The 57671-nt window shown below is 58.7% G+C and carries 47 protein-coding genes and 1 riboswitch (2 of these 48 cut by a window edge); of the genes, 18 read left to right on the forward strand and 29 right to left on the reverse strand.

What is annotated here, in order from left to right; all coding sequences use genetic code 11:
* From ftsA to ilvI, 17 genes are all read right to left on the reverse strand, one after another.
* Positions 1–352: the beginning of a cell division protein FtsA gene (ftsA, locus tag BBB56_RS00505; RefSeq protein ID WP_033749492.1), read on the reverse strand. It extends 905 nt beyond the left edge of the window; the window shows 352 of its 1257 coding nt (coding positions 1–352); the start codon lies at positions 350–352; its stop codon lies off the left edge, out of view.
* Positions 349–1185 carry a cell division protein FtsQ gene (gene ftsQ, locus BBB56_RS00510; protein WP_123797992.1) on the reverse strand — a complete coding sequence of 279 codons (837 nt, stop codon included), beginning with the start codon at positions 1183–1185 and terminating at the stop codon, positions 349–351. Before ftsQ ends, ftsA begins: the two co-directional genes overlap by 4 nt.
* Before the next feature lies 1 nt (position 1186).
* Positions 1187–2107 (reverse strand): D-alanine--D-alanine ligase, encoded by a 921-nt coding sequence (locus BBB56_RS00515; protein WP_123797993.1) that lies wholly within the window; start codon positions 2105–2107, stop codon positions 1187–1189.
* The gene (gene murC / locus BBB56_RS00520; RefSeq protein WP_123797994.1) at positions 2097–3575 is read right to left on the reverse strand and encodes a UDP-N-acetylmuramate--L-alanine ligase; all 1479 of its coding nucleotides are present in this window, start codon (positions 3573–3575) and stop codon (positions 2097–2099) included. Before murC ends, BBB56_RS00515 begins: the two co-directional genes overlap by 11 nt.
* Positions 3576–3643: 68 nt before the next feature.
* Entirely contained in the window at positions 3644–4702 is a 1059-nt protein-coding gene (gene murG / locus BBB56_RS00525) for an undecaprenyldiphospho-muramoylpentapeptide beta-N-acetylglucosaminyltransferase (RefSeq protein ID WP_123797995.1), read from the reverse strand.
* The gene (ftsW, locus tag BBB56_RS00530; protein WP_123797996.1) at positions 4699–5925 is read right to left on the reverse strand and encodes a cell division protein FtsW; all 1227 of its coding nucleotides are present in this window, start codon (positions 5923–5925) and stop codon (positions 4699–4701) included. Before ftsW ends, murG begins: the two co-directional genes overlap by 4 nt.
* Positions 5925–7241 (reverse strand): UDP-N-acetylmuramoyl-L-alanine--D-glutamate ligase, encoded by a 1317-nt coding sequence (gene murD / locus BBB56_RS00535; RefSeq protein ID WP_123797997.1) that lies wholly within the window; start codon positions 7239–7241, stop codon positions 5925–5927. The genes ftsW and murD overlap by 1 nt, the downstream gene beginning before the upstream one ends.
* Positions 7242–7243: 2 nt before the next feature.
* Complete coding sequence (gene mraY / locus BBB56_RS00540) at positions 7244–8326, reverse strand: phospho-N-acetylmuramoyl-pentapeptide-transferase (protein ID WP_123797998.1); 1083 nt, start codon at positions 8324–8326, stop codon at positions 7244–7246.
* Positions 8320–9678, reverse strand: coding sequence for a UDP-N-acetylmuramoyl-tripeptide--D-alanyl-D-alanine ligase (gene murF / locus BBB56_RS00545; protein ID WP_123797999.1), 1359 nt, complete (start codon positions 9676–9678; stop codon positions 8320–8322). The genes mraY and murF overlap by 7 nt, the downstream gene beginning before the upstream one ends.
* Positions 9675–11162, reverse strand: a complete 1488-nt coding sequence (gene murE, locus BBB56_RS00550) for a UDP-N-acetylmuramoyl-L-alanyl-D-glutamate--2,6-diaminopimelate ligase (protein ID WP_123798000.1) — start codon at positions 11160–11162, stop codon at positions 9675–9677. The genes murF and murE overlap by 4 nt, the downstream gene beginning before the upstream one ends.
* The gene (gene ftsI / locus BBB56_RS00555) at positions 11149–12915 is read right to left on the reverse strand and encodes a peptidoglycan DD-transpeptidase PBP3 (protein ID WP_123798001.1); all 1767 of its coding nucleotides are present in this window, start codon (positions 12913–12915) and stop codon (positions 11149–11151) included. Before ftsI ends, murE begins: the two co-directional genes overlap by 14 nt.
* A gap of 16 nt (positions 12916–12931) precedes the next feature.
* Positions 12932–13252, reverse strand: a complete 321-nt coding sequence (gene ftsL, locus BBB56_RS00560; protein ID WP_123798002.1) for a cell division protein FtsL — start codon at positions 13250–13252, stop codon at positions 12932–12934.
* Positions 13249–14190 (reverse strand): 16S rRNA (cytosine(1402)-N(4))-methyltransferase RsmH, encoded by a 942-nt coding sequence (gene rsmH / locus BBB56_RS00565; protein ID WP_123798003.1) that lies wholly within the window; start codon positions 14188–14190, stop codon positions 13249–13251. The genes ftsL and rsmH overlap by 4 nt, the downstream gene beginning before the upstream one ends.
* Positions 14191–14192: 2 nt before the next feature.
* Positions 14193–14651 carry a division/cell wall cluster transcriptional repressor MraZ gene (mraZ, locus tag BBB56_RS00570; protein ID WP_123798004.1) on the reverse strand — a complete coding sequence of 153 codons (459 nt, stop codon included), beginning with the start codon at positions 14649–14651 and terminating at the stop codon, positions 14193–14195.
* A gap of 486 nt (positions 14652–15137) precedes the next feature.
* Positions 15138–16148, reverse strand: a complete 1011-nt coding sequence (cra, locus tag BBB56_RS00575; protein ID WP_123798005.1) for a catabolite repressor/activator — start codon at positions 16146–16148, stop codon at positions 15138–15140.
* A gap of 188 nt (positions 16149–16336) precedes the next feature.
* Positions 16337–16828 (reverse strand): acetolactate synthase small subunit, encoded by a 492-nt coding sequence (ilvN, locus tag BBB56_RS00580; protein WP_123798006.1) that lies wholly within the window; start codon positions 16826–16828, stop codon positions 16337–16339.
* A gap of 2 nt (positions 16829–16830) precedes the next feature.
* On the reverse strand, positions 16831–18555 hold the full coding sequence (gene ilvI, locus BBB56_RS00585; protein ID WP_123798007.1) for an acetolactate synthase 3 large subunit: 1725 nt from the start codon (positions 18553–18555) through the stop codon (positions 16831–16833).
* 899 nt (positions 18556–19454) lie between these two features.
* On the opposite strand from ilvI, the gene leuA reads away from it, so the two are divergent.
* Genes leuA through leuD form a run of 4 tightly spaced genes read left to right on the forward strand, consistent with a single transcriptional unit; the run spans position 19455 to position 24121 of the window.
* Positions 19455–21011: a 2-isopropylmalate synthase gene (gene leuA / locus BBB56_RS00595; protein WP_123798008.1), complete on the forward strand. Its 1557-nt coding sequence runs from the start codon at positions 19455–19457 to the stop codon at positions 21009–21011.
* 2 nt (positions 21012–21013) lie between these two features.
* Positions 21014–22105, forward strand: a complete 1092-nt coding sequence (gene leuB, locus BBB56_RS00600) for a 3-isopropylmalate dehydrogenase (protein WP_123798009.1) — start codon at positions 21014–21016, stop codon at positions 22103–22105.
* Between the two features lie 4 nt (positions 22106–22109).
* Complete coding sequence (gene leuC, locus BBB56_RS00605) at positions 22110–23513, forward strand: 3-isopropylmalate dehydratase large subunit (protein ID WP_123798010.1); 1404 nt, start codon at positions 22110–22112, stop codon at positions 23511–23513.
* Between the two features lie 2 nt (positions 23514–23515).
* The gene (gene leuD, locus BBB56_RS00610; protein ID WP_123798011.1) at positions 23516–24121 is read left to right on the forward strand and encodes a 3-isopropylmalate dehydratase small subunit; all 606 of its coding nucleotides are present in this window, start codon (positions 23516–23518) and stop codon (positions 24119–24121) included.
* A gap of 187 nt (positions 24122–24308) precedes the next feature.
* Here leuD and BBB56_RS00615 read toward each other — a convergent pair whose 3' ends face one another.
* Positions 24309–25487 (reverse strand): MFS transporter, encoded by a 1179-nt coding sequence (locus BBB56_RS00615; RefSeq protein ID WP_123798012.1) that lies wholly within the window; start codon positions 25485–25487, stop codon positions 24309–24311.
* A gap of 252 nt (positions 25488–25739) precedes the next feature.
* On the opposite strand from BBB56_RS00615, the gene sgrR reads away from it, so the two are divergent.
* The 4 genes from sgrR to thiQ all read left to right on the forward strand — a co-directional run bounded on the left by sgrR (position 25740) and on the right by thiQ (position 30859).
* Positions 25740–27401: an HTH-type transcriptional regulator SgrR gene (gene sgrR, locus BBB56_RS00620; protein WP_123798013.1), complete on the forward strand. Its 1662-nt coding sequence runs from the start codon at positions 25740–25742 to the stop codon at positions 27399–27401.
* 35 nt (positions 27402–27436) lie between these two features.
* Positions 27437–27529, forward strand: a riboswitch (TPP riboswitch).
* 45 nt (positions 27530–27574) lie between these two features.
* Positions 27575–28561 carry a thiamine ABC transporter substrate binding subunit gene (gene thiB, locus BBB56_RS00625; RefSeq protein WP_123798014.1) on the forward strand — a complete coding sequence of 329 codons (987 nt, stop codon included), beginning with the start codon at positions 27575–27577 and terminating at the stop codon, positions 28559–28561.
* Complete coding sequence (thiP, locus tag BBB56_RS00630; RefSeq protein ID WP_123798015.1) at positions 28537–30147, forward strand: thiamine/thiamine pyrophosphate ABC transporter permease ThiP; 1611 nt, start codon at positions 28537–28539, stop codon at positions 30145–30147. The genes thiB and thiP overlap by 25 nt, the downstream gene beginning before the upstream one ends.
* Entirely contained in the window at positions 30131–30859 is a 729-nt protein-coding gene (gene thiQ / locus BBB56_RS00635; protein WP_123798016.1) for a thiamine ABC transporter ATP-binding protein ThiQ, read from the forward strand. The genes thiP and thiQ overlap by 17 nt, the downstream gene beginning before the upstream one ends.
* Here the strand turns inward: thiQ and BBB56_RS00640 are convergent.
* Complete coding sequence (locus BBB56_RS00640) at positions 30836–31600, reverse strand: DedA family protein (RefSeq protein WP_123798017.1); 765 nt, start codon at positions 31598–31600, stop codon at positions 30836–30838. The two genes, thiQ and BBB56_RS00640, sit on opposite strands and share 24 nt — an antisense overlap.
* A gap of 153 nt (positions 31601–31753) precedes the next feature.
* Between BBB56_RS00640 and polB the strand changes: the two genes are divergently transcribed.
* The 3 genes from polB to rluA all read left to right on the forward strand — a co-directional run bounded on the left by polB (position 31754) and on the right by rluA (position 37880).
* Positions 31754–34114 carry a DNA polymerase II gene (gene polB / locus BBB56_RS00645; protein WP_123798018.1) on the forward strand — a complete coding sequence of 787 codons (2361 nt, stop codon included), beginning with the start codon at positions 31754–31756 and terminating at the stop codon, positions 34112–34114.
* 156 nt (positions 34115–34270) lie between these two features.
* The gene (rapA, locus tag BBB56_RS00650) at positions 34271–37177 is read left to right on the forward strand and encodes an RNA polymerase-associated protein RapA (protein WP_123798019.1); all 2907 of its coding nucleotides are present in this window, start codon (positions 34271–34273) and stop codon (positions 37175–37177) included.
* A 52-nt stretch (positions 37178–37229) separates the two neighbouring features.
* Complete coding sequence (gene rluA, locus BBB56_RS00655) at positions 37230–37880, forward strand: bifunctional tRNA pseudouridine(32) synthase/23S rRNA pseudouridine(746) synthase RluA (RefSeq protein WP_370661846.1); 651 nt, start codon at positions 37230–37232, stop codon at positions 37878–37880.
* A gap of 13 nt (positions 37881–37893) precedes the next feature.
* On the opposite strand, the gene djlA is transcribed toward rluA, so the two are convergent.
* Positions 37894–38709 carry a co-chaperone DjlA gene (gene djlA, locus BBB56_RS00660; protein WP_123798021.1) on the reverse strand — a complete coding sequence of 272 codons (816 nt, stop codon included), beginning with the start codon at positions 38707–38709 and terminating at the stop codon, positions 37894–37896.
* 182 nt (positions 38710–38891) lie between these two features.
* On the opposite strand from djlA, the gene lptD reads away from it, so the two are divergent.
* The 6 genes from lptD to apaH are packed head-to-tail and all read left to right on the forward strand — an operon-like array spanning position 38892 to position 45726.
* Positions 38892–41285 carry an LPS assembly protein LptD gene (gene lptD / locus BBB56_RS00665; RefSeq protein WP_233592963.1) on the forward strand — a complete coding sequence of 798 codons (2394 nt, stop codon included), beginning with the start codon at positions 38892–38894 and terminating at the stop codon, positions 41283–41285.
* Positions 41286–41340: 55 nt separating this feature from the next.
* Positions 41341–42636 (forward strand): peptidylprolyl isomerase SurA, encoded by a 1296-nt coding sequence (gene surA / locus BBB56_RS00670; RefSeq protein WP_123798023.1) that lies wholly within the window; start codon positions 41341–41343, stop codon positions 42634–42636.
* Positions 42626–43618, forward strand: a complete 993-nt coding sequence (gene pdxA, locus BBB56_RS00675; RefSeq protein ID WP_123798024.1) for a 4-hydroxythreonine-4-phosphate dehydrogenase PdxA — start codon at positions 42626–42628, stop codon at positions 43616–43618. Before surA ends, pdxA begins: the two co-directional genes overlap by 11 nt.
* Positions 43611–44432: a 16S rRNA (adenine(1518)-N(6)/adenine(1519)-N(6))-dimethyltransferase RsmA gene (gene rsmA / locus BBB56_RS00680; protein ID WP_123798025.1), complete on the forward strand. Its 822-nt coding sequence runs from the start codon at positions 43611–43613 to the stop codon at positions 44430–44432. Before pdxA ends, rsmA begins: the two co-directional genes overlap by 8 nt.
* 3 nt (positions 44433–44435) lie before the next feature.
* Positions 44436–44813, forward strand: a complete 378-nt coding sequence (gene apaG / locus BBB56_RS00685; RefSeq protein WP_123798026.1) for a Co2+/Mg2+ efflux facilitator ApaG/CorD — start codon at positions 44436–44438, stop codon at positions 44811–44813.
* 58 nt (positions 44814–44871) lie between these two features.
* Entirely contained in the window at positions 44872–45726 is an 855-nt protein-coding gene (gene apaH, locus BBB56_RS00690; protein ID WP_123798027.1) for a bis(5'-nucleosyl)-tetraphosphatase (symmetrical) ApaH, read from the forward strand.
* Between the two features lie 220 nt (positions 45727–45946).
* On the opposite strand, the gene folA is transcribed toward apaH, so the two are convergent.
* Positions 45947–46426: a type 3 dihydrofolate reductase gene (gene folA, locus BBB56_RS00695; protein ID WP_123798028.1), complete on the reverse strand. Its 480-nt coding sequence runs from the start codon at positions 46424–46426 to the stop codon at positions 45947–45949.
* Positions 46427–46684: 258 nt separating this feature from the next.
* Here folA and BBB56_RS00700 point away from each other — a divergent pair, with 258 nt between their 5' ends.
* Positions 46685–47062: a DUF805 domain-containing protein gene (locus tag BBB56_RS00700; RefSeq protein ID WP_123798029.1), complete on the forward strand. Its 378-nt coding sequence runs from the start codon at positions 46685–46687 to the stop codon at positions 47060–47062.
* Positions 47063–47102: 40 nt separating this feature from the next.
* Here BBB56_RS00700 and BBB56_RS00705 read toward each other — a convergent pair whose 3' ends face one another.
* The 8 genes from BBB56_RS00705 to ileS all read right to left on the reverse strand — a co-directional run.
* Positions 47103–48242 (reverse strand): porin, encoded by a 1140-nt coding sequence (locus BBB56_RS00705; protein WP_123798030.1) that lies wholly within the window; start codon positions 48240–48242, stop codon positions 47103–47105.
* A gap of 238 nt (positions 48243–48480) precedes the next feature.
* Positions 48481–51705: a carbamoyl-phosphate synthase large subunit gene (gene carB, locus BBB56_RS00710; protein ID WP_123798031.1), complete on the reverse strand. Its 3225-nt coding sequence runs from the start codon at positions 51703–51705 to the stop codon at positions 48481–48483.
* A 14-nt stretch (positions 51706–51719) separates the two neighbouring features.
* A complete protein-coding gene (gene carA, locus BBB56_RS00715) occupies positions 51720–52868 on the reverse strand; it encodes a glutamine-hydrolyzing carbamoyl-phosphate synthase small subunit (RefSeq protein ID WP_123798032.1) in 1149 nt (382 codons plus the stop codon).
* Between the two features lie 468 nt (positions 52869–53336).
* The gene (dapB, locus tag BBB56_RS00720; RefSeq protein WP_123798033.1) at positions 53337–54152 is read right to left on the reverse strand and encodes a 4-hydroxy-tetrahydrodipicolinate reductase; all 816 of its coding nucleotides are present in this window, start codon (positions 54150–54152) and stop codon (positions 53337–53339) included.
* A 211-nt stretch (positions 54153–54363) separates the two neighbouring features.
* Complete coding sequence (gene ispH / locus BBB56_RS00725; protein WP_123798034.1) at positions 54364–55317, reverse strand: 4-hydroxy-3-methylbut-2-enyl diphosphate reductase; 954 nt, start codon at positions 55315–55317, stop codon at positions 54364–54366.
* The gene (gene fkpB / locus BBB56_RS00730; protein WP_123798035.1) at positions 55298–55768 is read right to left on the reverse strand and encodes an FKBP-type peptidyl-prolyl cis-trans isomerase; all 471 of its coding nucleotides are present in this window, start codon (positions 55766–55768) and stop codon (positions 55298–55300) included. The genes ispH and fkpB overlap by 20 nt, the downstream gene beginning before the upstream one ends.
* A 3-nt stretch (positions 55769–55771) precedes the next feature.
* Positions 55772–56275, reverse strand: coding sequence for a signal peptidase II (lspA, locus tag BBB56_RS00735; protein ID WP_123798036.1), 504 nt, complete (start codon positions 56273–56275; stop codon positions 55772–55774).
* Positions 56275–57671, reverse strand: the 3' portion of a protein-coding gene (gene ileS, locus BBB56_RS00740; protein WP_123798037.1) for an isoleucine--tRNA ligase. 1423 nt of this gene lie beyond the right edge of the window; 1397 of the gene's 2820 nt are visible here — the last part of the coding sequence; the start codon falls outside the window, past its right edge; its stop codon occupies positions 56275–56277. The genes lspA and ileS overlap by 1 nt, the downstream gene beginning before the upstream one ends.

Below are 57671 nucleotides of genomic sequence, written 5' to 3' on the forward strand. Positions count from 1 at the left end.
ACTTTGCAGTGTGTACGACGTTTTCCACATCATCCTGAGTCACTTCCTCTTCGGAAATCGGAACCATCCCGATTTCGTTCTGGCAGCTGATATGTTTGCCCGACAGCGCCAGATAGACGGATGAGATCTGGCAATCCGCCATCAGCTCGGCCTGATCGATAGCGCGCTGTACGCATTTCACCACCGATTCAAGATCGTTTACGCCGCCTTTATCCATACCGCGAGACGGGCAGCTGCCCACCCCGATAATGTTGACCATACCATCGGGCAGAATTTCCCCAACCAGGGCGGCAACCTTCGCGGTGCCAATTTCGAGTCCAACTACCAGTTTTCTGTCCGTTGCCTTGATCATTGTTTAGCCTGTGCCTGGTTTTGTTGCTGATTACTGTCCTGAAGCTCTACCGGCTCCGGCGTCCAGCCTACCGCCGCGCCAGAGTCGTATCGCAAATCAACGTAGCTGATACGGTTATGCTCGGCCTGCCCCTGCTGCTGCAACGCCGGGTAAAGCTCAATAAATCGGTTCAGACGCTTCATCGGCTCGCCGCGCCCCAACTCGATGCGAATATCGTCGCTGGTCACCAGCTGCCACGAACGCCGTGCCGTCATCGACGCCACCTTCAGGGTAAACTTGTTCGCTTTCAGCACGTCGCTCATGCTGTGGTACCCCGCCAGCACCTCTTTCTCGCTGCCTTCCGGCCCGTAGAGCATCGGCATCGCCTCTTTGCCGATATGGCTGGCAGGCAGGCTGAACGACACGCCGTCGGCGTCGACCATATGCACATCGTTCCAGCGCGCCACCGGCACATACTCCACCAGATGAATTTTCAGCTCGTCCGGCCACTGTTTGCGCACGCTGACCTGTTTAATCCAGGGCAAACGCTCAATCTGCTGCTGGATGATATTCACGTCCTGCGACATAAAGGTCCCCGGCGCCCCCAGCGACAGAATCGCCTGACGAATATCATCGTGCGTGGTGTAGTGGGTCTCGCCCGTCACCACCAGTCGCGAAAGCGGCAGCCGTGATGCGTCGTTCATCCACTTCAGCACCACCAGCCCGCCAAAAATCATAATGCCAATGACCATCAGCAAAAAAACGATGCCGAAAAGTCTGGCCCCGTTGCTGCGCCCCGTGCGCACACGCTCCTGGGGCTCGCGGTTCCGTGCGTTCAGTGCCGCCTGTGACATATCAGTCAGCCAGTTCCAGAATACGCGCCACCAGCTGCGAGAAAGAGATTCCCGCCTCTCTGGCCGCCATCGGCACCAGGCTATGACTGGTCATGCCCGGCGAGGTATTCACTTCCAGCAGCTGGAAGTTGCCTTCGCTGTCGGTCATCACGTCGACGCGGCCCCAGCCGCTACAGCCCAGCGCGCGCCAGGCATCCAGCACCAGCGTTTGTAGCTCCGCCTCTTTTTCCGCGCTCAATCCTGCCGGGCAGAAGTATTGAGTATCGTCAGAAATGTATTTTGCTTCATAGTCATAAAACTCGCTGGCGGTCTGAATGCGTATTGACGGCAAAATGCGATCGCCGACGATGCCGACCGTGTACTCGCCGCCGCTGAGAAAGGCCTCGACCAGCACGTCGCCGTCGTGACGAAACGCCTCTTCCAGCGCAGCGGGCAAATCATCTGGCGTATTAACCCGGCTGATGCCCACGCTTGATCCTTCGCTGCTGGGCTTCACAAACAGCGGCAGGCCCAGCGCGGCAATAGCGTCACGCGTTGCCGCATCCAGGCCCGCCTGATACTGCTGACGCGTCAGCCAGACAAAACGTCCCGTCGGCAGCCCGCGCCCCTGCCACAGCAGTTTGGTGCGCAGCTTATCCATGGTGATAGCCGACGCCATCACGCCGCTGCCGGTATAGGGCAGCTGCAAAAACTCCAGCATCGCCTGTAGCGTGCCGTCTTCGCCGCCGCGTCCGTGCAGCGCGATAAAGGCAGAGGTAAAGCCCTGCTCTTTCAGCGTCAGCACCGACACGTCGCGCGTATCAATCGCGTGCGCATCTACGCCCGCTTCGCGCAGGCCCGCCAGCACGGCCTTGCCTGACATCAGCGAAACGTCGCGCTCCGCTGAGGTTCCGCCCATCAGAACAGCAACTTTATCCGTCATGACGCGCCTCCGCTTTACGCTCCGGCTGCAATTTGCACTCCGCCAGCTTGCGCGCCACCTTGCCGACGTTACCGGCCCCCTGCACCAGAATCAGATCGTTGCCCGACAGCAGCGGCGCCAGCATCTCCGGCAGCGCGTCATGCTCCGGCACCAGCACGGGATCCACCTTGCCGCGACCGCGAATAGAGCGGCAGAGCGCGCGGCTGTCTGCGCCGGGGATCGGCGCTTCGCCGGCGGAATAGACATCCAGCATCAGCAGCACGTCGACCTGCGACAGCACGTTGGCAAAGTCATCAAACAGATCGCGGGTGCGCGTATAGCGGTGCGGCTGAAACACCATAACCAGGCGCTTATCAGGCCAGCCCGCGCGAGCGGCTTTGATAGTGGCGTCGACTTCGGTCGGATGGTGGCCGTAGTCATCTACCAGCATCGCTTTGCCCGGCTGGCCGTTAACCGGCTCCGTGGGGAACTCGCCCAGCACGTCGAACCGGCGTCCGGTTCCCTGGAAGCTCTCCAGCGCGGCGAGGATGGCGTTGTCGTCGATGCCCTCTTCGCTTGCCACCGCCACGGCCGCCGCCGCGTTCAGCGCATTGTGGCGACCCGGCGCGTTAAGCGTTACCTGCAAACGCGGTTTGTCATGACGCGCCAGCGTAAAGTGTCCCTGCGCGCCGCGCTGCTCATAGTGTTCGATACGCACGTCAGCATCTTCGCTGAAGCCATAAGTGGTGATATGACGGCCAACGCGCGGAATTAAATCGCGGATCACGGCATCGTCAATGCACATAACGGCGCGGCCATAAAACGGCAGGTTGTGCAGAAAATTAATAAAGGTCTGCTTCAGGTTCTCGAAATCGCCCTGATAGGTGTCCATGTGGTCGGCTTCGATATTGGTTACCACCGCCACCATAGGCTGTAGATGCAGGAAAGAGGCGTCGCTCTCGTCCGCTTCGGCAATCAAATAGCGGCTGCTGCCCAGACGCGCATGCGTGCCTGCGGCCTTCACCAGTCCGCCGTTGACGAAAGTGGGATCCAGCCCGCCTTCGGCATAAATGCTCGACACCATCGCGGTGGTCGTGGTTTTCCCGTGCGTGCCGGCAATGGCGATGCCGTGGCGGAAACGCATCAGCTCCGCCAGCATCTCAGCGCGACGGATCACCGGAATGCGCTGTTCGCGTGCCGCGACCAGTTCAGGATTGTCCTGCGCCACCGCGCTGGAGACCACAACAACGCTGGCGTCGGTAACGTTTTCCGGACGATGGTTAAAATAGATGGTCGCACCCAACCCCGTCAGATGCTGCGTCACCGCATTCGGCGCCAGATCGGAGCCGCTGATGTGATAACCCTCGTTCGCCAACACTTCGGCAATACCGCCCATGCCGGCACCGCCGATGCCGACAAAGTGAATGTGCCGGACGCGACGCATCTCGGGCACAATGGAGCGCAGTTTTGCCAGTTGTTGTGTATTCATTCTTTTCAGTTACCTGTCATCTTAATCCGTGCCTGTTCGGCACAGGCCAGCCATGCTGGCCCGATTGTTCACTTTGCGGTGCGCGCCACTTCCAGCGCGACCCGTTCGGTCGCATCCGGAATCGCCACCTGGCGAGCCTGTGCCGCCATGCGCATCAGCGCAGGACGATCCCAGCGGCGCAGCGTTTCCGCCACGGCATCCGCAGTAAACTGCGGCTGCTCTAAAATTTTGGCCGCGCCCGCTTTTTCCAGCGGCAGCGCATTCCAGTACTGCTGACGATCTTTATGCTGAAAAGGCACGAAGATCGCCGGTAAGCCTGCGGCGGCCACTTCGCTGACGGTAAGCGCGCCGGAGCGGCACACCACTACATCGGCCCAGGCGTAGGCGGCGGCCATATCGTCGATAAATTCCGTGACCTTGTGCTGCGGCTGCCCCGCCTGCTGATAGGCCCGCATGACTTCCTGCTGCGCGCCTTTGCCGGTCTGATGCCACAGCGTAATGCTGTCGCCCAGCGCGGCGGCGACCTGCGGCAGCGTCTGGTTAAGCACGCGCGCGCCCTGGCTTCCGCCTACCACCAGCACGCGGATCGGACCGCTGCGATTCGCCAGCCGCTGCTCCGGCAGCGGCAGCGCCAGCACATCGGTGCGCACGGGATTGCCCACCACATCAGCATGGGGAAAAGCGCCGGGAAACGCCTGCATCACCTTGCTGGCGATCTTCGCCAGCCATTTATTGGTCAGTCCGGCGATGCCGTTCTGCTCATGCAGCACCACCGGGATGCCGCAGCTCCATGCCGCCAGCCCGCCAGGGCCAGAGACGTAGCCGCCCATGCCCAGCACCACATCCGGCTTCCACGCCCGCATAATGGCGCGCGCCTGTCGCCAGGCGTTAAAAATACGCATCGGCGCCAGCAGCAACGCCTTAACGCCTTTGCCGCGCAGGCCGCTGATGCGGATAAAGTCGATCTCAATGCCGTGCTTTGGCACCAGATCCGCTTCCATACGATCGGCGGTGCCGAGCCAGCGAACCTGCCATCCCTGCTCCATCAGATGATGGGCGACGGCCAGACCGGGGAAGACATGTCCGCCCGTTCCGCCCGCCATCACCATCAAACGCTTCCCACTCATCGCGCACCTCGGGTAAACGCCTGCGCTTTGGTCAGGCGCGTTTCATAATCAATACGCAGCAAAAATACGATGGCGGTCGACATAATCAGCAGACTGGATCCCCCGTAGCTGATCAGCGGCAGCGTCAGGCCTTTGGTCGGCAGCATACCTGCCGCGGCCCCGACGTTTACCAGCGCCTGAAAGCTGAACCACACGCCGATCGAACAGGCGAGGAAGCCGGAAAAACGCTGGTCAATCTCCAGCGCGCGGCGGCCAATCGACATCGCACGAAAAGCTACGAAGAATACCATCAACAACGCCAAAACCACACCGATATAACCCAGCTCTTCGCCGATGATGGAGAAGATAAAGTCGGTGTGCGCTTCCGGCAGATATTCCAGTTTCTGTACCGAGTTGCCTAACCCCTGGCCCCAGAACTCGCCCCGGCCGAACGCCATCAGCGACTGAGTCAGCTGATAGCCGCTGCCGAAGGGATCCTCCCAGGGATTCCAGAAGGAGGTCACGCGGCGCATACGATAAGGTTCAGCGATGATCAGCAGCACCACGGCAAAGATGCCGGAGCCGATAATGGCCAGAAACTGCCACAGCTTCGCGCCGGCCAGGAACAGCATGGCCAGCGTGGTAACGAACAGCACCACCACCGTACCGAGGTCCGGCTGCGCCAGCAGCAGCACCGCCAGGATCACCATCACGCCCATGGGTTTGCAGAAACCCCAGAAGTTATTGCGCACCTCTTCGACTTTGCGCACCAGATAGCTGGCGAGGTAGCAGAACAGAGAGAGCTTCGACAGCTCCGCCGGCTGAATACGCAGCGGGCCGAGGGCAATCCAGCGTGACGCGCCGTTTACTGAGCTGCCGACCACCAGCACGATGAGCAGCATCACAATCGAGGCCAGCAGCATCGCATTGCTGTAGCGCTGCCAGAAATCCATCGGCACGCGCAGGGTCACCAGCGCGATGCCCAGGCCCAGCGCGATATAAAAGGCGTCACGCTTGGCGAAATAAAACGGATCGTCGTTCAGGCGCTGTCCAACCGGCATCGAGGCCGAGGTCACCATCACAAAACCCACAATCGCCAGACCAAAGGTCAGCCATAACAGCGTGCGGTCATAGAGCACCAGCGCGGAGTCATCGCTTTCGCGCGCGCCCATTACCCAGTCTTTCAGACGGCTGGCGATAAAAACGGAGAGGCTGACGACAAGGCCAGCGCCAGGAATACGCATCAGCCTAACTCCTTCGCCAGCTGCGCAAAGCGGTCGCCGCGCTGTTCAAAGTTACGGAACTGATCGAGGCTGGCGCAGGCAGGCGACAGCAGCACCATATCGCCCGGCTGAACCTGCGGCGCAATCAGCGCCATCGCCTGTTCCATCGTCTCGGTGCGTACCGCATTGTCCGGGCGCAGCGCAGCCAGCGCATCGCCATCGCGACCGAAGCAGTAAAGGCGAACCTTTTCATTCTGCACGTAGCGCGCCAGCGGTGAAAAGTCGGCGGATTTGCCGTCGCCGCCCAGCAGCAGCCACAGCGTGCCTTTTACCTGCAAACCATTCAGCGCCGCTTCGGTGCTGCCGACGTTGGTAGCTTTGGAATCGTTGATCCAGCGCACGCCGCGAGACTCGTGCGCCAGCTGGAAGCGATGCGCCAGGCCGCTGAAAGCGGTAAGCGCCGCCAGGCTTGACGCGCGCGGCAGTCCTACGGCATCCGCCAGCGCCAGCGCCGCCAGCGCATTGGTGTAGTTATGCTGGCCGACCAGCTTCATTTCATCCGTGTTCAGCACTTTCTCGCCCTTCACGCGCAGCCAGGTGGCGCCCTGCTGGCGATTCAGATGGTAGTCGCCGACGTCGATACCAAAGCTGACGCAGCGCGCGTCGACGCCGCGCACCGGCATGGTCATCGCGTCGTCGGCGTTAACCACGCGGACCTGCGCATTTTCATAAATACGCAGCTTGGCGGCGCGATACTGCTGCATGCCAAGCGGGTAGCGATCCATATGATCTTCGGTAACGTTAAGAATGGTGGCTGCCGCGGCCTTCAGGCTCCAGGTGGTTTCCAGCTGAAAGCTGGACAGCTCCAGCACGTAGAGCTGCGCAGGCGATTTCAGCAGCGTCAGCGCGGGCAGGCCGATATTGCCCCCGACGCCGACCTGCCATCCTGCGGCCTGCGCCATTTCGCCCACCAGCGTGGTCACGGTGCTTTTGCCGTTCGAGCCGGTGATCGCCACGATCGGCGCCTGCGCTTCACGGCAGAACAGCTCGATGTCGCCGACGATTTCAATCCCCGCCTCTGCCGCTTCGCTTAATGCCGGGTGCGCCAGGGCCATGCCCGGACTGGCGACAATCAGATCGGCCGCCAGCAGCCAGTCGCTGTTTAAGCCGCCGGTGTAGCGTTCGACCTGCTCAGGGAGCTTATCGAGGCCCGGCGGCGAGACACGGGTGTCCATCACGCGCGGCGTGACGCCTTGCGCTAAAAAGAAATCAACACAGGAAAGCCCGGTCAGGCCTAACCCAATAATGACAACTTTTCTGCCCCGATAGTCAGCCATGATTAACGTACCTTCAGCGTGGCCAGGCCAATCAGCACCAGCATCAACGAGATAATCCAGAAGCGCACAATCACGCGCGGTTCCGGCCAGCCTTTCAGTTCATAGTGATGATGGATAGGCGCCATGCGAAAAATACGCTGGCCGCGCAGTTTGAACGATCCCACCTGAAGAATGACCGACAGCGTCTCGACGACAAACACGCCGCCCATAATCACCAGCAAAAACTCCTGGCGCAGCAGGACGGCCAGCGTACCCAGCGCGCCGCCCAGCGCCAGCGATCCGACGTCGCCCATAAAGACCTGCGCCGGATAGGTGTTAAACCACAGGAACCCCAGCCCTGCCCCGACAATAGCGGTACAGACAATTACCAGCTCGCCCGCGTGGCGCAGATAGGGAATATGCAGATACTCCGCGAACTTCACGTTACCCGTCGCCCAGGCGACCAGCGCAAAGCCAGCGGCCACAAAGACGGTCGGCATAATGGCCAGACCGTCCAGGCCGTCGGTAAGATTTACCGCATTGCCGGTGCCGACGATGACAAAGTAGGCCAGCACGACATAGAACAGGCCGAGCTGCGGCATAATGTCCTTAAAGAAAGGCACCACCAGCTGCGTCGCAGGCGTTTCATTACCGGCGGCATAGAGCGCAAAAGCCACGCCCAGCGAAATCACCGACATCCAGAAGTATTTCCAGCGCGCGATCAACCCTTTGGTATCTTTACGCACTACCTTGCGGTAGTCGTCAACAAAACCGATGATGCCGAAGCCAACCAGCACCACCAGCACGCACCAGACGTAAGGGTTAGACGGATAAGCCCACATCAGCACCGATACGGTAATAGAGGTAAGGATCATGATCCCGCCCATGGTCGGCGTGCCGCGCTTGCTGAAGTGCGACTCCGGACCGTCGTTGCGCACCACCTGACCGATTTGCAGTTTTTGCAGCCAGGCGATCAGGCGCGGTCCCATCCACAGTGAAATAAATAACGCGGTCAGCAGGCTGACAATGGCGCGAAACGTCAGATATGAAAAGACGTTAAAGCCGGAATAAAAAGCGACCAGATGCTCGGCCAGCCAGACTAACATGTGCCCATCTCCTGTAAGTTCTGCACGACCTGCTCCATGGCGGCGCTGCGAGAACCTTTTATCAAAACGGTTAATTCCCGATGTTCGGACAACAGCGTCCGTAAACGTTCAGTCAGTGCGGTTTTGTTGTCGAAATGTTCGCCAACCCCGCTGCTTTCACTAATGTGCGCGCTTAACGCTCCTACGCTCAGGACGCGATCGACGCCTGCGGCCCTGGCCGCGAGTCCAACTTCACGGTGACACTGCTCAGCCTCATCACCCAGTTCCGCCATATCGCCCACCACCATCACGCGATAGCCGGGCATTTCGCCCAGTACCTGCGCGGCGGCCGTCATCGACCCCACGTTGGCGTTATAGCTGTCATCCAGCAGCAACTGCTGTTCGGCAAGGCGAATGGGGAACAAACGCCCTGGTACGGCCTGCAACTTTTTCAGACCATTCTGGATCGCGCTGAGCGGCGCATCGACCGACAGCGCCAGCGCGGCTGCGGCCAGCGCGTTAGCGATGTTATGGCGGCCAGGCAGCGGCAGCGTGACGGCGATGTCGCCCTGCGGCGTCTGCATAGTGAAGTGCGTTCCGTCTACGCCCATGCGGACGTCACGCGCGGTGAAGTCGCTCTCTGCGGCCTGAGGTGAAAAGCGCCAGACGCGTTTGCCGTGCAGGTTCGCCTGCCAGTGCGGCCAGTCATTGCTGTCGGCATTGAGGATGGCGGTGCCGTTGGCCGGCAGCCCGTAAAAAATCTCGCCTTTGGCCTTCGCCACGCCTGCCAGCGAGCCGAAACCTTCCAGATGCGCCGCCGCCAGGTTATTAACCAGCGCGCTCTCTGGCCGCGTCAGCTCGGTGGTATAGGCGATCTCGCCCTGATGATTGGCGCCGAGTTCGATCACCGCGTACTGATGCTGCGGCGTCAGGCGCAGCAGCGTCATGGGCACGCCGAAATCGTTATTCAGGTTGCCGGCGGTGTAGAGCGTTTCGCCACATTCGCGCAGGATGGCCGCCGTCATCTCTTTTACCGACGTTTTGCCAGAGGAACCGGTCAGCGCCACGACGCGCGCTTTCGACTGCTGGCGCACCCATGCGGCCAGCTTGCCGAAGGCGATACGGGTGTCGGCGACCACCACCTGGGGTACAGAGACGTGTAAATACTTACTCACTAACAGCGCCTGCGCGCCGCTGGCAATCGCGTCAGCAGCAAAATCATGGGCGTCAAACCGCTCGCCCACCAGCGCGACAAACAGGCTGCCCTGCGTCACTTTGCGCGTATCGGTGGTGACGTCGTTAAACGTCAAATCGCCGCCGTGAAGCGCGCCGCCGCTGATGTCGGCCAGAGTTTTCAGGGAAACCGGGATCATGCCGTCACTCCTAATAACGCGGCAACCGTGGCGCGGTCAGAGTAGTCCAGACGACGATTTCCCACGATTTGATAATCTTCATGACCTTTGCCTGCCACCAGAACGATGTCGTCTGGCTGCGCCTGCAAAACAGCGTTAGTGACCGCTTGCGCACGTCCGGCCATCACGCGCGCGCGATGCGGCTCAAGCAGACCGGTCAGAATGTCGTTGACGATAGCCTGCGGATCTTCGCTGCGCGGGTTGTCATCGGTGATAACCACTACGTCGGCGAACTGTTCGGCAATTGCGCCCATTAATGGGCGCTTGCCTTTATCGCGATCGCCGCCGCAGCCAAACACGCACCACAGCTTGCCTTTACAGTGCAGGCGCGCGGCCTCCAGCGCTTTTTCCAGCGCGTCCGGCGTATGCGCGTAATCCACGACCACGGTCGGCTTGCCCTGCGCGCTGAAGACTTCCATGCGACCGCATACCGGCTGAAGCTGCGGGGCCGTCTGCAACAGATCGGCCAGGGGATAACCCAGCGACAGCAGCGTGGCGAAGGCCAGCAGCAGATTGCTGACGTTAAACGCCCCCATCAGACGGCTGTTTATTTCGCCGTCGCCCCAGCTGGAGCTAAAGCGGATATGCGCGCCATTGTCGCGGTAAGCGACCTCATCGGCCTTGACCCATCGGCCATGGCAGCCAGGCTGCAAGTTGCCCGCCATCGTTACGGCCACGGCATCGGGCAGCGTCGCCAGCCAGCGGCGGCCAACGTCGTCATCGGCGTTCAGGATCATGGCGCCGACCTGATGCTCGGTAAACAGTCGTTTTTTAGCCGATTCGTAGGCCTGCATATCACCGTGATAGTCGAGGTGATCGCGGCTCAGATTGGTAAAGACCGCCGCCGCGAACGGCAGCGCCGCGACGCGATGCTGCACCAGCCCGTGTGAAGAGACTTCCATGGCGGTCAGCGTGGCGCCCTGTTGCGCCAGCTCCTGCAACAGGTGCTGAACCTCAACGGCCGATCCCGTGGTGTTCTCGCTGGCCGTCAGCTGTCCGAGCAGGCCGTTGCCTACCGTTCCCATCACCGCGCCGGTTTCACCCAGCAGCTGCGCCCACTGCGCCAGCAGCTGGGTCGTGGTGGTTTTGCCGTTGGTGCCGGTCACGCCGATCAGCTTCTGCTTTTCGCCGGGCTGGCCGTAAAAGCGCCCCGCCAGCGCGGAGAGGCGCTGCTGTAGCTGCGCCAGATAAACCACCGGCACGCCATGCGCTTCCCGAATATCGCCATCGCGGGCTTCGCCCTCGGCTTCCGCGATCACCGCGGCAACCCCCTGAGCGATAGCCTGCGGAATAAACCGCCGTCCGTCGGCATGGTGGCCGGCAACGGCCACAAACAGATCGCCGGATGCCGCCTTGCGGCTGTCCAGTGTCATGTCACCCAGGGGACGCGCCGGCGCGCCTGGCACCCACGGGTCCAGCAAGTCGCGCAGGTTACGATCTGTCACTTTTTTCCTCACTTCTGTTAGTCACCAGCTCGTTTTTGTCATTGGTCGGCAACGCATCCGGCTCAATGTTCATGGTGCGAAGCACGCCGCCCATGATGGCACCGAACACCGGCGCGGAAACCGCACCACCGTAATATTTACCGGCCTGGGGATCGTTGATCACCACCACCAGCGCAAAACGAGGATGACTGGCAGGCGCGACGCCTGCGGTATAAGCAATATATTTATTGACGTAGCGACCATCCGGGCCGACTTTTTTCGCCGTACCGGTTTTAATCGCGATGCGATAGCCTTTAATGGCCGCTTTCACACCGCCCCCGCCCGGCAGCGCCACGCTTTCCATCATATGAACCACGGTTTTAACCAGCGATTCCGGGAACACGCGTTCGCCCGCCACGGGGGGATCGACTTTGGTAATCGACAGCGGCCGGTAAATGCCGTAGCTGCCGATGGTTGCGTAGACTCGCGCTAACTGTAACGGCGTTACCATTAGCCCGTAGCCGAAAGAGAAGGTGGCCCTCTCTATGTCAGACCACCGTTGTTTTTGAGGGTATAAGCCACTACTTTCCCCGACCAGCCCCAAATTGGTCGGTTTACCCAGTCCAAAGCGCGCGTAAGTTTCTACCAGCGCTGAGGAGGGCATCGCTAACGCCAGTCGTGAAACCCCGACGTTACTCGACTTCTGTAAAACCCCGGTAAGGGTCAGTTCGTTGTAGCGCGCCACGTCTTTAATCTCGTGGCCGTTAACGCGATAAGGCACGGTATTCAGCACGCTGTTTTCACGCACCACGCCGCGCTGAAGCGCCGTCATAACCACCATCGGCTTCACAGTGGAACCCGGCTCGAAAATGTCGGTGATGGCGCGGTTGCGCATCAGCTCTTTGGGCGTGTTGCTGAGATTGTTGGGGTTGTAGGCCGGGCTGTTGGCCATTGCCAGCACTTCGCCGGTACTGACGTCCACCAGGACGGCCGTGCCGGACTCGGCCTTGTTGAACGCCACCGCGTTATTGAGTTCGCGGTAAACCAGCGCCTGTAAACGCTCATCAATGCTCAGCGTGAGGTTATGGGCGGCGCGGCTGTCTACGGATGAGATGTCTTCAATCACGCGGCCGTAGCGGTCTTTACGCACCGTACGCTCGCCCGGCGCGCCGGTCAGCCATTTATCGAAGCTCTTTTCGATGCCCTCGATGCCCTGGCCGTCAATATTGGTAAAGCCGATCAGATGAGAAGTCACCTGACCGGCCGGATAGTAGCGGCGCGACTCTTCGCGCAGATGAATGCCTGGCAGCTTGAGTTTTTTGATGTAGTCGCTGATAGCGGGACTCACCTGACGCGCCAGATAGATAAAACGCCCTTTAGGGTTGGCGTTGACGCGCGTCGCCAGCTGATCGAGAGGAATCGAGAGCGCGTCGGCGAGCGCCTTCCAGCGACTGTCGAGCGTCACGCCGCCCGCATCATGCAGCTCTTTCGGATCGGCCCAGATGGCATTAACCGGCACGCTGACCGCCAGCGGACGCCCGGCGCGATCGCTGATCATGCCGCGCGCGGTCGGAATCGCCTGGACGCGTAAAGAGCGCAAGTCGCCCTCTTTAACCAGCTTGTCCGGGCTAATCACCTGGAGCCAGGCGACACGCGACAGCAGACCGCCCAGCGCCAGTAAAATACAGCCGCACAGCAACGCAAAACGCCAGCTTACAAAGCTGGCCTTGTCTTCCTGTTTTCTCGACTTCAGCGTTTTGCTTGCGCCGCTCATTGCGATCTCGCGTTCCTTATTTCTGTACCACGATATTTTCCTGTGACGGATCAACGTGGCGTAGCTGCAACTTTTCGGTGGCGATTCGCTCTACCCGACTGTGATCGCCCAGCGCGTTCTCTTCCAGGATCAGGTTGCGCCATTCAATATCCAGCGCGTCGCGCTCCAGCACCAGCTGTTCACGCTGCGCCGTGAGCAGACGCGTTTTATGCGTTGTCGTCACGACCATCACCGCCGACACCAGAACGGCGATCAGCAAAATCACCGGGACTTTGCCGAATCGCAGCAGATCGCCGCCAATGACGCCCGGCAGGCTGTGACGTTCGTTGCCAATCATGCGTCGGTTCTCTCCGCAATGCGCAATACGGAACTGCGCGCGCGCGGGTTATCGGCCACTTCCGCTTCGCCCGGCGTCATCTTGCCCAGCAGTTTCAGCTGACGGCCGCCTAAGGCCTTGAGCTGGGCTTCGGTCATTGGAATGCCCGCCGGCACCTGCGGGCCGCGGCTCTGGTCGCGCATAAAGCGTTTCACCAGCCGGTCCTCCAGCGAATGGAAACTGATCACGGACAGACGCCCTGCCGGCGCCAGCACCGCGACCGCGCCTTTGAGCGCCGTGTCGATCTCTTCCAGCTCGCTGTTGATCCAGATACGGATCGCCTGAAAACTGCGCGTCGCCGGGTGCTTGAACTTATCTTTTACCGGCGTGGCCGCCGCGATCACCTCGGCCAGCTCTTTGGTGCGCGTCATCGGCTGCTCGCGGTTGCGCTCGACAATGGCGCGCGCGATACGTTTCGCAAAGCGCTCCTCGCCGTAGGTCTTCAGCACAAAAGCGATGTCCGCTTCCTCTGCATTCAATAGCCACTCGGCAGCGGAATGGCCGCGCGTGGGGTCCATACGCATATCCAGCGGCCCGTCGCGCATAAAAGAAAAGCCGCGCTCGGCGTCGTCCAGCTGCGGCGAGGAGACGCCCAGGTCAAGCAGAATACCGTCGATCTTGCCCGTAAGTTCCCGCGCCTCGACATAATCAGCCAGCGCGGAGAATGGACCGTGCACAATAGAGAAACGCGGATCGGTGATCTCAGCGGCTGCGGCAATAGCTTGCGGGTCGCGATCGATGGCGATAAGCCGCCCCTGCGCGCCCAGCTGCGACAGAATTAAACGTGAATGTCCGCCGCGACCAAAGGTGCCGTCAATATAGATGCCGTCTTCCCTGATATTGAGACCGTTAACCGCCTCATCCAGTAGCACCGTGGTATGTTTAAAATTTTCCTGCATAGCTATAGCGACAAGTCCTGCAACCGCTCAGACAAAGGTTCCTGAGCCGACTGTTCTGCGTCAATATCATCCTTAACTTGTTGATACCAGGTCTGTTCATCCCACAGTTCAAACTTGTTGAACTGGCCGACCAGCATCACTTCTTTCGTCAGGTGCGCGTGTTGACGAAGCGTATTCGCCAGCAGTAAGCGGCCTGCGTTATCCATCTGACACTCACTGGCATGGCCCAGCAGCAAACGCTGTACGCGACGCTCGACGGGGTTCATGCTGGATAAGCGAGACAGCTTTCTTTCAATGATTTCCCATTCGGGCAGGGTATAAAGCAGCAGGCATGGCTGATGGAGGTCGATGGTACAGACCATCTGCCCCTGGCTTTCCCCGATCAGCGTTTCGCGATAGCGCGTTGGTACAGCCAGTCGCCCCTTGCTGTCGAGATTGACTAACGTTGCTCCACGGAACATGCCAGTCGTCTCCTCAGCTGCCCTTTTTCACCACTTTATCCCACTTTTTACCACGCCACGAGTTTACGGAGGCGATGAAATCCTTGTCAAGCCGAAGCGCGGCGGGAATATAACTATTTACAAGGGCTCTTTTCGCTGATTGAAACTGGCAAAGGGGGGAAAAGGAGATTTTTAAAAATTAACCTGATGAATTGTGGAATAAAAACCAGCGCGTCTGAAAAAATGTCTAAAAATAAACCTGAGGTTGCGCGCTTATATTCTTCCCCATTTCTGAGACGAGGGCGGCATTTTAGGGGATTTCCGAAAGAAAGCCCAGCCGCTTCAGGCAGGCCGGAGGATAAAGAAACCTCTGAGTTGTGGTGATTTAACCCTCATATCGTTGCTAATTTGTTAGACAAGTTGTCGCAAATTTACGCTTTTTTACCCTCAAAATTAACTACGACGCAGGCAAAAAAATTATCAGGCGGCGTCATCGCCACCCGAGCGCTATTTAACTTTACGGCTAAGCTGACCGCGACGGAATAAATTACGGCGGATGCGCGTTAATCCCGGTTTCGGTTTTCTGGGTTCATCAAGCGAGGCAAGAACTAACTCCAGCACGCGCTCCGCCACATCACGATGACGCTGCCCAACGGCCAGCACGGGACACTCAAGAAAGTCCAGTAATTCATGGTCGCCAAAGGTCGCGATAGCCAGCTCGGTCGGCAACCGGCCGTCACGTTTCAGCGTGACGTCCATAACGCCCTGAAGCAGGCCAAACGAGGTGGTATACAGCGCCTCTGGCATATCATGGTCGTCCAGATAGCGCTCAAACAGCGCGGCGGCGGCGGCGCGGTCAAAGCTGTTGCAATAGATATAGCTGACGGGTCGCGGATCCTCTTTCCAGGCATCGCGAAAGCCCATTTCGCGCAGAAAGCTCACGGAGAGTTCCGGCAGCGCGCCGAGAAATAACACGTTTTTCACCGGAAGCTGACGCAATTCAGCCGCCAGGGTAAAAGCATCATCCTGATCGGCGCCCACCACGCTGGTAAAGTGTTCACGATCCAGCGCGCGGTCCAGCGCGATAATAGGCAGCGGATCGTTGATCCAGCGCTGATAAAAAGGGTGTTCAGGCGGTAAAGAGGTCGAAACGATAATGGCGTCAACCTGACGCTGTAGCAGATGCTCAATACAGCGCATTTCGTTATCAGGCTGATCTTCCGAACAGGCGATCAGCAGCTGATAACCACGCTGCCGCGCCTGGCGTTCCAGATAGTTGGCGATACGGGTATAGCTGGTATTTTCCAGATCGGGGATCACCAGGCCGATTGAGCGCGTGCGGCCCGCGCGCAGGCCCGCGGCCACCGCGTTAGGGTGATAATTATGCTCACGCACCACCGCCATCACCTTCTCAACGGTTTTTTCGCTGACACGATACTGCCGCGCCTTACCATTGATGACATAGCTGGCCGTGGTGCGCGACACACCCGCCAGGCGCGCGATTTCATCCAGTTTCACGATAACTCCATTCTTCACGGCAAGCCGAGCTGCTGTCGATGACCGCAACTAAGCTAAGGATAACTCGTTTGTAACATCTAACAGCAGAAAACCGCGCTGAGCAACCGCTTTTCTTACTGAACTTCACTTAGCGCATAAAATAAAAAAACCCGGCATTACGCCGGGTTAGCAACAGTAACCTGCTGTGATTAACGCATAATGCGATCGCCGCGCGCGACGCCGACGATGCCGGAACGGGCAACTTCAACAATCTCCGCGACTTCACGTACCGTATTGAGAAAAGCGTCGAGTTTGTCGCTGGTGCCAGCGAGCTGAACCGTGTACAGCGTCGGCGTCACATCGATAATCTGACCGCGGAAGATTTCGGCGCTGCGCTTTATCTCTTCGCGACCGTAGCCGGTCGCCTGCAACTTCACCAGCATAATTTCGCGCTCAACGTAAGCGCCCTGCCCCAGTTCGCTGACGCGCAGCACATCGACCAGCTTATGCAGCTGTTTCTCAATCTGCTCCAGCACCTTCTCATCGCCAACGGTCTGAATGGTCATACGCGACAGCGTCGGATCATCCGTAGGCGCAACGGTCAGGCTTTCGATATTGTAACCGCGCTGGGAGAAAAGCCCGACCACGCGAGACAATGCGCCGGATTCGTTCTCCAGCAGAACCGATAAAATACGACGCATAATTAAGTCCTCTCCGTTTTGCTCAGCCACATCTCATCCATCGACCCGCCGCGAATCTGCATCGGGTAGACGTGCTCGCTGCCGTCAACCGTTACGTCCACAAATACCAGACGGCCTTTCGCCAGGGTATCCAGCGCCAGCTGTAATTTCTCCTCCAGTTCGGAAGGATGCTGAATCGCAATGCCGACATGGCCGTACGCTTCGGCAAGACGAACGAAATCAGGCAGCGACTCCATATACGACTGCGAATGGCGACCGGAATAGATCATGTCCTGCCACTGCTTCACCATGCCGAGGAAACGGTTGTTGAGGTTCAGCACCAGCACCGGCAGATCGTACTGTAAGGCGGTGGAAAGTTCCTGAATGTTCATCTGAATGCTGCCGTCGCCGGTGACGCAGATAACCGTTTCGTCCGGCAGCGCCATTTTGACGCCCAGCGCGGCCGGCAGACCAAAGCCCATGGTGCCCAGCCCGCCGGAGTTGATCCAGCGGCGCGGTTTATCAAAGGGATAGTAGAGCGCGGCGAACATCTGGTGCTGGCCGACGTCCGAGGTCACGTAGGCGTCGCCGTTGGTCAGACGCCAGATAGTCTCGATCACCGCCTGCGGCTTAATCGCCTCGCTGCTGCGATCAAATGCCAGACACTTGCGGCTGCGCCAGCCTTCAATGCTCTGCCACCAGTCGCGCAGGCTGTCCAGCTCCTGCTTCGCCTCGCTTTGCGCCAGCAGTTCCAGCATCTGTTGCAGCGTCTGCTTCGCGTCGCCAACAATAGGAATATCCGCCGCCACGGTTTTGGAAATCGAGGTGGGGTCAATGTCGATATGCAGCACCGTGGCGTTCGGACAATATTTGGCCAGGTTATTGGTGGTGCGATCGTCAAAGCGGACGCCGACGGCGAAAATCAGATCGGCATTGTGCATCGTCATATTCGCTTCGTAGGTGCCGTGCATCCCCAGCATCCCCACCGCCTGACGATGGGTGCCGGGAAACGCGCCCAGCCCCATCAGCGACGTCGTGACCGGAATATTCAGCGTCTCAGCCAGCTGAAGCAGTTCCGCCTCGCAGGCCGACGTAATCGCCCCGCCGCCGGCGTAAATCACCGGCTTGTGCGCCGCCAGCAGCGTGTTTAAGGCGCGCTTGATCTGCCCTTTATGTCCCTGAATCGTGGGATTATACGAGCGCATGCTGACCGATTCCGGATAGACGTAAGGCAGTTTATTAGCCGGATTAAGAATATCTTTCGGCAGATCGATCACCACCGGGCCAGGACGCCCGCTGGCCGCCAGCCAGAAAGCTTTCTTCAGCACGGTCGGGATCTCTTCGGTGCTTTTCACCAGAAAGCTGTGCTTCACCACCGGACGAGAGATACCCACCATGTCGCACTCCTGAAAGGCGTCATAGCCGATCAGCGAGGAAGGCACCTGCCCCGACAGGATCACCAGCGGAATCGAATCCATATAGGCGGTAGCGATGCCGGTAATCGCATTGGTTGCGCCGGGACCTGAGGTCACCAGCACCACGCCCACTTCGCCCGTGGCGCGCGCCAGGCCGTCGGCCATATGCACCGCGCCCTGCTCATGGCGCACCAGTACGTGATCGATACCGCCAACGGTTTGCAGCGCGTCGTAAATATCCAGCACCGCGCCGCCCGGATAACCGAATACCTGTTTTACGCCCTGATCGATTAACGAACGGACGACCATCTCGGCTCCTGACAACATCTCCATTTTCTGCCTCCAGGCTTGAGGAACTGAATCCACTGACGCCCGCTGTTCCTGCGCGCCACTGGCATCCTGCCCCACATTCGTCAGTTAATATCAAAACCTTATGTTTATGCGCAGACGCCGAATGAATGCTTCGGCGTCCAGATACAGAGAAATCTGCGTGGTTAATTGTTTTAAGGGTTGGTCGATTACCATAACCGTAGAAAACCTGGCAGGCAAACGTCAGACACGCCGCTTATCGTTAAGCTGACCGTAAAGGCTCTGGCGATAAGTTGACTGCGCGAGGATTTAACTAATTTCCCGGAAGTCAGGCAGGAGAAAATGCTAAAGAGGAAATCATATCCAGCGGGTTATAAGAAATAACAAAAAATTAAACTCTCTTCTTTTAGCCCACAATCTTCTCGCCAAATCCATTTCTGGCGTGATTGACTCCAAAATAAAGCGAACGCGCCACAATGTGCTAATCCACAGAGGTGGAATACGCGTTAGCACAGCGCGCAAAAAGCAATAAAAAACTTTTATATTCAAGCATATAAAATAATACGCCAGCTCTTAACCGCCTGACATGGCGCGCTTTTCGCTACAGGTTGCGGCTTTCACTAAGCTGGCGATAAATGACAGAATTTTTTCCTTCAGGCGCACGGAAAAATACCCTTTTACTTATGGTTGACATCCCGTGCCGATTCCAGTACCAATATATGCAGCACAACATTTACGAGGTTCGAATCCATGTTTCATTCATTCCGCCTACTCGGTCTACTACTTAACGCATCTAATTTGCGCGGTAGACTCGTGGGCAGAATCAAACACTGATTCGAACCTGCTGAAAGTTAAAACCCGCGCCTGGCGCGGGTTTTTTTATGCTCGTTGCACGGCGAAGTTAACGCATAAGGATGAATACGATGAGCCAGCAAGTCATTATTTTCGATACCACTCTGCGCGACGGCGAACAGGCATTACAGGCCAGCCTGAGTGTGAAAGAAAAACTGCAAATCGCTCTGGCGCTGGAGCGCATGGGCGTGGACGTGATGGAAGTGGGTTTCCCGGTCTCTTCCCCTGGCGATTTTGAATCGGTGCAGACCATCGCGCGCACCATTAAAAACAGCCGCGTCTGCGGGCTGGCGCGCTGCGTAGAGAAAGACATCGATGCAGCTTATGAGGCGCTGCGCGTCGCTGACGCCTTTCGTATTCACACCTTTATCGCCACCTCGCCGATGCATATCGCCACCAAACTGCGCAGCACGCTGCCGGAGGTGATTGAGCGCGCCGTACAGATGGTGAAGCGCGCCCGCAATTACACCAGCGACGTTGAGTTTTCCTGCGAAGACGGCGGCCGTACGCCGATTGACGACCTGTGCCGCGTGGTTGAAGCCGCCATCAACGCGGGCGCGACTACGATTAATATTCCCGACACCGTGGGCTATACCCTGCCGGGCGAATACGCCAGCATCTTTAGCCAGCTGATCAATCGCGTGCCGAACATCGACAAAGCGATTCTGTCCGTACACACCCATGATGATTTAGGTATGGCGACCGGCAACGCGCTGGCCGCAGTCCAGGCGGGCGCGCGTCAGGTTGAAGGCACGCTGAATGGCCTGGGCGAGCGCGCCGGCAACTGCGCGCTGGAAGAGGTCATTATGGCGATTAAAACGCGTCAGCAGGTGATGAACGTTCATACCGGCATCCATCATCAGGAGATCTACCGCACCAGCCAGATGGTCAGCCAGATCTGCAATATGCCGATCCCGGCCAACAAGGCGGTAGTCGGCTCAAACGCCTTCGCCCACTCCTCCGGCATTCACCAGGACGGCGTGCTGAAAAACCGCGAAAACTACGAAATCCTGACGCCGGAATCGATCGGCCTGCACAAAATCCAGCTGAACCTGACGTCGCGTTCAGGCCGCGCGGCGGTAAAACACCGCATGGAAGAGATGGGCTACAAAGAGAGCGACTATAGTCTGGATGCCCTGTATGACGCTTTCCTGAAGCTGGCTGACAAGAAAGGTCAGGTGTTTGATTACGATCTGGAAGCGCTGGCCTTCATCAACAAGCAGCATGAAGAACCTGAGCATTTCCAGCTGAACGAGTTCAACGTGCAGACCGGCTCCAGCGTCACGGCCACGGCCTCCGTACAGCTGGGCTGCGGCGACGTCACCAAAGCTGATGCCGCGACCGGCAACGGTCCGGTGGACGCCGTTTATCAGGCGATCAACCGCATTACCGGCTTTGACGCCGAGCTGGTGAACTACAAGTTAACCGCTAAAGGCCACGGCGAAAACGCGCTGGGCCAGGTGGACATCGTCGTGAACTATAACGACCGCAAATTCCACGGCGTGGGGCTGGCGACCGACATCGTCGAATCCTCCGCCAAAGCGATGGTCAACGCGCTGAACAATATCTGGCGCGCCAAAGAAGTTGAAAAAGAATTGCAGCGCAAATTTCAGAAGGAAACGGTGTAACTATGTCTACCTCTTCACATATCGCAGTATTGCCTGGCGACGGCATTGGTCCGGAAGTGATGGCGCAGGCGCTGAAGGTGCTGGACGCGATTCGTCAGCGCTTTGATATGCGCATTACCACCAGCGAATATGACGTCGGCGGTATCGCTATCGACCGTCACGGCGAACCGCTGCCGCCCGCCACCGTGGCGGGCTGTGAGCAGGCCGACGCGATTCTGTTCGGCTCAGTCGGCGGCCCGAAGTGGGAGCACTTGCCGCCCGCTTCCCAGCCGGAGCGCGGCGCGCTGCTGCCGCTGCGTAAGCATTTCAAACTGTTCAGCAACCTGCGTCCGGCCGCGCTGTATCAGGGTCTGGAAGCCTTCTGTCCGCTGCGTGCCGATATTGCCGCCAAAGGGTTCGATATTCTGTGTGTGCGCGAGCTGACCGGCGGCATCTACTTCGGCCAGCCAAAAGGCCGCGAAGGCAGCGGTCCGCACGAGCGCGCCTTCGATACCGAGGTGTATCACCGTTTTGAGATTGAGCGCATTGCGCGTATCGCTTTTGAATCCGCGCGCAAACGCCGCAGCAAAGTGACCTCGATCGACAAGGCCAACGTATTGCAGACCTCGGTTATGTGGCGCGAGATCGTCAACGAGGTGGCGAAGGACTACCCGGACGTGCAGCTGAGCCATATGTACATCGACAACGCCACCATGCAGCTGATCAAAGACCCGTCGCAGTTCGACGTGCTGCTGTGCTCGAACCTGTTCGGCGATATTCTTTCTGACGAGTGCGCCATGATTACCGGGTCGATGGGCATGCTGCCGTCAGCCAGCCTGAATGAAGAGGGCTTTGGCTTGTATGAGCCAGCGGGTGGTTCCGCGCCGGACATCGCCGGGCAGAATATCGCCAACCCGGTCGCGCAGATCCTGTCGCTGTCGCTGCTGCTGCGCTACAGCCTGAACGCGGACACGGCCGCTGACAGCATTGAGCGCGCCATCAGCCGCGCGCTGGAAGAAGGCTACCGTACCCGAGATTTGGCCGGTGATGGCCCCGCCGTCACCACGGATGAAATGGGCAGCATCATTGCCCGCTTTATCGCCGAGGAAAAATAAAACAATGAAAACCTTATACCAGAAGTTATTTGATGCACATGTCGTTCACGAAGCGCCCAACGAGACGCCGCTGCTCTATATCGACCGTCACCTGATCCATGAGGTGACCTCGCCCCAGGCCTTTGACGGCCTGCGCGCGCATGGCCGCAAGGTGCGTCAGCCGTCGAAGACCTTTGCGACCATGGACCATAACGTCTCTACCCAGACCAAAGACATCAACGCCTCCGGCGAGATGGCGCGCATTCAGATGCAGGAGCTGATGAAAAACTGCGCCGAATTTGGCGTGCAGCTCTACGATCTGAACCACCCTTTTCAGGGCATCGTGCACGTTATCGGCCCTGAGCAGGGTATGACGCTGCCGGGCATGACTATTGTGTGCGGCGACTCCCATACGGCGACTCACGGCGCCTTTGGTTCGCTGGCGTTCGGTATCGGCACCTCGGAAGTCGAGCATGTGTTCGCGACGCAGACCCTGAAGCAGGGTCGCGCAAAAACCATGAAAATTGAAGTGCTGGGCGACGCGGCGCCGGGCATTACCGCCAAAGATATTGTGCTGGCGATTATCGGCAAAACCGGCAGCGCGGGCGGCACCGGTCACGTTGTGGAGTTCTGCGGTCCGGCTATCGAAGCGCTGAGCATGGAAGGTCGTATGACCCTGTGCAATATGGCGATTGAGATGGGCGCGAAAGCGGGCCTGGTGGCGCCAGACGATACGACCTTCAACTACCTGAAAGGCCGCCAGTTTGCGCCGAAGGGCGAGAAGTGGGACCAGGCGGTTGAGTACTGGCGTACGCTGAAGTCAGACGAAGGCGCGCACTACGACGCCGTGGTTACGCTGAATGCGGCTGACATCGCGCCGCAGGTAACCTGGGGCACTAACCCAGGCCAGGTTATCGCCGTAGACCAGCTGATCCCCAACCCTGCCTCTTTTGCCGACCCGGTCGAGCGCGCCTCAGCGGAAAAAGCGCTGGCCTATATGAATTTGCAGCCGGGCGTTCGTCTGACCGACGTGGCTATTGATAAGGTCTTTATCGGCTCCTGCACCAACTCGCGTATCGAAGATCTGCGCGCCGCAGCGGCCATCGCCAAAGGGCGTAAAGTCGCGCCGGGCGTGGTGGCGATGGTGGTGCCTGGCTCCGGTCCGGTAAAAGCTCAGGCGGAAGCGGAAGGTCTGGACAAGATCTTCCTCGAAGCCGGTTTTGAATGGCGTCTGCCAGGCTGCTCAATGTGTCTGGCAATGAACAATGACCGTCTGAATCCAGGCGAACGCTGCGCCTCTACCAGCAACCGTAACTTTGAAGGTCGTCAGGGCCGTGGCGGCCGCACCCACCTGGTCAGCCCGGCAATGGCGGCGGCCGCCGCTGTCTCTGGCCGCTTTGCCGATATTCGTGAACTGACAGGAGCGTAATCATGGCGAACAAATTCACTCAGCATACCGGCATCGTCGCCCCGCTGGACGCGGCGAACGTAGATACCGACGCCATTATTCCTAAGCAGTTTCTGCAAAAAGTGACCCGCACCGGCTTCGGCGCGCATCTGTTTCACGACTGGCGCTTCGACGACGACGCGGGCACCGTCCCTACGGCCAGCTTTGTACTGAATAAGCCTGAGTTTCAGGGCACCAGCATTTTGCTGGCGCGCGAAAACTTCGGCTGCGGCTCTTCGCGCGAGCATGCGCCCTGGGCGCTGACTGACTTCGGTTTCCACGTGGTGATCGCGCCGAGCTTTGCCGATATTTTCTATGGCAACAGCTTTAACAACCAGCTGCTGCCGGTGCGCCTGAGCGAGGAAGAGGTCGATGAGATGTTTAAGCTGGTGGCGGCGCAGCCGGGCATCCGCTTTACCGTAGATCTGGAAGCGCAGACGGTCACGGCTGGCGACAAAGTGTATTCGTTTGAGATCGACAGCTTCCGTCGCCACTGCATGCTGAACGGACTCGACAGCATCGGCCTGACGTTACAGCACGAAGCGGCTATTTCTGCCTATGAAGCGCGCCAGCCTGCGTTTCTGAATTAAGGCTCGCTCTCAGGCAGCACTAGAGTCAAAACCAGGGTGGCATGGGCATAAGAGCAAAGCGTCCCGCGACAAGGAGGTCGCGAGCCGAGCGAGCATGGATGCCTGGAGCGGCGTTGCGATCGGCCCATGCCACCCGCGTTAGCACCCGATCCTAATCAAGGACGACCACCGTGTCGTCCTGCTCTCATCAAACGTTCTTCACCCGCGCCGACATCGCGAACGCCGCTATTGCCAGCCCCAGCGCCAGCCAGTACACCGCAATATGGCCGAAGCGCTCGCTTAGCGTCCCCTGGATAACGCCCGCCAGAATCATGCCGGTCGAGATCGAATTCGTGAACATCGTAGTCGCCGCGCCCGGCCTGCCCGGCATTAAATCCTGAAACCACAGCATGCCGATCCCGGCAATAATGCCGATAAACACGGCGTTGAACAGCTGCAACGCCATTAGCGCGGTTTGCGACCTAAACAGCACCAGCCCGGCATAAAACAGGATGCCCGCCGCCAGCGCCATCAGCATCAGATTGCGCTTGCCGGTGCGCTTCGCGTAGTGCCCGGCCAGCAGCATCACCGGTATTTCCAGCCCGGCCGCCGTCCCCATCAACAGTCCCGCCAGCTTCTCCGGCAGTCCCAGCGTCGCACTGATATACAGCGGCATATCAATGATATACATGGTGTTGCAGGTCCACATGGTCACCGAGGCGATAAACAGCAGCCGCACGTCGCGGTCGCGCCAGCCGCTTAACGGCATTCCGCCGCTCTGCATCAGCGGCGCGGCGCGCGGCACCGACGGCAGCGTAAATTTAATCAGCAGAATACAGAGCAGAAACAGCGCCGCCGCCACAAGGAACAGCGTGACAAAGCCGAAGTTAAGCGCCAGCGCAAAGGAGAGCGGCGGGCCAATGACCCAGGCCAGCGACAGCTGAGCGCGCATCACCGAGCTAAACATCACCGCTTCGCGCGCGGACTGGTCGGCATACTCACGCGCCAGCGCAAAGATCTGCGGCATCGAGACGCTGGCCAGCGCCGAAAGCAGCACGCCAAGCGTAATCAGCGTCAGGTAGTGACGGGTAAAGGCGAACAGCAGCGCATTGCACAACGCCATCAGGCAGCAAAACAGAATCAGATTCCGGCGATCGCCCCGGCTGTCGGAGCGCTTTGCCACCAGCAGACTGACAACAATCCCGGCGATGGCGTTGACGGTAAAAAACAGGCCAACCCAGAAAGGTCGCGCCTGCACTTCACGCGTTAAAAACAGACTCAGCGTCGGCGCCTGGAGCGCCCCGGCTATGCCAGTCATAAAAGAGGCCGCCATAAAAGCGAGGTAGACTGGATTAACAGAGCGTTTCCGGGTTAACAGCGATTTCATAGCGAAATCCCTTTGCAATGAGAAAATCAGGAAAAACAAAAGAAAGGATTCTAGCGCAACAGAAAAAAGCCAGCAGGGAAAAATCTCTGCTGGCGGTGTAATTGCACCCTACTCAGAAAAAGATCCCGCCGCAGCGAAATCATGGTTGAGCGCCATTCGGTGTGAATGCCTCCCGCTCTTCCAATGCTTCCAAGTTTGCCCTTAATATGAGGCAGAAAAAACTGAGCGCTTTTCACAGGGAGTTCCTCTTTTATGTCCTCATCACGCCTCAAGCAACAGTTCATCCGTCTGTGGCAAAGCTGCCAGGGCGAAAGCCAGCTGGTGACGCTGGGCGAGCTGGCGGAGCGGCTGCACTGCTCGCGCCGCCATATGCGCAACCTGCTCAATGCGATGCAGGACGCAGGCTGGCTCAGCTGGCAGGCTGAGGCGGGGCGCGGCAAGCGTTCGCAGCTGACCTTCTGCTATACCGGGCTGGCGCTCCAGCAGCAGCGCGCAGAAGATCTGCTGGCGCAGGATCGCATCGATCAGCTGGTTCAGCTGGTGGGCGATAAAGCGGAGGTGCGCCAGATGATCCGCGCCCACCTTGGCCGCAGCTTTCGTCAGGGCAAGCATATCCTGCGCGTGCTCTACTATCGTCCGCTGCTTAATCTGCTGCCCGGCTCGCCGCTGCGCCGTTCGGAAACGCATCTGGCGCGCCAGATTTTTAACGGCCTGACGCGGATAAATGAGGAAAACGGGGAAGTCGAAGCCGATGTCGCGCATCACTGGCAACAGCTTGCGCCGCTGCACTGGCGCTTCTATCTGCGTCCGGCCATCCGTTTTCATCATGGCCGCGAACTGGAGATGGCGGACGTGATCGCCAGCCTGGAGCGCCTTCAGCCGCAGCCGCTTTTTTCCCATATCAGGGCCATCGATTCGCCCGCGCCCTGGACGCTGGATCTGCATCTCAGCACCCCGGATAGCTGGCTGCCGTGGCTGCTTGGCAGCGTCAGCGCGATGATCCTGCCGCGCGAATGGCCGCAGATCCGCGACTTCGCTCGCCATCCCGTTGGCACCGGTCCCTACCGCGTGGTGCGCAATCATCAGAGCCAGCTAAAGATCGAGGCGTTTGACGACTACTTCGGCTTTCGCGCGCTGATTGACGATGTCTCTATCTGGGTGCTGCCCGAAATGAGCGACGAACTGGTCTATTCCGGCGTGCGCCTGCAGGGCGCAGAAGAGGATGAAAAGTCAGAAGAGAGCCGCCTTGAAGAGGGATGCTATTTTCTGCTGTTCGACCAGCGTTCGGCGCAAGGTCGCGATGCGGCTATTCGCCGCTGGCTCTGCCACCTGCTTAATCCTGTCGCTTTGCTCAACCACGCCGAGATTGGCTACCAGCGCTACTGGTATCCTGCTTACGGCCTGCTGCCGCGCTGGCACCACCGTCGTAATCTGACGCCGGTAGACAAACCGGCGGGTCTGGAGAGCCTGACGCTGACCTGGTACAGCCAGCATGTGGAACACGAAGGCATCGCCAACGCGCTGCGCCCGCTGCTGGCGCAGCATAATGTGCAGCTGGTGGCCCGCGCGGTCGATTACGAGCGCTGGCATCAGGGAGAGGCGGAAAGCGACGTCTGGCTGGGCAGCGTTAATTTCACCCTGCCGCTGGAGTATTCGCTGTTCGCTCAGCTCTACGAAATCCCGCTGCTGCACCACTGTTTACCGGTTGACTGGGAGGCGGATGCGGCGCGCTGGCGGCGCAAAGCCCTGCCGCTGGCGGAATGGAGCAAGCGGCTGCTTGATGCAGACAGCCTGCACCCGCTGTTCCATCACTGGCTGCTGCTCGAAGGCCAGCGCAGTATGCGCGGCGTGCGCCTGAATACCCTCGGCTGGTTCGACTTTAAATCCGCCTGGTTTGCGCCGCCGACGCTATGAGGCTTTCGCCTTGCTGATGAAATGTCTAGAATGAGCCGTTCTCAACGGGGTGCCTGTAAAAGGCTGAGAGAAACCCGTCGAACCTGATTCGGTTAATACCGACGTAGGGATTTGAGAGGCTGCTACGCTCAGATCCTTTGCGACTCATAACTATTCTCCTTAAGGAGCGCAAAGTGGTTAAACAGATCCTTCCTCTGCTGCTGTTGCTGTCCGTTCCGGCGCTGGCCGCGAAACCTGCCCTCACCGTCTATACCTATGATTCATTCTCTGCGGAATGGGGTCCCGGCCCGGCGGTGAAAAAAGCCTTTGAGGCCCAGTGCGGCTGTGAGCTGAAGTACGTGGCGCTGGAAGATGGCGTGTCGCTGCTCAACCGCGTGCGCATGGAGGGCAAAAACAGCAAGGCCGACGTCGTGCTCGGCCTGGATAATAATCTGCTTCAGGCCGCGCAGCAGACCGGACTCTTTGCAAAAAGCCGCGTTGACCTCAGCAAAGTGTCGCTGCCGGACGGCTGGCAGGATCAAACCTTTATTCCCTTTGATTACGGCTACTTCGCCTTTGTCTACGATAAGAACCGCCTGAAAAACCCGCCGTCCAGCCTGAAAGAGCTGGTGGAAAGCCCGGAAAAATGGCGCGTAATCTATGAAGATCCGCGCACCAGCACGCCGGGCCTGGGTCTGCTGCTCTGGATGCAGAAAGTTTACGGCGATCGCGCGCCAGAGGCCTGGCAGAAGCTGGCGCAGAAAACCGTCACCGTCACCAAGGGCTGGAGCGAAGCCTACGGCCTGTTTCTGAAGGGCGAAGGCGATCTGGTGCTGAGCTATACCACCTCGCCCGCCTATCATCTTATCGAAGAGAAGAAAGAGAACTACGCCGCCGCCGCCTTTAGCGAAGGCCACTATTTGCAGGTCGAAGTTGCCGCGCAGCTGGCCAGCAGCAAGCAGCCCGCGCTGGCGCAACAGTTTATGCAGTTTATGCTGACCCCTGCCTTCCAGAACGCCATCCCTACCGGCAACTGGATGTATCCGGCGATTAAAAGCGATCTGCCGGCGGGCTATCAGAGCCTGAGCGTGCCGCAAACCGCGCTGCAGTTTAGCCCGCAGGAAGTGGCGCAGCAGCGTGCAGGCTGGATCAGTGCATGGCAACGCGCCGTCAGCCGCTGATGCCGCTGTGGCTGCTGCCCGGCGGCAGCGCCGCGCTGCTGCTGTGCGGCGTGGCGCTGCTGGCCTTCGGCGCGCTAGGGTTTAGCGCGCCAGTCGGCGACTGGCGCGCGCTGCTGCACGACAGCTATCTGCATCATGTCGTCCTGTTCTCCTTTACCCAGGCGCTGCTCTCCGCCCTGCTGTCGCTGCTGCCTGCGATACCGCTGGCGCGCGCGCTCTACCGTCGCCGCTTCCCCGGTCGTCAGCTGCTGCTGCGGCTTTGCGCCATGACGCTGGTGCTGCCGGTACTGGTGGCGGTGTTCGGCCTGCTGACGGTGTATGGCCGCGCTGGCTGGCTGGCGCAGCTCTGCCAGCTGTTCGCCATCGACTACCGCTTCTCTCCCTACGGGCTACAGGGCATCCTGCTGGCGCATCTGTTTTTTAATCTGCCGCTGGCGACGCGTCTGATGTTGCAGGCGCTGGAAAGCATTCCGGGCGAACAGCGCCAGCTGGCCGCTCAGCTCGGTCTGCGCGGCTGGCACCTGTTTTCCCTGCTGGAGTGGCCCTGGCTGCGTCGGCAGCTGCTGCCAACCGGCGCGCTGATCTTTATGCTCTGCTTCGCCAGCTTCGCCACGGTGCTGTCGCTTGGCGGCGGCCCGCAGGCAACCACCATTGAGCTGGCGATCTTTCAGGCGCTGAGTTACGACTACGATCCCGGCCGCGCCGCGCTGCTGGCGCTGATTCAGCTCGCCTTTTGCCTGACGCTGGTGCTGCTCAGCCAGCGCTTCAGCAAGGCGATCCCGGCGGGTAGCGCGCCGCTGCGCGGCTGGCGCGATCCGCAGGATTCGCCGGTCGCCCGCCTCGGCGATACGCTGATCGTCGGCGCGGCGCTGCTGCTGCTGCTGCCGCCGTTGCTGGCGGTGGTAGCGGACGGTTTACGCGGCGGCGTCCGCGGCGCGCTGGTCCAGCCTGCGCTGTGGCAGGCGGCCTTTACCTCGCTGCGCATCGCGGCGGGCGCGGGCCTGCTCTGCGTGGCGCTGACCATGATGCTGCTGTGGAGCAGCCGCGAGCTGCGCCTGCGCCGGCGTCTGCTGCCGGCGCAGATGATGGAAACCAGCGGTATGCTGATTCTGGCCATGCCGGGCATCGTGCTGGCTACCGGTTTTTTTCTGCTGTTCAACGCCACCACGGGCCTGCCCGATTCGCCGGAAGGGCTGGTGATCTTCACCAATGCGCTGCTTGCTATTCCCTATGCGCTTAAGGTGCTGGACAATCCGATGCGCGATATTGCCGAGCGCTATGCGCATCTCTGCGCGTCGCTGGGGATCAGCGGCTGGAACCGCCTGCGGCTGATTGAGCTGCGCGCGCTGAAGCGTCCGCTGGCGCAGGCGCTGGCCTTCGCCTGTGTCTTATCGATCGGCGATTTTGGCGTGGTGGCCCTGTTCGGCAGCGCCGACTTCCGCACCCTGCCGTTTTATCTCTATCAGCAGACCGGATCCTATCGCGGCGCGGACGGGGCGGTCACCGCCCTGCTGTTGCTGCTGATCTGCCTGCTGCTTTTTACCCTGATGGAAAAATTACCGGGCCGCCATGCTGACGCTGACTAATCTGACTTACCTTTATCAACATCTGCCGATGCGCTTCAGCTTTAGCGCCGGGCGCGGCGAGCGGCTGGCGGTGCTGGGACCAAGCGGCGCGGGCAAAAGCACACTGCTCAGCCTGATTGCGGGCTTTCTGCCGGTCAGCCAGGGCGCGCTGACCATCGACGGCACGGACCATAGCCACAGCGCGCCGTCGCAGCGGCCGGTGTCGATGCTGTTTCAGGAGAACAACCTGTTTCCGCACCTCAGCGTGCGGCAGAATATGGCGCTGGGGCTGCATCCGGGGTTAAAGCTAAACGCTGCGCAGCAAAAACAGCTGGCGGAGATTGCCGATCAGGTGGGATTAGGCGATCTGCTGACGCGCCTGCCGGGGGAGCTCTCCGGCGGTCAGCGGCAGCGAGCGGCGCTGGCGCGCTGTCTGCTGCGCGACCGTCCGGTGCTGCTGCTGGATGAGCCGTTCTCGGCGCTGGACCCGGCGCTGCGCAATGAGATGTTGCAGCTGGTGCGTCGCGTCTGCGAGGCGCGCGCCATCACCCTGTTAATGGTGTCGCACAGTCTGGAGGATGCGCAGCAGATTGCGCCGCGCAGTCTGGTTATCGTCGATGGCCGCGTTTACTGGGACGGCGCGACCGAGGCACTGCTGTCGGGCAACACGCGCGAAGCCGAGGTGCTCGGCATCGCGCGCGCGTCAGGCTCAGGCAAAGAACACGCGCCATAACAGCTGACGGAACACGGGCATCATCGGGTGGAACTGGATGGCGGCGACAGCGGCGGCAGCGACCGCAAGGCCCAGCGGCGCCAGCCAGCGCAGACGTTCAGGCGGCAGGTACGGCGTCGCCCAGTCGCGACTTTTGCCGCTGCGCCACCAGCGCCAGCCGAGCCAGACGCCCAGCCACACCAGCAGCGCCACCAGCAGTAGCAGCCATTTAAACGCGCCGCTCTGCGCATCCTTAGGGACGTCGATCGCCACCCCTGCCAGAATACCCGGCAGCAGATAGAGCGGCGGCCACAACACGCAGCCAATCAGGTTCGGCGGCAGAAACTTACGCACCGGCAGCTCCAGCATCCCCGCCGCCAGCGGGATCAGCGGACGCGTAGGCCCAACAAAGCGCCCGACCAGAATGGTGAACATACTGTGCTGATACAGCGCATGCTCAGTTTTATCCAGCAGCCCTTTATACTTTTGCAGATACTTCCAGCGGTGCAGCGGTCCCTGAAATTTCCAGCCGATGCCGTAAGAGATCCAGTCACCCAGCAAACAGCCGACAAAGCCCGCGGCCCATGCGGGATAGAGTCCAATCTGGCCGCTGCCTACCAGCGCGCCCAGACTCGCCATCATTACGGTGCCCGGCAGCAGCAGGCCGACAAAGGCCAGCGATTCAAGAAAGGTCACCAGCGCAACGGCGATAAGCGCGTACTCCAGCGACTGCGTAAACAGATGTTGAATCCAGGCTTCCATAACCTTCCTTATCAGACTTGGGATGCTGGATTGTCCAGAGGCGGCGCAACAGCGTCAAGGTAAGAATTGTAGGGCAATGTTGACAAAAGTACGTCGCGCGCACTGGATAAATAACCATGTTATACTGGGATGGTTTTTCCATCTGGAGCCGATGTGAATAGCCCTCGCGCAGGATTCCTGCTTACCCGCCACTGGCGCGACAGCCCTCAGGGCACTGAAATCGTTCTCTGGCTGGCGACCGACCGTGGCCCGCAGCGGCTGGTGTTGCCCGCCCAGGAGTCCGTGGCCTTTATTCCCTGCGACTATCAGCCGCAGGTCGAAGCGCTGCTGCGCGACGAGCGTCAGGTGCGGCTCCAGTCGCTGACGCTAAAAGACTTTCGTCGCCGTCCGGTTTTCGGACTCTACTGCCGCCAGCATCGCCAGCTACAGCGGCTGGAAAAACTGCTGCGCGAGCAGGGCATTCCGGTTTATGAAGCGGATATTCGCCCGCCGGAGCGCTTTCTGATGGAGCGCTTTATCACCGCCCCCGTCTGGTTCAGCGGCGAACCTCAGGGCGACACGCTGGTCAATGCGCGCCTGAAACCGCACGCCGACTATCGACCGCCGCTTAAGTGGGTATCGCTGGATATTGAGACCACCCAGCACGGCGAGCTTTATTGCATTGGCCTTGAGGGCTGCGGCCAGCGCCAGGTGCTGATGCTGGGTCCGCCCAACGGCGACGCCAGCGCGCTTGATTTCGACCTGATCTATTTTGATACGCGCCCGCAGCTGCTGGAGGCGCTCAATGACTGGTTTGCCCGCCACGATCCTGACGTGTTGATCGGCTGGAACGTGGTGCAGTTTGACCTGCGCGTATTGCAGAAGCATGCCGACCGCTACGCGATTCCGCTGCGTCTTGGCCGTCAGAACGCTCCGCTGGAGTGGCGCGAGCACGGCTTTAAGCCCGGCGTTTTCTCCGCCAGCGCGCCGGGCCGCCTGCTTATTGACGGCATCGAGGCGCTGAAGTCCGCCTTCTGGGACTTTCCCTCTTTTAGCCTGGAAGCAGTGTCGCAACATCTGCTGGGCGAAGGCAAAGCCATTGATAATCCCTGGCACCGCATGGAGGAGATCAACTGGCGCTTCGCTAACGATAAGCCCGCGCTGGCGCGGTACAACCTGAAAGACTGCGAGCTTGTGACGCGCATCTTTCATAAAACCGAGATTATGCCGTTCCTGCTGGAGCGGGCGGCCGTCAACGGCCTGGCGGTCGACCGCCACGGCGGCTCGGTAGCGGCGTTCAGCCATCTCTATATTCCGCGCATGCACCGCGCCGGTTTTGTCGCCCCTAACCTCGGCGAGATCGCGCCTGAAGCCAGTCCCGGCGGCTACGTTATGGATTCCCGTCCCGGACTCTACGACTCGGTGCTGGTGCTCGATTATAAAAGCCTCTATCCGTCGATTATCCGCACCTTCCTGATCGATCCAGTCGGGCTGGTAGAGGGACTGGCGCATCCTGACGACGCCGATTCGGTGCCGGGCTTTCGCGAGGCGCGCTTTTCACGTCACACCCACTGCCTGCCCGCTATCGTGGAACAGATCTGGCAGGGACGCGAAGCCGCCAAAAAACAGGGCAATAAGCCGCTGTCGCAGGCGCTGAAGATTATCATGAACGCCTTCTATGGCGTGCTCGGCACCAGCGCCTGCCGTTTCTTCGATCCGCGTCTCGCCTCCTCTATTACGCTGCGCGGCCACGCCATCATGCAGCAAACGCGCGAGCTGATTGAAGCCGAGGGTTATGACGTGATTTACGGCGATACCGACTCGACCTTTGTCTGGCTGAAATCGCCCTACAGCGAAGCGGACGCGGCGGAGACGGGCCGTCGGCTGGCGGATCGGGTCAACCACTGGTGGCGCGAGCATCTGCAACAGCAGTATGGCCTGACCAGCGCGCTGGAGCTGGAGTATGAAAATCACTTCAGCCGTTTTTTAATGCCCACTATTCGCGGCGCTGAACAGGGCAGCAAAAAGCGCTACGCCGGCCTGATTCGCGATGGGGCGCAGGAGCGGCTGGTGTTCAAAGGTCTGGAATCGGTGCGCACCGACTGGACGCCGCTGGCGCAGCAGTTCCAGCAGGCGCTCTATGGACGCATCTTCCGCAATGAACCCTGGCAGGATTATGTGCGCGATACGGTGGCGCAGCTGCTGGCGGGCGAGCTGGATGACAAGCTGGTGTATAAAAAACGGCTGCGTCGACCGCTGGCCGATTATGAACGCAATGTGCCGCCGCACGTGCGCGCCGCGCGCCTGGCGGATGAACAGAATCGCAAGCTGGGCCGCCCTTTGCAGTATCAGAACGGCGGCTCGATTCGCTACGTAATCGCTACCGCCGGGCCGGAGCCGCTGGAGGCGCGCGTCACGCCGCTCGACTACGATCACTACGTCAGCAAGCAGCTACAGCCGGTGGCCGACGGCATTTTGCCTTTCGTTGACGGCGACTTTGCTACACTGATTACAGGGCAGCTGGGGCTTTTTTGACAGGTGACGAACGGCCTGCCTTCCAGTACCATAGCGCCCCTCTTCTCTCTCATCGCTCTTAAAACCTGACCAGACGTAACCTTGTCTGGGGAAAAGGTATTGCCTGAGGTCGGGAAACATCACCAAAAACTCATTAAAAATTCGAGCTAAAAAGATATGGTTTTTACATTAGGTCAGCGCTGGATTAGTGATACGGAAAGTGAACTGGGTCTGGGAACGGTAGTGGCGGCGGATGCCCGCATGGTTACGCTGCTGTTTCCGGCGACAGGCGAAAACCGTCTGTATGCCCGTAACGACTCCCCGGTGACGCGCGTTATCTTTAATCCGGGCGATACGGTAACCAGCCACGAAGGCTGGCAGATGCGCGTGGATGAAGTCCGCAATGAAAATGACCTGATGACCTATATCGGCACGCGTCTTGATACCGATGAAAGCAATGTGGTGCTGCGTGAAGTTATGCTCGACAGCAAGCTGGTCTTTAGTAAGCCGCAGGATCGCCTGTTTGCGGGCCAGCTCGACCGCATGGATCGCTTTGCCCTGCGCTATCGCGCGCGTAAATATCAGAGCGCGCAATACCGCCTGCCGGTCAGCGGCCTGCGTGGCATGCGCACTAACCTTATCCCGCACCAGCTGCACATCGCTCATGATGTGGGCCGCCGCCATGCGCCGCGCGTGCTGCTGGCGGACGAAGTCGGCCTGGGTAAAACCATCGAAGCCGGGATGATTATTCAGCAGCAGCTGCTGGCCGGACGCGCCGAGCGCGTCCTGATTATCGTGCCGGAAACGCTCCAGCATCAGTGGCTGGTCGAGATGCTGCGCCGTTTCAACTTACGTTTTGCGCTGTTTGACGACGATCGCTACACCGAAGCGCAGCACGACAGCGACAATGCCTTTGAAACCGAACAGCTGATTATCTGCTCGCTCGATTTCGTTCGTCGCAATAAGCAGCGTCTTACGCTGCTGGCGGAAGCCGAGTGGGATCTGATGGTGGTCGATGAAGCGCACCACCTTGCCTGGAGCGAAGGCGAGCCGAGCCGCGAATACGCGGTTATCGAGCAGCTGGCAGAGCAGATTCCCGGCGTGCTGCTGCTGACCGCGACCCCGGAACAGCTGGGAATGGAGAGCCACTTCGCCCGTCTGCGCCTGCTCGATCCCAACCGTTTCCACGACTTCGCCCAGTTTGTAGAAGAACAGCAGCACTATCGCCCGGTTGCCGACGCGGTCTCTTCCCTGCTGGCGGACAACGCCATCTCGCAGGACGAGATGAATATGATCAACGATCTGGTGGGCGAACAGGATATTGAGCCGCTGCTCCAGGTTGCCAACAGCGATCGCGACGGTAAACAGGATGCGCGTAAAGAGCTGATCGCGATGCTGCTGGATCGCCACGGCACCAGCCGCGTGCTGTTCCGCAATACGCGCAATGGCGTCAAAGGTTTTCCGAAGCGTGAACTGCATCAGATCCGCCTGCCGCTGCCCGCGCAGTATCAGACGGCGATCAAGGTCTCCGGCATTATGGGCGCGCGTAAAAGCGCGGAAGAGCGCGCGCGCGACCTGCTCTATCCTGAACAGATTTATCAGGAGTTTGAAGGCGATACCGGAACCTGGTGGAATTTCGATCCGCGCGTCGAGTGGCTGCTCGGCTTCCTGACCAGCAACCGTAAAGAGAAAGTGCTGGTGATCTGCGCCAAGGCGGCCACCGCGCTACAGCTGGAGCAGGTGCTGCGCGAGCGCGAAGGCATCCGCGCGGCGGTATTCCACGAAGGGCTGTCGATTATTGAACGCGATCGCGCCGCGGCCTGGTTCGCCTCGGAAGAGAACGGCGCGCAGGTGCTGCTCTGCTCTGAAATCGGCTCTGAAGGACGCAACTTCCAGTTCGCCAGCCGTCTGGTCATGTTCGATCTGCCGTTTAACCCGGATCTGCTGGAGCAGCGCATTGGCCGTCTCGATCGCATCGGTCAGGCGCATGATATTCAGATTATGGTGCCCTGGCTGGAAAAAACCGCTCAGGCGGTGCTGCTGCGCTGGTATCACGAAGGGCTGGATGCGTTTGAACATACCTGCCCGACCGGCCGCACCATCTATGACAGCGTGCATCAGCCGCTGATTAACTTCCTTGCCGCGCCGGAAAACAGCGAGGGGCTGGATGAATTTATCGCCGAGTGCCGCAAGCAGCACGAGTCGCTGCGGTCGCAGCTGGAACAGGGGCGCGATCGCTTGCTGGAGCTGAACTCCAACGGCGGCGACGCAGCCCAGGCGCTGGCGGCAGAGATTGCCGCGCAGGATAATGACACCGAGCTGGTGAATTTCGCGCTTAACCTGTTCGACATCGTCGGCATCAACCAGGAAGATCGCAGCGATAATCTGATCGTGCTGACCCCTTCCGATCATATGCTGGTGCCGGATTTCCCGGGGCTGCCGGAAGATGGCTGCACCATCACCTTTAATCGCGATCAGGCGCTGTCGCGTGAAGATACCCAGTTCATTACCTGGGAGCATCCGCTGATCCGCAACGGTCTGGATTTGATCCTCTCCGGCGATACCGGCAGCTGCGCGCTGTCGCTGTTGAAAAACAAGGCGCTGCCGGTCGGCACGCTGCTGGTGGAGATGATCTATGTGGTTGAGGCGCAGGCGCCTAAACATCTGCAACTGACGCGCTTCCTGCCGCCGACGCCGATCCGTATGCTGCTGGATCGCAACGGCACTAACCTGGCGGGCAAGGTGGAGTTTGAAAGCTTTAACCGCCAGCTTAACGCGGTGAATCGCCACACGGGCAGTAAGCTGGTCAATGCCGTGCAGCAGGATGTCCACGCGATTCTGGTACAGGCCGAAGAGAAAGTGGTGGCGGAAGCGCAAACCCTGATCGCGGCGGCGCGCGCCGAAGCGGATGAGAAGCTGAGCACAGAGCTGTCGCGTCTGGAAGCCCTGAAGGCGGTTAACCCGAATATCCGCGAAGATGAGATTGAGGCGCTGGAGAGCAATCGCCAGCAGGTGCTGGAAAGCCTGAGCGAAGCCAACTGGCGTCTGGATGCGCTGCGCCTGATTGTGGTCACGCATCAGTAATCTGCCGGGGCCATCAGGCCCCTTTTTACTTTTGACAGAAAGCGAATAAATGATGGAACCCTATAATCCGCCGCGCGAACCCTGGCTGCATATCCTTTATCAGGATGCGCACATTATGGTGGTCAATAAGCCGAGCGGACTCCTGTCGGTGCCGGGTCGTCTGGAAGAGCACAAAGACAGCGTGATGACGCGTATTCAGCGCGACTATCCTCAGGCGGAATCGGTGCATCGCCTCGATATGGCCACCAGCGGCGTGATCGTGGTGGCGCTGACGAAGGCGGCGGAGCGTGAGCTGAAGCGTCAGTTCCGCGAGCGCGAGCCGTCAAAGCGCTACGTGGCTCGCGTGTGGGGACATCCCGCCGAAAAAGGCGTGATCGATTTGCCGCTGGTTTGCGACTGGCCAAACCGGCCGAAGCAGAAAGTGTGCTTTGAAACCGGCAAGGCGGCGCAGACGGAGTATGAGGTCACAGAGTATCTGCCCGACAACAGCGCGCGCGTGGCGCTGAAGCCGATCACCGGCCGCTCGCACCAGCTACGTGTCCATATGCTGGCGCTGGGCCATCCAATCTTAGGCGATAACTTTTACGCTCATCCGGAGGCGAAAGCCCGCGCCCCCCGGCTGCTGCTGCACGCCGAGTCGCTGACCATTACCCATCCGGCGTTTGGCAACAGTATGACGTTCCGCCAGCCCGCTGAGTTTTAAGCGGGCCAGCGCGTTACTTAAATCCTTTTTCGCGTCGAATCAGATCGTAGGCCGCCTGAATCTCCTGCGCTTTCTGCTTCGCCATCTCCATCATCTCCGGCGGCAGCCCTTTCGCCACCAGCTTATCGGGATGATGCTCGCTCATCAGCTTGCGGTAGGCGCGCTTGATCGTCGTGGCGTCATCGCTGCTTTTCACCCCCAGCACGCTACAGGCGTCTTCCAGCGTCGGCCCGCGCTGCGCCTGCTGATAGCCGTCGCCGTAGCCGGCGCCCTGCCCGCCGCCGAACTGCTGACCGCCCTCCATCATGCGCAGGAACTGGTCGAACTGCACGCGCGAGATGCCCAACTCTTCGGCAATGACGTACAGCACCTGACGCTCGTTCGGGTGCAGCGAGCCGTCGGCAAAAGCGGCCTGGATCTGAATTTCCAGAAACATCCGAATAAGGTCAAAGCGGCCGAAGCAGGCGCTGCGCAGCTCGCGCAGTTTGGTGCGTAACGGGTAATCGCCCTGCTTGCCTACGCGGAATGCACGCTGCGCGGCGCTGCGCGCCTCGCCGTGAAGCTGCATGCGATCCATTAAAAGGGAAGCGATTTGAATGTCCGCTTCGGTGACGCGCCCTTTTGATTTGGTAAGGTGGCCCATCACCTGAAACGTCGTCTGAAAGAACAGCGTCTGACGCGTTTGATTATTGGCAAACCAGGCCTGTCCTTTTGCGCTGCGAACTTTGTCAACCAGATGGCCAATCAGCAGGCCAATCACAATACCCCAAAAACCGGCGCCGGAAAGTAACCCCAGCACCAGCCCAATAACTTTTCCCCAGTAGCGCATAAACTCCTCAATTCGCCATGCTTGCGGCTGAAAATTGCATTATCATACCTTTCATTTATCCCAGCGCCTAACGGCAACGCGGACAGAAAAGGATTAACACTGGCGCAACGCCGGGCAGTACGTTAGTCTCTGACCCGATTGTCGGCATGATGCCAGTTTTCATGGAATTCTCGATACCGCGTATGAAGAAACGTATACCTACTCTGCTGGCCACCATGATTGGCGCAGCGATCTCCAGTCAGTCTGCTCTGGCCGACGATCTCATGTCGCAGTGTATGCTGGGCGTACCAGCCTTTAATCGTCCGCTGGTAACGGGGCAGACGAACCAGCTGCCGGTTACTATCCACTCCGACTCGGCGAAGGGAAATTATCCGGACGATGCGGTCTTCACCGGGAACGTAGACGTTCAGCAGGGCAATAGCCGACTGCAATCAGATGAGATGCAGCTGCATCAGCGCCAGCAAGAGGGGCAAACCACGCCGGTCCGCACCGTCGATGCGCTGGGCAATGTGCAGTATGACGACAATCAGGTGATCCTTAAAGGCCCGAAAGCCTGGTCCAATCTCAACACCAAAGATACCAACGTCTGGAGCGGTAACTACCAGATGGTGGGACGCCAGGGACGCGGCGACGCCGACCTGATGAAGCAGCGTGACGACAATCGCTACACCATTCTGGAAAACGGCACCTTTACCTCCTGTCTGCCCGGCTATAACAGCTGGAGCGTCGTGGGTTCAGAGGTTATTCAGGATCGTCAGGAAGAGGTGGCGGAAATCTGGAATGCGCGCTTTAAACTGGGCGCGGTGCCGATTTTCTATAGTCCCTATTTGCAGCTGCCGATTGGCGACCGTCGTCGCTCCGGCTTCCTGATCCCGAATGCGAAATATGGCAGCAGTAAAGGGTTTGAATTTATTCTGCCTTATTACTGGAACATCGCGCCGCAGGCGGACGCCACTATCACGCCGCACTATATGTCGAAACGCGGCATGCAGCTGGAGAATGAATTTCGCTATCTGACGCAGTTCGGCGCGGGTCTGATGGAGTTCGACTACCTGCCGTCGGATGACCAGTACGATAAAGACAAATCGGCGCGCGGTATCGCTGAGGATAAAAGCAATGACCGCTGGCTCTTCTACTGGCAGCACGCTGGCGTCTATGACCAGCACTGGCGCTTTAACGCCAACTACACCAAGGTCAGCGATCCTTACTACTTTAACGACCTCGACTCGAAATACTACAGCTCGACTGACGGCTACGCGACGCAGAAGTTCAGTCTCGGCTATGCTGAGTCGAACTGGGACGCGACGCTCTCCAGCAGAGACTTCCAGGTATTCGGCGATACCAGCAACCGCAATCTCTACCGTGCGCAGCCGCAGCTGGATTTGAATTACTACCAGAATGATATGGGACCGTTCGATGGCCGTATCTACGCGCAGGCGGTGAAGTTCACTAACGTCAACGATAACTATCCCGAAGCGACGCGTCTGCATATTGAGCCGACGCTCGATCTGCCGCTGTCAAACGGCTGGGCCAGCCTGGATACCGAAGCCAAGTTTCTGGCGACGCACTATCAGCAAGACGACGTAAGCTATTACAACAATACGGTTGATACCGCGCGCACTAACCAGCTGAAAGAGTCCGTCAACCGCACCATGCCGCAGTTCAAGGTAGATGGCCGCCTGGTCTTCGACCGCGATATGAACTGGGCTGAAGGCTATACTCAGACGCTCGAACCGCGCGTTCAGTATCTTTATATTCCCTATCGCAACCAGAGCGACATCTATCCATACGACTCGACCCTGTTGCAGACCGACTATACTGGCCTGTTCCGCGACCGTACCTATAGCGGCCTGGATCGTATCGCCTCGGCTAACGAAGTGGCCACGGGCGTAACCTCGCGTATTTATGATCAGGATCTGGTTGAACGTTTTAATGTTTCCGTGGGTCAAATCTACTCGTTTACCCCTTCACGCACTGGCGTGAATCAGACGAGTGAAGAAGATGACACCGGTAGCCTGATTTGGGCTGGCGACACTTACTGGAAAGTTAGCGATCGTTGGGGCGTACGCGGCGGTTTGCAGTATGACACCCGCCTCGATAACGTCTCTCAGGGCAATGCCGTCGTGGAATACCGTCGTGACGCCGACCGCGTCGTGCAGTTGAGCTACCGCTACAGCAGCCCGGAGTATGTAGCGTCGGCGCTGGAAGGCTCTTCCCTGCTCAACAATCCGAACTACCGGCGAATCTATGAAAAAGGAATTTCGCAGGTAGGCGCGACGGCCAGCTGGCCAATTGCAGACGCCTGGTCCGTCGTGGGCGCGTACTATTACGATACGCGCAACAGCAAACCGGCTTCGCAACTGGTTGGTCTGCAATACAGCTCGTGCTGTTACGCCATTCGCGTCGGCTATGAGCGTAAAATCAACGGCTGGGAAAGCAACGGTACGCGGTTTGACAGTAAGTACGACAACCAAATCTCATTCAACATTGAGCTACGCGGTTTAAGCTCCGGTTATGGCTTAGGCACCGATCAGATGCTGCGTCAGGGCATTATCCCTTATCAGCGCGCTTTCTGATGTTGTGATGGTTGACTGGTAATTCCCGCACTGCGGAAACAATAATGGAAAAAGTATGAAGAACTGGAGAATGCTGATTCTGGGTGTGGCGATGGCTGCCAACACCGCGTTCGCAGCACCACAAGTGGTTGATAAAGTCGCTGCCGTTGTTAACAACGGCGTCGTTCTGGAAAGTGACGTAGACAATATGCTGCGCACCGTTAAAGCACAGGCGCAACAGGCGGGTCAGCAGTTGCCTGACGACAACACGTTGCGCCACCAGATCCTCGAACGTCAAATTATGGATAACATCATCCTGCAAATGGGCGAAAAAGCAGGATTGCAGATTAACGATCAGCAGCTCGATCAGGCTATCGGCAATATTGCCGCGCAAAACCGCATGAGCCTCGATCAGCTGCGCAGCCGCCTGGCCTATGACGGCGTCAACTACAGCGATTATCGCGCGCAGATCCGCAAAGAGATGCTGATCGCCGAAGTGCGTAATAACGAAGTGCGTCGCCGCGTTACCATTCTGCCGCAGGAAGTCGATACGCTGGCGGCCCAGGTTGGCGCGCAAAATACCCAGGGCACCGAACTGAACGTCAGCCAGATTCTGCTGCCGCTGCCGGAAAACCCGTCGCAGCAGCAGGTTGACGATCAGGAAGCGCTGGCTAAACAGCTGGTCGGCGAGCTGAAGGGCGGCGCAGACTTTGGCAAGCTGGCGGTGACCTACTCCGCCGATCCGCAGGCGCTGAAGGGCGGCAACATGGGCTGGGGCAAAATCGAAGAGCTGCCTACCCTGTTCGCTCAGGCGCTCTCTACCGCGAAAAAAGGCGACATCGTTGGTCCGGTGCGTTCCGGCGTCGGCTTCCATATCCTGAAAGTGAACGATCTGCGCGGCGAGAGCAAAAGCATCTCCGTTACCGAGGTCCATGCGCGCCACATCCTGCTGAAGCCGTCACCGATTCTTACTGAAGATCAGGCGCGCGCGAAGCTGGAGCAGATCGCCGCCGACATCCGCAGCGGTAAAACCACTTTCGCAGCGGCGGCAAAACAGTTCTCTGACGATCCGGGCTCGGCTAACCAGGGCGGCGATCTGGGCTGGTCCTCGCCGGAAGCGTTCGATCCGGCCTTCCGCGACGCGCTGTTACAGCTGCAAAAAGGCCAGACCAGCCAGCCGGTTCACTCCTCTTTCGGCTGGCACCTGATTCAGCTGCTGGACACCCGTCAGGTCGACAAGACCGACGCGGCGCAAAAAGAGCGCGCCTACCGCCTGCTGTTTAACCGTAAATTCGCTGAAGAAGCGCAAACCTGGATGCAGGAACAGCGCGCCAGCGCCTATGTGAAGATTCTGGACGGCCATGCCCAGTAACTTCCGCGTAGTGATTACGCCCGGCGAACCCGCCGGCATTGGTCCCGATCTGACCATTCAACTGGCCCAGCAGAGCTGGCCAGTTGAACTGGTTGTCTGCGCGTCGCCGCAGCTGCTGCGCGATCGCGCGGCGCAGCTCGGCCTGCCGCTGACGCTGCGCGACTATCAACCCGACGCGGCGGCGCAGCCGCAGCAGGCGGGAACCCTGACCATCCTGCCGATTGATACGGCGCAGCCGGTTACGCCAGGCGAACTCCAGCCGGCTAACAGCCCCTACGTGCTGGCGACGCTTGCGCGCGCCTGCGACGGCTGCCTTAGCGGTGAGTTTGCCGCGCTTGTCACCGGCCCGGTGCATAAAGGCGTGATCAATGATGCCGGTATCCCCTTTACCGGCCACACAGAGTTCTTTGCCGATCGCGCGGGCGGCCATCGCGTTGTTATGATGCTGGCGACCGAAGAGCTGCGCGTGGCGCTGGCGACCACGCATTTGCCGCTGAAAGATGTCTCTGCGGCTATCACTCACGCCAGCCTGCGGGAAGTTATCACTATCCTGCATCGCGATTTGCAGCAGAAATTCGCTATCCCGCAGCCGCATATCTTTGTATGCGGACTCAACCCCCACGCGGGTGAGAGCGGCCATATGGGGCGCGAAGAGATTGATACCCTGATTCCGGCGCTGGACTCTCTGCGCGCTCAGGGCATTCAGCTAACCGGCCCGCTTCCTGCCGATACCCTGTTTCAGCCGAAATATTTGCAGCACGCTGATGCGGTGCTGGCGATGTATCACGATCAGGGTTTACCGGTGCTAAAATTTCAGGGATTTGGTCGCGCGGTCAATATCACGCTTGGCCTGCCCTTTATCCGTACCTCTGTTGACCACGGCACCGCGCTGGAACTGGCCGGTCTGGGTCAGGCGGAGCCGGGCAGCTTTATTACGGCGCTTAACCTCGCCATCACTATGATCAAGAGCAGTAATGAATAATCGCGTCCATCAGGGGCACTACGCCCGTAAACGTTTCGGGCAGAACTTCCTGAACGATCAGTACATTATCGACAGCATTGTCTCCGCCATTCATCCGCAGCGCAGCGAAGCGCTGGTCGAGATTGGTCCGGGCCTCGGCGCGCTGACCGAACCGGTTGGCGAACGCCTCGACGCCCTGACGGTGGTTGAGCTGGACCGCGATCTGGCTGCGCGTTTGCAGACGCATCCTTTTCTCGGTCCTAAGCTGACGATCTTTCAGCAGGATGCGATGACATTTGATTTCGCCGCGCTGGCGCAGGAAAAAGGCCAGCCGCTGCGCGTATTTGGCAACCTGCCGTACAATATTTCGACCCCGCTGATGTTCCACCTTTTCAGCTATACTGGTTCGATTAAAGATATGCACTTCATGCTGCAAAAAGAGGTGGTCAACCGCCTCGTTGCCGGCCCGGGCAGCAAAGCCTATGGCCGCCTCAGCGTGATGGCGCAGTACTACTGCCAGGTGATCCCGGTGCTTGAAGTGCCACCGCACTCCTTTACGCCGCCGCCTAAGGTCGATTCGGCAGTAGTGCGCCTGGTGCCCTTTGCGGAGCCGCCCTACCCGGTGAGCGATGTGCGCGTTCTCAGCCGCATTACCACCGAAGCCTTTGGTCAGCGCCGCAAAACGCTGCGCAACAGCCTCGGCTACCTGTTTGACGCTGGCGCGCTGGATGCGCTGGGCATCGATGCGGGACTACGCGCAGAAAACGTGACGGTGGCGCAATACTGTCAGTTGGCCAACTGGCTGGCGACACATCAAAGTGAACCGCGGGAGTAATGCATGAGTGAATCGGCCCGGATGTCTATTCAGGTACAAAGTCTTTATATCGCTTCGCAGTCCTCGCCTGAGGAAGAGCGCTATGTCTTTGCCTATACCATTACCATCCGCAATCTGGGCCGTAACGCTGTGCAGCTGCTGGGACGTTACTGGCTGATCACCAATGGCAACGGACGTGAAACCGAAGTGCAGGGTGAAGGTGTGGTTGGCGAGCAGCCGGTGATTGCGCCGGGCAGTGAATTTCAATACACCAGCGGCGCGATTATCGAAACGCCGATGGGCACCATGCAGGGACACTATCTGATGCAGGATGAAGAGGGAGAGAGCTTCCAAATCGACATCCCGGTGTTCCGCCTCGCGATAGAAACGCATATACACTAATCTTTTTATTCTTCGCCCGGCTCTGCCGGGCGAGGCTTTTTATTGTGGATGATTCTCTATGAGCACATACCTGATTGGCGACGTCCACGGCTGTTACGATGAGCTGCGCGCCCTGCTAAAACAAGTGGACTTCACGCCAGAGCGGGATACGCTGTGGCTGACCGGCGATCTGGTCGCGCGCGGTCCCGGCTCGCTTGAGGTTCTGCGCTACGTCAAATCACTGGGCGAGAGCGTACGCCTCGTGCTGGGGAATCACGATTTGCATCTGCTGGCGGTGTTTGCCGGCATCAGCCGCAATAAGCCCAAGGATCGTCTGACACCGCTACTGGAAGCGGACGACGCCGATGAGCTAATTAACTGGCTGCGCCGCCAGCCGCTGTTGCAGGTCGATGAAGAGAAAAAGCTGGTTATGGCGCACGCCGGTATTACGCCGCAGTGGGATCTGGAAACGGCCAAAGCCTGCGCGCGCGAACTGGAAGCCGTGCTCGCCAGCGACAGCTACCCGCTGTTTCTGGATGCCATGTACGGCGATATGCCCAACAACTGGACGCCGGAACTGGGCGGCCTGGCGCGCTTGCGCTTTTCCGCTAACGCGTTAACGCGGATGCGTTTCTGCTTTCCTAACGGACAGCTTGATATGATCTGCAAAGAGACGCCGGACTCGGCGCCGCCGCCGCTCAAGCCCTGGTTTGCAATTCCTGGCAAGCTTTCCGCAGACTATACCCAGGTGTTTGGCCACTGGGCGTCGCTGGAGGGTAAAGGTACGCCGCGCGGCGTGATTGGACTGGATACCGGCTGCTGCTGGGGTGGCGTGCTGACGCTGCTGCACTGGGAGAGTCAGCGCTACTATACTCAGGCGTCCAATCGTCAGCCGTCAGCCACCGACAGCATTTCGCCGCAGCAGTCGGCCTGATCGTCGCGCCAAAGAAAACGCCTTGTCGCAGACAAGGCGTAACAGAATACAGAGAAGGCCGGCGGGCGAAAGCGCCGTATCGATGAACGCAGCCTCTGCGTCCCGGAAGAGTAAGAGGAACATCAGCGCCGTTTCGCGCTCTGACCGTCGGGGCAAATTTTCCCTGCGTCCCCCTGTAAAAAAGCCTTGTCCCTGGACAAGGCTTTTTCAGTAGTGCCGGTTAGCGACGCTCCAGAATTTCGAAGCAGTAGCTGTGCGAGTTCTGCTCGTCAGCATCGTGGAATTCGCTAAAGGTCGATTGCCATTCGTCCGGCTCATAGTCCGGGAACTGCGTATCCCCTTCTACTTCGGCGTCGATATGGGTGAGGTAGAGACGGTCGGCGCGCGGCAACATCTGCTCATAAATGCGTCCGCCGCCAATCACCATAATCTCTGGCGCGTCTCCGGCCGCTTTAAGGGCGTCATCCAGCGACGTCACCCAGGTCACGCCTTCCGCCGAGCCTGGCTGTCGGCTGACCACAATATTGAGACGGCCGGGCAGCGGGCGACCAATAGATTCAAAGGTCAGACGCCCCATAATTACCGGCTTATTTAAAGTGTTACGTTTAAACCACGCCAAATCCGCAGGCAGGTTCCACGGCATGGCACCTTCCATACCAATGACGCGATCCGCTGCTAATGCCGCGATCAGACTAATCATGTTAAAAGACTCATAGTAAAAAATTGGCGCCATCATACGTAAAGGCGAAACTTTCGTCGATAGGGGGATGTGTGTTATTACGTAAAGCTTTTTTGCCACCGTATTTTTGTTATTGTACAGAGTTTTAAACCGCTTTTTTCCGCAGGAGCACTGCAAGCCGCCAGATAAAATCAGTTAGCTGGAACAAGGGGGGGAAAAGCGTATAGCGGTTTGACTTAACGGGATTCTCTGCTCTTTTTTACCAAAAGGATAAATAAAGTGAGCCACTATCTGGCAGTGTTAAAAATGTATGCGGTGGTGCAAGGCCGTTGTCGCCGCAAAACCTTCTGGCTGTTTCTGTTATTCAGCACGCTAATTTCGCTGGCATGCAGCGCCATCGATGAGCTGTTCGGGCTGGTTATCTTTCGCGATCAGGGGCTGCTGTCGCTGATCTACGCCGTGGCTGTTCTGATCCCCTCTGTCGCCGTAGGCGTGCGTCGCCTGCACGATCTTGATCGCTCCGGCTGGTGGCTGCTGATTATGCTTATTCCGCTTTTCGGCACGCTGCTGCTGCTGATCTACTTCTGCCTGCGCGGCACGGTCGGTCCTAACCGTTTCGGTCCCGATCCGCTGGACGAACCCGCTCTGTCACCATAAAAAAACGGCTCCCCAGGGAGCCGTTTTGCCGTTCTGACAATCAGAAGTCGTAGCGCAGACGCACCAGGTTGATGTCGCCCAGATTGTCGGTGCTGGAGGTGAAGACGTGTTCGTAATCGACGCGGAAGCCGTAGTCGAGGAACAGCGTGACGCCCAGACCATTATCGATACGCTGATAGTTACGACCGTTAACGTACTCAAGACGATCGCCCATGACGTAAGGCTGAACAGCTTTCAGGCCATACTGTTTGATCGGGAATTTATAACCGGCGAAGTACTCCACGCCCCAGGCATCATCGGCAAAGTAGTCGTTGACGTTGCTGCGTTTGGTCAGCAGGAAGTTCTGATACCAGCCGCCGCCCGCAGAGAGCGTCCAGTTACCCGGCTTCCAGCTCAGCGCGGTGCCGTAGATATTCTGGTTGTAGTCGCCGCTGTCCTCGTTGCCCGGATTACGCATGGTCGCGCGGGTATAGTTCCACGCGGTGCCCCAGGTCAGATCGTCGGTGATGTGGTAATCCACGCCCAGCGAGCCGCCGCCTTTGCGCTTATAGCGCAGGCCATTGCCCGGCAGGTATTCGTTGTCGCTAAACAGATAAGACGCGTACAGATCGACCGCGCCGAAGGTATTTTTATACTTCAGCTGTTTGCGTGAACGGTAAGAGCCGTCATAGTCGCCGTTAATACCGTTGCCCGGCGCCTGGGCTTTCATATCGTAATCCCAGATGTCCGTTTTCGCGCCTACAACGTCATAAAATACGCTGTTCTGCTGGCCGAAATAGATCTCGCCCCAGGTTTTGCTTTTCAGACCGGTATAGAGCTGGCGACGCGTAGTGTCGTTAGCGCCCTCTTTATAATGATTATCCCAGTCAAATACGGCGGGAATATTGACGCCGACTTCGTAATAGCTGGCCCAGCTAATATCATCGAACAGATAATAATCTGCGGCGAAGCGGAAACGGGTGCCGCCGTCAAAGCCATTACGCTTATAGGATTTGTCATTCACACCTGTCTGGTGTTCGAACTGCGGACGGATACTGCCGCCCACGGTGAAGTTCAGTCGGCTCAGCGGATCGCCCGCCTGCGGATCTTGTTTAAGAAGAGTAATTTCTGCCTGGCTGGCAAATGGCGCAGCAGCCATTAACGCAGCAATGGCGCTCAGTGTGAAAGCACGCATTTTCATTTTTATAAAAATCCCTGATTAAGCTCGAATTATAAGCGGCGAGATATTACGCTGTGCTGACACTCTTGCGCATTATAATTTTGTGCTATTTTTGCAGGAAATCAGGTCCAAAGCATTCTGCGCTAAGCCTAAAGACAAATTATTAAAACTTTAATCGTTTTTAGTTATTTATTATCTGATAACGATTTATAAAAATAAAAAAAACGGCCCTGGCGGGCCGTTTTATTATGCGCGGAAATTAACCGTTAATGAGCGCGTGCATTTCCTGAACGGAAATGACTTTCTCCGTTGGATCGGCATTCAGCGACATGGCAGTGGCAAAGCCGCCATTCAGCGTCGTGTCGTAGTGCACTTTATATTGCAGCGCGCTGCGACGGATGACGCGTGAATCTTCAATCGCCTGACGGCCCGCGGTGGTATTAACGATATAGGTGTATTCACCATTCTTCAGGCGGTCCTGAATATGCGGACGTCCTTCGTGCACCTTGTTCACCAGACGCGGATTAATGCCCGCTTCGCCCAGCACTACGGCAGTGCCGTGCGTGGCGTCCAGCTCGAAGCCGAACTTCAGCAGCTTAGCCGCCAGATCGACGATGCGCTTCTTGTCGCCCTCGCGTACTGACAGCAGCGCGCGTCCGCTCTTTTTCATATTGCTCTGCGCGCCCAGCATCGCCTTGGAGAAGGCTTCGGCAAAGGTACGGCCAACGCCCATCACTTCGCCGGTTGAACGCATTTCCGGGCCGAGAATCGGGTCCACGCCCTGGAATTTGTTGAACGGCAGCACCACTTCCTTCACCGAGTAGTACGGCGGGATCACCTCTTTGGTCACGCCCTGTTCGGCCAGGGTTTTCCCTGCCATTACGCGAGCCGCCACCTTCGCCAGCGGCACGCCGGTCGCTTTAGAAACGAACGGCACCGTACGCGCGGCGCGTGGATTAACCTCAATCAGGTAGACCTCATTGTCCTTCACGGCGAACTGCACGTTCATCAGGCCGCGCACATTGAGTTCAAACGCCAGGCGCTCAACCTGCTGACGCATCACGTTCTGAATTTCCTGGCTCAGCGTGTAGGCCGGCAGTGAACAGGCGGAATCGCCTGAGTGCACGCCTGCCTGCTCGATGTGCTCCATGATGCCGCCAATCAGTACGCGCTCGCCGTCGCAGATAGCATCAACGTCGACTTCCACCGCGTCATCCAGGAAGCGGTCCAGCAGTACCGGCGCGTCGTTAGACACAGAGACAGCGGTCTGGAAGTAGCGCTTCAGGTCGATCTCGTCATAGACGATCTCCATTGCGCGGCCGCCCAGCACGTAAGAAGGACGCACCACCAGCGGATAGCCGATGCTGGCCGCTTTCTCAACCGCCTGCTCCAGCGTGGTCACGGTAGCGTTAGCCGGCTGCTTAAGATTGAGACGCTCTACCGCCTGCTGGAAGCGCTCGCGGTCTTCCGCGCGGTCAATCGCGTCCGGGCTGGTGCCGATAACCGGCACGCCGGCCGCTTCCAGCGCGCGCGCCAGCTTCAGCGGCGTCTGGCCGCCGTACTGCACAATCACGCCTTTCGGCTGTTCGATGCGCACGATTTCCAGCACATCTTCCAGCGTCACCGGTTCGAAGTAGAGACGGTCAGAGGTGTCATAGTCGGTAGAGACGGTTTCCGGGTTGCAGTTGACCATAATGGTTTCGAAACCGTCTTCACGCAGCGCCAGCGCGGCGTGCACGCAGCAGTAGTCAAACTCGATGCCCTGCCCGATACGGTTTGGCCCGCCGCCCAGCACCATAATCTTGTCGCGATCCTGGTTCGGGTTCGCCTCGCACTCCTCTTCATAGGTGGAGTACATATAGGCGGTATCGGTGGCGAACTCTGCGGCGCAGGTATCAACCCGCTTATAGACCGGATGCAGGTTGTACTGCTGACGCAGCTTGCGGATTTCGCCTTCCGAAACGCCTGCCAGCGCCGCCAGACGCGCATCGGCAAAGCCTTTACGCTTCAGCGCGCGCAGGAACGGCTGGCTCAGGCTATTGACGCCTTCGCGCGCCACCTGCTCTTCCAGACGCACCAGCTCTTCAATCTGCACCAGGAACCAGCGGTCGATATTGGTCAGGTTAAATACCCCGTCCACCGACATACCGGCGCGGAATGCGTCAGCGATGTACCAGATACGCTCGGCCCCGGCGTCTTTCAGCTCGCGGCGGATACGGGTCAGCGCGTCGGCGTCGTCCAGATGCACCTTCGGATCAAAGCCGGTCGCGCCGACTTCCAGACCGCGCAGCGCCTTGTGCATCGACTCCTGGAAGGTGCGGCCAATCGCCATCACTTCGCCGACGGACTTCATCTGCGTCGTCAGGCGGTCGTTCGCGCCCGCGAATTTCTCAAAGTTAAAGCGTGGGATTTTAGTGACGACGTAGTCGATAGATGGCTCAAACGACGCCGGGGTCAGGCCGCCGGTAATGTCGTTCATCAGCTCGTCGAGCGTGAAGCCGACCGCCAGCTTGGCCGCCACTTTAGCGATCGGGAAGCCGGTCGCCTTGGATGCCAGCGCGGAAGAGCGCGAAACGCGCGGGTTCATTTCGATCACGATCAGACGGCCATTCTTCGGGTTAACCGAGAACTGCACGTTAGACCCGCCGGTTTCTACGCCGATTTCACGCAGTACCGCCAGCGAGGCGTTACGCATGATTTGATACTCTTTGTCGGTCAGGGTCTGCGCCGGGGCTACGGTGATGGAGTCGCCGGTATGAATGCCCATCGCGTCAAAGTTTTCGATTGAGCAGACAATGATGCAGTTGTCGTTTTTGTCACGCACCACTTCCATCTCATACTCTTTCCAGCCGATTAGCGACTCGTCAATCAGCAGCTCATTGGTCGGCGAGAGATCCAGACCGCGTTCGCAAATCTCTTCGAACTCTTCACGGTTGTAGGCGATGCCGCCGCCGGTGCCGCCCATGGTGAACGAAGGACGGATAATGCACGGGAAGCCCACGTCTTCCGCGACCTTCAGCGCCTCTTCCATAGTATGGGCGATGCCGGAGCGCGCGGTCTCCAGACCGATCGCCTTCATCGCTTTATCGAAGCGCTGACGGTCTTCCGCCTTATCAATGGCATCGGCCGTTGCGCCAATCATGGTCACGCCAAACTCTTCCAGTACGCCCTGACGCTCCAGCTCCAGCGCGCAGTTCAGCGCCGTCTGGCCGCCCATGGTCGGCAGCACGGCGTCCGGACGCTCTTTTTCGATGATCTTGCGCACCACTTCCCAGTGAATCGGCTCAATGTAGGTTGCGTCCGCCATCTCCGGATCGGTCATGATGGTTGCCGGGTTGGAGTTTACCAGGATAACGCGGTAACCCTCTTCACGCAGCGCCTTACAGGCCTGCGCGCCAGAGTAGTCAAATTCACAGGCCTGGCCGATAACAATCGGGCCGGCGCCAAGGATCAGGATGGATTTTATGTCGGTACGTTTTGGCATTTTCAGGCTCCTGATTACTTGGCTTGCGAACGGTAGGCTTCAATCAGTTCGATAAAGTGGTCGAACAGCGGTGCGGCATCATGCGGACCCGGGCTGGCTTCCGGGTGTCCCTGGAAGCTGAACGCCGGTTTATCCGTACGGTGAATGCCCTGCACCGTTTTGTCGAACAGCGATACGTGGGTGACGCGCAGGTTGGCGGGCAGGTTTGCCTCGTCAACGGCGAATCCGTGGTTTTGCGCGGTGATCATGACGCAGTTATTGTCGAGATCCTGCACCGGATGGTTGCCGCCGTGATGGCCAAGCTTCATTTTCACGGTTTTCGCGCCGCTCGCCAGCGCCAGCAACTGGTGGCCGAGACAGATGCCGAATACCGGGATCTCTGTTTCCAGAAAGGTTTTGATGGCGCTGATGGCATAGTCGCACGGCTCCGGGTCGCCCGGTCCGTTAGAGAGGAAAATGCCGTCCGGATTGAGCTTAAGCACCTCGTCGGCCGGCGTCTGCGCCGGAACGACCGTTAAGCGACAGCCGCGATCGACCAGCATACGAAAGATATTAAATTTCACGCCGTAGTCGTAGGCCACGACGTGATACGGCAGCGCGTCAGCCTGCTGCTGTTCCGGCAGCCCATCTTGCAGCGTCCAGGAACCCTGCTGCCAGCTATAGGTTTCGGCGGTTGTGACTTCTTTTGCCAGATCCATCCCTTTCAATCCAGGGAATGCCTGCGCTTTCTGTAGCGCCAGCGACGCATCCGGGTTATCGCCCGCGATAATGCAGCCATTCTGTGCGCCTTTTTCGCGCAGCAGGCGCGTCAGCTTACGCGTATCGATGTCGGCGATAGCCACGATGTTGTTGCGTTGCAGGTAGGCTGACAGGCCCTCTTCGCTGCGGAAGTTGCTGGCAATCAACGGCAGGTCGCGGATAACGAGGCCCTGAGCATGGATTTGAGTGGATTCTGCGTCGGCGGCGTTGGCGCCAACATTGCCGATATGGGGATAAGTGAGGGTGACGATCTGGCGGGAATAGGAGGGATCAGTGAGTATTTCTTGATAACCGGTCATTGACGTATTGAAAACGACCTCCCCCACTGCCGATCCTGTTGCCCCGATGGCCCGACCGTGGAATTGGGTTCCGTCTTCCAGAACCAAGAGCGCTGACTTAATCAAAACATCCTCCAGGGAATAAACAGTCACAATATTTGCATATTAATTCAAAATTTGGCCCTGAATCAAGGCAAAAACCGCCTGACTGGTCGATTTTTGGCAAATTGCGCGCATTCTAATGATCGCCCCGGTCCTTGTCTACCCTGAAAGGCGATTTTTTTGTGTTTTTCGGGTCACTGAATGCTAAAACCGGAACTAAGGCGTGAAAATGAGAGATTACAGGATGAAATAATCGGTTGCCTGAGGCAAATAAGATAATTCGCAGAGCCGGGAGCGATTTTTTTTGACCATTTGGTCAAAAAAGTTATTTTCCCGCCTGCGAAAGCAGGCAAAAAGCAAAGTTACGGCACCAATAAAGAAAAAAACTTATAAGACGCTTATTTTTACATAAAATAAAGGACGATAAAATTATCGCCCTTCTCAATCAACAGATTACGGATTGAAATAACCACATCACAATGGTTTTAAAACTTACCTATCTGACAAATCCAGTACGTCACGCATATCATAAAGGCCGGTTTTCTTATCCTTCAGCCACAAAGCCGAACGGACCGCCCCTTTTGCGAAGGTCATACGGCTTGACGCCTTATGGGTAATCTCGACGCGCTCTCCGATATCCGCAAACATAGCCGTATGCTCGCCGACAATATCTCCGGCGCGAACGGTAGCGAAACCGATTGTCTGCGGCTTACGCTCGCCGGTGTGGCCTTCACGCGCGTAAACCGCATGGTCGTTAAGATCCCAGCCCATCGCATCAGCAATGGCTTCGCCCATTGCCAGCGCCGTGCCGGAAGGCGCATCCACTTTATGGCGATGGTGCGCTTCGACTATTTCAATATCGGCGTACTCGCCCATGACTTTGGCCGCCTTTTCCAGCAGCCTGAGCACCAGATTGACGCCGACGCTGAAGTTCGCTGCAAACACGATAGCGATCTCTTCTGACGCCGCCTTAATGGCCGCTTTGCCTGCGTCGTCAAAGCCGGTGGTGCCGATAACCATCGCTTTTTTGTATTCACGGCACAGCGCCAGGTAGTCGAGCGTGCCTTCCGGGCGGGTGAAATCCACCAGCACATCAAAATCGTCTGTCACGCTGCGTAAATCGTCGGTGATGATAACGCCGTTTTTTCCCAGCCCGGCCAGTTCGCCCGCGTCGCTGCCCACCAGCGAGGAACCCGTGCGCACCAGCGCAGCGCCCAGCTCAACGCCTTCCGCCTGCTGCGTCGCCTCAATCAGATTGCGTCCCATGCGCCCAGGCGCGCCCACAATGGCAATGCGGTAATTCTTCATATTTATTCATTCCTGATACAAAACTATGCATTCAAGCGCAATCAGGTTAACGGTCAGTTAACACGCGCGCCACTATTAATGCGGGATAATTAGAATTTCAGGGTAGCGCCTGCCGATTATCAGTAAAAGCAATTCCGCTCAGCGGAACAGCTCTTTTTTGCCAATAAAAAAGGCCGAACAAGTCGGCCTTTCCTGAACAGAGCGCGCGGCGTTACTGCACGTTACGCACTTCGACGCGCAGCTCTTTAGGCACCTCGAATACGATGTTCTCTTCGCGGCCAATCAGCTCTATCGCCGCTTCGCCGCCGAGTTCGCGCAGACGCTGAATCACCTGCTGCACCAGAATATCCGGCGCGGACGCGCCGGCGGTAACACCGATGCACTTAACGTCTTTTACCCACTCTTCCTGAATGTCGTCTGCCGAATCGATCAGCTTCGCCAGCTTGCCAGCGCGCTGCGCCAGCTCCGCCAGACGGTTGGAGTTAGAGGAGTTCTTCGAGCCGACGACCAGCACCACGTCCGCATCGCGCGCCAGCACGCGCACCGCTTCCTGACGGTTGGTGGTGGCGTAGCAGATGTCGTCTTTGCGCGGACCAATAATGGCCGGAAAACGGGCGCGCAGCGCATCAATCACGTCAGAGGTATCATCCACCGACAGCGTGGTCTGCGTCATAAAGCAGAGATTGCTCTCATCTTTGACCTGAAGCTTAAACACGTCCTCTGGCGACTCCACCAGATACATGCCGCCGTTGGGGTTGCTGTACTGGCCCATGGTGCCTTCCACTTCCGGATGACCCGCATGACCGATCAGGATAGCTTCTACGCCTTTGCGGCTGGCGCGCGCCACTTCCATATGCACTTTAGTCACCAGCGGACAGGTGGCGTCAAACAGCATGGTCAGGCTGCGCGCTTTGGCTTCGGCGCGGACCGCCTGAGAGACGCCGTGCGCCGAAAAGATCAGGATGGCGTTATCCGGCACTTCGCTAATCTCTTCGATAAAGATCGCGCCGCGCTCGCGCAGGCTGTTCACCACATAGCGATTATGCACGACCTCATGACGCACATAGATCGGCGCGCCGTACATCTCCAGCGCGCGCTCCACGATGCTGATAGCGCGATCGACGCCGGCGCAAAAGCCGCGCGGGTTAGCCAGCAGGATTTGCATCGTTTGCCTCCAGTACCGGATCGACTTCCAGCACATCGATATCGAAATGAACCTGATGACCGGCCAGCGGATGGTTAAAATCCACCGTAATGGAATCACCGGAAATATCGCGGATCACGCCTGGCATTTCACTGCCGCCCATTCCGGTAAACAGCATAATCGCGCCGATTTCCGGCTCGCCCGCGTCGATAAAGTCGCGGCGCGAGAAGTACTGGATAAGATCCGGACTGACGGCGCCGAACGCCGCTTCCGGCGCCAGCGTAAAGGCGTGCTTATCGCCCGCCTTCAGTCCCAGCAGCTCCTGCTCCAGTGCGTCGGAAAGGCTGCCATCGCCCAGGCGGAACAGCGCCGGTTTGCCGGAAGCTGACGTCGACTCCGCGACAGAACCATCCTCAAGCTTCAGCGTGAAATGCAGCAGCACCGCGCTGTCGCGCTGTACAGAGACTGTCATGACTTACCCTTGTTTTGCCGGTTTGCCGGACGGGCTAAAAAAGCCCTCCAGCACCACTAACGCGGCGCCGATACAGATGCCGCAGTCAGCGATATTGAAGGTTGCGAAGTGCCAGTCACCAATATAGAAGTCGATAAAATCGACCACAAATCCGTGATAAGCACGATCGAACAGGTTACCCGCCGCGCCGCCAATAATCAGCGCGTAGGCGATGTTTACGATTTTCTGGCTGGCCCGACTGCGGTACATCATCACCAGTAACGCCACCACAATGGCAATCGCGATGCCCGCGAAGAACCAGCGCTGCCAGCCGCCTTTATCCGCCAGGAAGCTGAACGCCGCGCCGTAGTTGTGCGCGTAAAACAGGTTGAGGAACGGCATCAGCGGCTGCGTTTCATGCAGCATCATGTTGTTCATCACCCACTGCTTGCTGGCGAAGTCGACCAGGATTACCACCAGCACCAGCCATATCCAGCGCAAGCCGGTTGAAAAAATAGATTTACGCATCAGGCAAATTTACGCTCTTCGCCGTTGCCGGCCAGGTTGGTATAACAGCGACCGCACACGGCGAGATGCTCCGGATTGTGGCCGACGTCAGTAGTGTAGTGCCAGCAGCGCGGACACTTCTCGCCTTCTGCTTTATGCAGCGCGATTTTCAGACCTTTCACCAGTTCGCTCTGCTGCGCTTCCTCGCTGGCCAGCGCATAATCCGCCACCGTCGCGCCAGAAGTCAGCAGCACAAAGCGCAGCTCGTCGCCCAGCGCCTGAAGCTTCGCCGCTAGCGCCGCATCGGCGTACAGCGTAACGGTCGCTTCGAGCGCGCCGCCGATACGCTTGTCGCTGCGCGCCTGCTCAATAGCCTTGTTGACTTCGCCGCGCACTTTCAGCAGCTCAGCCCAGTAGTCATTATTGAGCGCTTCATCCTGCGACAGACCAAACAGGCCGTCATACCACTCTTCGGTAAAGACGTACTGCGCGCGTTTGCCCGGCAGATAGCCCCAGATTTCATCGGCGGTGAAGGACATGATCGGCGCCATCCAGCGCACCAGCGCCTCAACAATGTGCCACAGCGCGGTCTGGCAGCTGCGACGCGCCAGGCTGTCGCGCTTCGCCGTGTACTGACGGTCCTTGATGATGTCCAGATAGAAGGAGCCCATTTCGACCGAGCAGAACTGCATCAGACGCTGGATCACTTCGTGGAAGTCGTAGTTCTCATAAGAGGCGACGATGTCCGCCTGCGCGGCCTGCGCGCGGCCGACCGCCCAGCGATCTACCACCACCAGCTCTTCCGGGCTAACCATATCGGTTTCCGGATTGAAACCGTTGAGGTTCGCCAGCAGGAAGCGCGCGGTGTTACGAATACGGCGATAGGCGTCGGCGGAGCGCTTCAGGATCTCGTCGGAAACCGCCATCTCGCCGGAGTAGTCGGTCGAGGCGACCCACAGACGCAGAATATCCGCGCCCAGTTTGTTCATCACGTCCTGCGGCGAAACGGTGTTGCCGATCGACTTGGACATTTTGCGGCCCTGACCGTCAACGGTAAAGCCGTGGGTCAGCACCTGACGGTAAGGCGCTTTGCCCTTCATTGCGGTGGAGATCATCAGGGAGGACATAAACCAGCCGCGATGCTGGTCGGAACCTTCCAGATACATATCCGCAGCGTGACCGCCAAATTCCGGACGCGCGTCCACCACCGCGTAGCTGGTGGAGCCAGAGTCGAACCAGACGTCCAGCGTATCCGGCACTTTCACATAGTTGTCGGCGTCGTCGCCCATCAGATCGCGCGGGTCGAGATCCCACCACGCCTGGATGCCGTCCTGCTCCACGCGCTGCGCCACTTTTTCCATCAGCGCCAGCGTATCGGGATGCAGCTGCTCGGTCTCTTTATGAACGAACAGCGCCA

The organism is Candidatus Pantoea deserta, from assembly GCF_003813865.1.
GTDB classification, from domain to species: domain Bacteria; phylum Pseudomonadota; class Gammaproteobacteria; order Enterobacterales; family Enterobacteriaceae; genus Pantoea; species Pantoea deserta.

Coding starts and splice junctions, on each gene's coding strand:
- sgrR (WP_123798013.1), top strand. CDS start 25,740: ATGTCCTCATCACGCCTCAAGCAACAGTTCATCCGTCTGTGGCAAAGC.
- surA (WP_123798023.1), top strand. CDS start 41,341: ATGAAGAACTGGAGAATGCTGATTCTGGGTGTGGCGATGGCTGCCAAC.
- rsmA (WP_123798025.1), top strand. CDS start 43,611: ATGAATAATCGCGTCCATCAGGGGCACTACGCCCGTAAACGTTTCGGG.
- murF (WP_123797999.1), bottom strand. CDS start 9,678: ATGATCCCGGTTTCCCTGAAAACTCTGGCCGACATCAGCGGCGGCGCG.
- pdxA (WP_123798024.1), top strand. CDS start 42,626: ATGCCCAGTAACTTCCGCGTAGTGATTACGCCCGGCGAACCCGCCGGC.
- ilvN (WP_123798006.1), bottom strand. CDS start 16,828: ATGCGTCGTATTTTATCGGTTCTGCTGGAGAACGAATCCGGCGCATTG.
- murD (WP_123797997.1), bottom strand. CDS start 7,241: ATGGCTGACTATCGGGGCAGAAAAGTTGTCATTATTGGGTTAGGCCTG.
- ftsL (WP_123798002.1), bottom strand. CDS start 13,252: ATGATTGGCAACGAACGTCACAGCCTGCCGGGCGTCATTGGCGGCGAT.
- lptD (WP_233592963.1), top strand. CDS start 38,892: ATGAAGAAACGTATACCTACTCTGCTGGCCACCATGATTGGCGCAGCG.
- rluA (WP_370661846.1), top strand. CDS start 37,230: ATGGAACCCTATAATCCGCCGCGCGAACCCTGGCTGCATATCCTTTAT.
- BBB56_RS00515 (WP_123797993.1), bottom strand. CDS start 2,107: ATGACGGATAAAGTTGCTGTTCTGATGGGCGGAACCTCAGCGGAGCGC.
- ilvI (WP_123798007.1), bottom strand. CDS start 18,555: ATGGAGATGTTGTCAGGAGCCGAGATGGTCGTCCGTTCGTTAATCGAT.
- thiP (WP_123798015.1), top strand. CDS start 28,537: ATGGCAACGCGCCGTCAGCCGCTGATGCCGCTGTGGCTGCTGCCCGGC.
- djlA (WP_123798021.1), bottom strand. CDS start 38,709: ATGCGCTACTGGGGAAAAGTTATTGGGCTGGTGCTGGGGTTACTTTCC.
- apaG (WP_123798026.1), top strand. CDS start 44,436: ATGAGTGAATCGGCCCGGATGTCTATTCAGGTACAAAGTCTTTATATC.
- fkpB (WP_123798035.1), bottom strand. CDS start 55,768: ATGACAGTCTCTGTACAGCGCGACAGCGCGGTGCTGCTGCATTTCACG.
- BBB56_RS00705 (WP_123798030.1), bottom strand. CDS start 48,242: ATGAAAATGCGTGCTTTCACACTGAGCGCCATTGCTGCGTTAATGGCT.
- lspA (WP_123798036.1), bottom strand. CDS start 56,275: ATGCGTAAATCTATTTTTTCAACCGGCTTGCGCTGGATATGGCTGGTG.
- rapA (WP_123798019.1), top strand. CDS start 34,271: ATGGTTTTTACATTAGGTCAGCGCTGGATTAGTGATACGGAAAGTGAA.
- ftsW (WP_123797996.1), bottom strand. CDS start 5,925: ATGCGTATTCCTGGCGCTGGCCTTGTCGTCAGCCTCTCCGTTTTTATC.
- carB (WP_123798031.1), bottom strand. CDS start 51,705: ATGCCAAAACGTACCGACATAAAATCCATCCTGATCCTTGGCGCCGGC.
- leuC (WP_123798010.1), top strand. CDS start 22,110: ATGAAAACCTTATACCAGAAGTTATTTGATGCACATGTCGTTCACGAA.
- rsmH (WP_123798003.1), bottom strand. CDS start 14,190: ATGCAGGAAAATTTTAAACATACCACGGTGCTACTGGATGAGGCGGTT.
- BBB56_RS00640 (WP_123798017.1), bottom strand. CDS start 31,600: ATGGAAGCCTGGATTCAACATCTGTTTACGCAGTCGCTGGAGTACGCG.
- apaH (WP_123798027.1), top strand. CDS start 44,872: ATGAGCACATACCTGATTGGCGACGTCCACGGCTGTTACGATGAGCTG.
- BBB56_RS00615 (WP_123798012.1), bottom strand. CDS start 25,487: ATGAAATCGCTGTTAACCCGGAAACGCTCTGTTAATCCAGTCTACCTC.
- ftsQ (WP_123797992.1), bottom strand. CDS start 1,185: ATGTCACAGGCGGCACTGAACGCACGGAACCGCGAGCCCCAGGAGCGT.
- murG (WP_123797995.1), bottom strand. CDS start 4,702: ATGAGTGGGAAGCGTTTGATGGTGATGGCGGGCGGAACGGGCGGACAT.
- leuD (WP_123798011.1), top strand. CDS start 23,516: ATGGCGAACAAATTCACTCAGCATACCGGCATCGTCGCCCCGCTGGAC.
- murC (WP_123797994.1), bottom strand. CDS start 3,575: ATGAATACACAACAACTGGCAAAACTGCGCTCCATTGTGCCCGAGATG.
- mraY (WP_123797998.1), bottom strand. CDS start 8,326: ATGTTAGTCTGGCTGGCCGAGCATCTGGTCGCTTTTTATTCCGGCTTT.
- leuA (WP_123798008.1), top strand. CDS start 19,455: ATGAGCCAGCAAGTCATTATTTTCGATACCACTCTGCGCGACGGCGAA.
- dapB (WP_123798033.1), bottom strand. CDS start 54,152: ATGAAGAATTACCGCATTGCCATTGTGGGCGCGCCTGGGCGCATGGGA.
- ispH (WP_123798034.1), bottom strand. CDS start 55,317: ATGCAAATCCTGCTGGCTAACCCGCGCGGCTTTTGCGCCGGCGTCGAT.
- folA (WP_123798028.1), bottom strand. CDS start 46,426: ATGATTAGTCTGATCGCGGCATTAGCAGCGGATCGCGTCATTGGTATG.
- mraZ (WP_123798004.1), bottom strand. CDS start 14,651: ATGTTCCGTGGAGCAACGTTAGTCAATCTCGACAGCAAGGGGCGACTG.
- leuB (WP_123798009.1), top strand. CDS start 21,014: ATGTCTACCTCTTCACATATCGCAGTATTGCCTGGCGACGGCATTGGT.
- thiQ (WP_123798016.1), top strand. CDS start 30,131: ATGCTGACGCTGACTAATCTGACTTACCTTTATCAACATCTGCCGATG.
- ftsI (WP_123798001.1), bottom strand. CDS start 12,915: ATGAGCGGCGCAAGCAAAACGCTGAAGTCGAGAAAACAGGAAGACAAG.